General features: G+C 71.6%; 45 protein-coding genes and 1 riboswitch (1 of these 46 cut by a window edge). Of the genes, 16 read left to right on the forward strand and 29 right to left on the reverse strand.

Features of this window, described 5'->3' with window-relative positions; genetic code table 11:
• The first annotated feature begins 27 nt into the window (after positions 1 to 27).
• A complete protein-coding gene (locus tag QUY26_RS09155; protein WP_289944892.1) occupies positions 28 to 1,302 on the forward strand; it encodes an MFS transporter in 1,275 nt (424 codons plus the stop codon).
• Entirely contained in the window at positions 1,226 to 2,581 is a 1,356-nt protein-coding gene (locus tag QUY26_RS09160; RefSeq protein WP_289944894.1) for a D-arabinono-1,4-lactone oxidase, read from the forward strand. Before QUY26_RS09155 ends, QUY26_RS09160 begins: the two co-directional genes overlap by 77 nt.
• 35 nt (positions 2,582 to 2,616) lie before the next feature.
• Here QUY26_RS09160 and QUY26_RS09165 read toward each other — a convergent pair whose 3' ends face one another.
• Complete coding sequence (locus QUY26_RS09165; RefSeq protein WP_289944895.1) at positions 2,617 to 3,867, reverse strand: hypothetical protein; 1,251 nt, start codon at positions 3,865 to 3,867, stop codon at positions 2,617 to 2,619.
• A gap of 499 nt (positions 3,868 to 4,366) precedes the next feature.
• Here QUY26_RS09165 and sepH point away from each other — a divergent pair, with 499 nt between their 5' ends.
• Complete coding sequence (gene sepH, locus QUY26_RS09170) at positions 4,367 to 5,422, forward strand: septation protein SepH (protein WP_289944897.1); 1,056 nt, start codon at positions 4,367 to 4,369, stop codon at positions 5,420 to 5,422.
• Between the two features lie 263 nt (positions 5,423 to 5,685).
• On the opposite strand, the gene QUY26_RS09175 is transcribed toward sepH, so the two are convergent.
• Positions 5,686 to 6,540 (reverse strand): sulfurtransferase, encoded by an 855-nt coding sequence (locus QUY26_RS09175; RefSeq protein WP_289944899.1) that lies wholly within the window; start codon positions 6,538 to 6,540, stop codon positions 5,686 to 5,688.
• A gap of 431 nt (positions 6,541 to 6,971) precedes the next feature.
• Between QUY26_RS09175 and QUY26_RS09180 the strand changes: the two genes are divergently transcribed.
• Positions 6,972 to 7,787: a VOC family protein gene (locus QUY26_RS09180; RefSeq protein ID WP_289944901.1), complete on the forward strand. Its 816-nt coding sequence runs from the start codon at positions 6,972 to 6,974 to the stop codon at positions 7,785 to 7,787.
• Positions 7,788 to 7,791: 4 nt separating this feature from the next.
• Here the strand turns inward: QUY26_RS09180 and QUY26_RS09185 are convergent, their stop codons facing one another.
• The 4 genes from QUY26_RS09185 to QUY26_RS09200 all read right to left on the reverse strand — a co-directional run bounded on the left by QUY26_RS09185 (position 7,792) and on the right by QUY26_RS09200 (position 13,666).
• The gene (locus QUY26_RS09185; RefSeq protein ID WP_289944902.1) at positions 7,792 to 8,451 is read right to left on the reverse strand and encodes a thymidine kinase; all 660 of its coding nucleotides are present in this window, start codon (positions 8,449 to 8,451) and stop codon (positions 7,792 to 7,794) included.
• Between the two features lie 92 nt (positions 8,452 to 8,543).
• Positions 8,544 to 9,785 (reverse strand): alkaline phosphatase family protein, encoded by a 1,242-nt coding sequence (locus tag QUY26_RS09190; protein ID WP_289944904.1) that lies wholly within the window; start codon positions 9,783 to 9,785, stop codon positions 8,544 to 8,546.
• Positions 9,785 to 10,381, reverse strand: coding sequence for a DUF5998 family protein (locus QUY26_RS09195; RefSeq protein WP_030357339.1), 597 nt, complete (start codon positions 10,379 to 10,381; stop codon positions 9,785 to 9,787). The genes QUY26_RS09190 and QUY26_RS09195 overlap by 1 nt, the downstream gene beginning before the upstream one ends.
• 117 nt (positions 10,382 to 10,498) lie before the next feature.
• Positions 10,499 to 13,666, reverse strand: a complete 3,168-nt coding sequence (locus tag QUY26_RS09200; protein ID WP_289944908.1) for a bifunctional acetate--CoA ligase family protein/GNAT family N-acetyltransferase — start codon at positions 13,664 to 13,666, stop codon at positions 10,499 to 10,501.
• Positions 13,667 to 13,846: 180 nt separating this feature from the next.
• Between QUY26_RS09200 and QUY26_RS09205 the strand changes: the two genes are divergently transcribed.
• Positions 13,847 to 14,128, forward strand: a complete 282-nt coding sequence (locus tag QUY26_RS09205) for an HPr family phosphocarrier protein (RefSeq protein WP_289944909.1) — start codon at positions 13,847 to 13,849, stop codon at positions 14,126 to 14,128.
• 348 nt (positions 14,129 to 14,476) lie between these two features.
• Here QUY26_RS09205 and QUY26_RS09210 read toward each other — a convergent pair whose 3' ends face one another.
• The 4 genes from QUY26_RS09210 to QUY26_RS09225 all read right to left on the reverse strand — a co-directional run bounded on the left by QUY26_RS09210 (position 14,477) and on the right by QUY26_RS09225 (position 19,454).
• Positions 14,477 to 15,163: a GntR family transcriptional regulator gene (locus QUY26_RS09210; protein WP_289944910.1), complete on the reverse strand. Its 687-nt coding sequence runs from the start codon at positions 15,161 to 15,163 to the stop codon at positions 14,477 to 14,479.
• 234 nt (positions 15,164 to 15,397) lie between these two features.
• The gene (locus QUY26_RS09215; protein ID WP_289944911.1) at positions 15,398 to 16,225 is read right to left on the reverse strand and encodes a M23 family metallopeptidase; all 828 of its coding nucleotides are present in this window, start codon (positions 16,223 to 16,225) and stop codon (positions 15,398 to 15,400) included.
• 13 nt (positions 16,226 to 16,238) lie between these two features.
• A riboswitch (cyclic di-AMP (ydaO/yuaA leader) is annotated at positions 16,239 to 16,399 on the reverse strand.
• A 296-nt stretch (positions 16,400 to 16,695) separates the two neighbouring features.
• Positions 16,696 to 18,081 (reverse strand): M16 family metallopeptidase, encoded by a 1,386-nt coding sequence (locus QUY26_RS09220; RefSeq protein ID WP_289944912.1) that lies wholly within the window; start codon positions 18,079 to 18,081, stop codon positions 16,696 to 16,698.
• On the reverse strand, positions 18,078 to 19,454 hold the full coding sequence (locus QUY26_RS09225; protein WP_289955612.1) for a M16 family metallopeptidase: 1,377 nt from the start codon (positions 19,452 to 19,454) through the stop codon (positions 18,078 to 18,080). Before QUY26_RS09225 ends, QUY26_RS09220 begins: the two co-directional genes overlap by 4 nt.
• Before the next feature lie 418 nt (positions 19,455 to 19,872).
• Between QUY26_RS09225 and QUY26_RS09230 the strand changes: the two genes are divergently transcribed.
• On the forward strand, positions 19,873 to 22,326 hold the full coding sequence (locus QUY26_RS09230) for a DNA gyrase/topoisomerase IV subunit A (protein ID WP_289944914.1): 2,454 nt from the start codon (positions 19,873 to 19,875) through the stop codon (positions 22,324 to 22,326).
• Here the strand turns inward: QUY26_RS09230 and QUY26_RS09235 are convergent, their stop codons facing one another.
• Positions 22,327 to 23,535, reverse strand: a complete 1,209-nt coding sequence (locus QUY26_RS09235) for a CobW family GTP-binding protein (RefSeq protein ID WP_289944916.1) — start codon at positions 23,533 to 23,535, stop codon at positions 22,327 to 22,329.
• Between the two features lie 346 nt (positions 23,536 to 23,881).
• Between QUY26_RS09235 and QUY26_RS09240 the strand changes: the two genes are divergently transcribed.
• Together QUY26_RS09240 and QUY26_RS09245 are read left to right on the forward strand one after the other, a co-directional pair.
• A complete protein-coding gene (locus QUY26_RS09240; RefSeq protein ID WP_289944918.1) occupies positions 23,882 to 24,457 on the forward strand; it encodes a DUF6082 family protein in 576 nt (191 codons plus the stop codon).
• A gap of 242 nt (positions 24,458 to 24,699) precedes the next feature.
• Positions 24,700 to 24,936, forward strand: coding sequence for a hypothetical protein (locus QUY26_RS09245; protein ID WP_289944920.1), 237 nt, complete (start codon positions 24,700 to 24,702; stop codon positions 24,934 to 24,936).
• A 224-nt stretch (positions 24,937 to 25,160) separates the two neighbouring features.
• Here the strand turns inward: QUY26_RS09245 and QUY26_RS09250 are convergent, their stop codons facing one another.
• The gene (locus tag QUY26_RS09250; RefSeq protein WP_289944921.1) at positions 25,161 to 26,363 is read right to left on the reverse strand and encodes a citrate synthase/methylcitrate synthase; all 1,203 of its coding nucleotides are present in this window, start codon (positions 26,361 to 26,363) and stop codon (positions 25,161 to 25,163) included.
• Between the two features lie 120 nt (positions 26,364 to 26,483).
• On the opposite strand from QUY26_RS09250, the gene QUY26_RS09255 reads away from it, so the two are divergent.
• The 4 genes from QUY26_RS09255 (at position 26,484) to QUY26_RS09270 (ending at position 31,297) form a co-directional block, all read left to right on the forward strand.
• Positions 26,484 to 27,830: a citrate synthase gene (locus QUY26_RS09255; RefSeq protein WP_289944925.1), complete on the forward strand. Its 1,347-nt coding sequence runs from the start codon at positions 26,484 to 26,486 to the stop codon at positions 27,828 to 27,830.
• Positions 27,831 to 27,866: 36 nt separating this feature from the next.
• The gene (locus tag QUY26_RS09260; protein ID WP_289944927.1) at positions 27,867 to 28,772 is read left to right on the forward strand and encodes a sucrase ferredoxin; all 906 of its coding nucleotides are present in this window, start codon (positions 27,867 to 27,869) and stop codon (positions 28,770 to 28,772) included.
• 183 nt (positions 28,773 to 28,955) lie between these two features.
• Positions 28,956 to 30,626, forward strand: a complete 1,671-nt coding sequence (locus QUY26_RS09265) for a sensor histidine kinase (protein WP_289944928.1) — start codon at positions 28,956 to 28,958, stop codon at positions 30,624 to 30,626.
• Complete coding sequence (locus QUY26_RS09270) at positions 30,623 to 31,297, forward strand: response regulator (protein WP_289944929.1); 675 nt, start codon at positions 30,623 to 30,625, stop codon at positions 31,295 to 31,297. The genes QUY26_RS09265 and QUY26_RS09270 overlap by 4 nt, the downstream gene beginning before the upstream one ends.
• 4 nt (positions 31,298 to 31,301) lie before the next feature.
• Here QUY26_RS09270 and QUY26_RS09275 read toward each other — a convergent pair whose 3' ends face one another.
• From QUY26_RS09275 to QUY26_RS09305, 7 genes are all read right to left on the reverse strand, one after another.
• Positions 31,302 to 32,894 (reverse strand): solute symporter family protein, encoded by a 1,593-nt coding sequence (locus QUY26_RS09275; RefSeq protein WP_289944931.1) that lies wholly within the window; start codon positions 32,892 to 32,894, stop codon positions 31,302 to 31,304.
• The gene (locus QUY26_RS09280) at positions 32,891 to 33,391 is read right to left on the reverse strand and encodes a DUF485 domain-containing protein (protein WP_289944933.1); all 501 of its coding nucleotides are present in this window, start codon (positions 33,389 to 33,391) and stop codon (positions 32,891 to 32,893) included. Before QUY26_RS09280 ends, QUY26_RS09275 begins: the two co-directional genes overlap by 4 nt.
• Positions 33,392 to 33,504: 113 nt before the next feature.
• Positions 33,505 to 34,116 carry a response regulator gene (locus QUY26_RS09285; protein WP_289955614.1) on the reverse strand — a complete coding sequence of 204 codons (612 nt, stop codon included), beginning with the start codon at positions 34,114 to 34,116 and terminating at the stop codon, positions 33,505 to 33,507.
• Positions 34,116 to 34,319 carry a hypothetical protein gene (locus QUY26_RS09290; RefSeq protein WP_289944935.1) on the reverse strand — a complete coding sequence of 68 codons (204 nt, stop codon included), beginning with the start codon at positions 34,317 to 34,319 and terminating at the stop codon, positions 34,116 to 34,118. Before QUY26_RS09290 ends, QUY26_RS09285 begins: the two co-directional genes overlap by 1 nt.
• A gap of 33 nt (positions 34,320 to 34,352) precedes the next feature.
• Complete coding sequence (locus QUY26_RS09295) at positions 34,353 to 35,444, reverse strand: sensor histidine kinase (protein WP_289944937.1); 1,092 nt, start codon at positions 35,442 to 35,444, stop codon at positions 34,353 to 34,355.
• A gap of 124 nt (positions 35,445 to 35,568) precedes the next feature.
• Positions 35,569 to 36,075, reverse strand: a complete 507-nt coding sequence (locus tag QUY26_RS09300; protein ID WP_289944939.1) for a DUF1453 domain-containing protein — start codon at positions 36,073 to 36,075, stop codon at positions 35,569 to 35,571.
• 276 nt (positions 36,076 to 36,351) lie between these two features.
• Complete coding sequence (locus QUY26_RS09305) at positions 36,352 to 38,475, reverse strand: DNA gyrase/topoisomerase IV subunit B (RefSeq protein ID WP_289944941.1); 2,124 nt, start codon at positions 38,473 to 38,475, stop codon at positions 36,352 to 36,354.
• A gap of 431 nt (positions 38,476 to 38,906) precedes the next feature.
• Here QUY26_RS09305 and QUY26_RS09310 point away from each other — a divergent pair, with 431 nt between their 5' ends.
• Positions 38,907 to 39,137 (forward strand): DUF7455 domain-containing protein, encoded by a 231-nt coding sequence (locus tag QUY26_RS09310; RefSeq protein WP_030357361.1) that lies wholly within the window; start codon positions 38,907 to 38,909, stop codon positions 39,135 to 39,137.
• A 201-nt stretch (positions 39,138 to 39,338) separates the two neighbouring features.
• Here the strand turns inward: QUY26_RS09310 and QUY26_RS09315 are convergent, their stop codons facing one another.
• The 7 genes from QUY26_RS09315 to QUY26_RS09345 form a co-directional block, all read right to left on the reverse strand.
• Complete coding sequence (locus tag QUY26_RS09315; protein WP_289944942.1) at positions 39,339 to 40,181, reverse strand: S1 family peptidase; 843 nt, start codon at positions 40,179 to 40,181, stop codon at positions 39,339 to 39,341.
• Between the two features lie 140 nt (positions 40,182 to 40,321).
• The gene (locus QUY26_RS09320; RefSeq protein ID WP_289944943.1) at positions 40,322 to 41,869 is read right to left on the reverse strand and encodes an RNA polymerase sigma factor; all 1,548 of its coding nucleotides are present in this window, start codon (positions 41,867 to 41,869) and stop codon (positions 40,322 to 40,324) included.
• Positions 41,870 to 42,519: 650 nt separating this feature from the next.
• Positions 42,520 to 43,410, reverse strand: coding sequence for a FadR/GntR family transcriptional regulator (locus QUY26_RS09325; RefSeq protein WP_289944944.1), 891 nt, complete (start codon positions 43,408 to 43,410; stop codon positions 42,520 to 42,522).
• A gap of 162 nt (positions 43,411 to 43,572) precedes the next feature.
• Positions 43,573 to 45,771 carry an ATP-binding cassette domain-containing protein gene (locus QUY26_RS09330; RefSeq protein WP_289944946.1) on the reverse strand — a complete coding sequence of 733 codons (2,199 nt, stop codon included), beginning with the start codon at positions 45,769 to 45,771 and terminating at the stop codon, positions 43,573 to 43,575.
• Positions 45,772 to 45,985: 214 nt separating this feature from the next.
• Complete coding sequence (locus QUY26_RS09335) at positions 45,986 to 46,747, reverse strand: NUDIX hydrolase (RefSeq protein ID WP_289944948.1); 762 nt, start codon at positions 46,745 to 46,747, stop codon at positions 45,986 to 45,988.
• A 131-nt stretch (positions 46,748 to 46,878) separates the two neighbouring features.
• Complete coding sequence (locus tag QUY26_RS09340) at positions 46,879 to 48,984, reverse strand: glycogen debranching N-terminal domain-containing protein (protein ID WP_289944949.1); 2,106 nt, start codon at positions 48,982 to 48,984, stop codon at positions 46,879 to 46,881.
• Between the two features lie 216 nt (positions 48,985 to 49,200).
• A complete protein-coding gene (locus QUY26_RS09345; protein ID WP_289944950.1) occupies positions 49,201 to 50,991 on the reverse strand; it encodes a DUF4192 domain-containing protein in 1,791 nt (596 codons plus the stop codon).
• Between the two features lie 133 nt (positions 50,992 to 51,124).
• Between QUY26_RS09345 and QUY26_RS09350 the strand changes: the two genes are divergently transcribed.
• Together QUY26_RS09350 and QUY26_RS09355 are read left to right on the forward strand one after the other, a co-directional pair.
• Positions 51,125 to 53,311: a RecQ family ATP-dependent DNA helicase gene (locus tag QUY26_RS09350; protein ID WP_289944952.1), complete on the forward strand. Its 2,187-nt coding sequence runs from the start codon at positions 51,125 to 51,127 to the stop codon at positions 53,309 to 53,311.
• A gap of 212 nt (positions 53,312 to 53,523) precedes the next feature.
• Complete coding sequence (locus QUY26_RS09355) at positions 53,524 to 54,159, forward strand: hypothetical protein (protein ID WP_289944953.1); 636 nt, start codon at positions 53,524 to 53,526, stop codon at positions 54,157 to 54,159.
• A gap of 299 nt (positions 54,160 to 54,458) precedes the next feature.
• Here the strand turns inward: QUY26_RS09355 and QUY26_RS09360 are convergent, their stop codons facing one another.
• The 3 genes from QUY26_RS09360 to QUY26_RS09370 form a co-directional block, all read right to left on the reverse strand.
• The gene (locus QUY26_RS09360; protein WP_289944954.1) at positions 54,459 to 55,130 is read right to left on the reverse strand and encodes a hypothetical protein; all 672 of its coding nucleotides are present in this window, start codon (positions 55,128 to 55,130) and stop codon (positions 54,459 to 54,461) included.
• A 77-nt stretch (positions 55,131 to 55,207) separates the two neighbouring features.
• Positions 55,208 to 55,909, reverse strand: a complete 702-nt coding sequence (locus QUY26_RS09365; RefSeq protein WP_289944956.1) for a ribonuclease HII — start codon at positions 55,907 to 55,909, stop codon at positions 55,208 to 55,210.
• Between the two features lie 106 nt (positions 55,910 to 56,015).
• The gene (locus tag QUY26_RS09370; protein WP_289944958.1) at positions 56,016 to 56,630 is read right to left on the reverse strand and encodes a TetR/AcrR family transcriptional regulator; all 615 of its coding nucleotides are present in this window, start codon (positions 56,628 to 56,630) and stop codon (positions 56,016 to 56,018) included.
• A gap of 126 nt (positions 56,631 to 56,756) precedes the next feature.
• Between QUY26_RS09370 and QUY26_RS09375 the strand changes: the two genes are divergently transcribed.
• Positions 56,757 to 57,671: the 5' portion of an MFS transporter gene (locus tag QUY26_RS09375; protein WP_289944960.1), read on the forward strand. Its footprint extends 642 nt past the window's final position; only the first 915 of its 1,557 coding nucleotides appear in the window; the start codon lies at positions 56,757 to 56,759; its stop codon lies beyond the right edge, outside the window.

A 57,671-nucleotide genomic window follows, 5' to 3' on the forward strand; every position in this document is an offset into this window, starting at 1 on the left:
CGCTCCGCCGCCCCCGCGGAGTCCCACGTGCCGAGCCCCTACCGCGCCATATTCGCCGCCCCCGGCTCCAAGGAGTTCTCCGTCGCGGGCTTCCTCGGGCGGATGCCGCTGTCGATGATGGGCATCGGCATCGTCACGATGATCTCCCAGCTCACCGGGCGGTACGGTCTCGCGGGCGCGCTCTCGGCCACCGTCGCGCTGTCCGCGGCGGCGATCGGCCCGCAGATCTCCCGGCTCGTGGACCGGCACGGCCAGCGGCGGGTGCTCAGACCGGCGACGCTGGTGTCGCTGTTCGCCGTGTCGGGGCTGCTGCTCGCGGCGAAGTTCGAGGCGCCGGACTGGACGCTTTTCGTCTGTGCCGCGTTCGTCGGCTGCGTGCCGAGCGTGGGATCGATGGTCCGCTCCCGCTGGGCGGCGCTGTACCGCGACACCCCGCAGCTGCACACGGCGTACTCCTTCGAGTCCGTCGTGGACGAGGTCTGCTTCATCTTCGGGCCGATCATCTCGATCGGCCTGTCCACGGCCTGGTTCCCCGAGGCGGGTCCGCTGCTCGCGGGCGCCTTCCTCGCGGTCGGTGTCTTCTGGCTCACGGCACAGCGGGCGACCGAACCGGTGCCGCATCCGCGCGAACACCACACCGGCGGCTCGGCGCTGCGCTCCGGGGGCCTGCAGGTCCTGGTCGCCACGTTCGTCGCGACCGGCGCGATCTTCGGCGCGGTCGACGTGGTCACGGTCGCCTTCGCCGAGGACGAGGGCCACAAGGGGGCCGCGAGCCTGGTGCTCGCCGTCTACGCGCTCGGCTCCTGCCTGGCGGGCGTCGGCTTCGGGCTGCTGCACTTCAAGGGCGCTCCCGCACGCCGCTGGCTGCTGGGTGTCTGCGCGATGGCCGTGAGTATGATCCCGCTTCAACTGGCCGGGAATCTTCCGTTTCTGGCCGCGGCGCTCTTCGTCGCGGGTCTGTCCATCGCGCCGACGATGATCACGACAATGGCCCTCGTCGAACAGCACGTACCACGCGCGAAGCTGACCGAGGGCATGACCTGGGTCAGCACCGGACTCGCCGTCGGTGTGGCGCTCGGCTCCTCCATGGCCGGCTGGGTGATCGACGCGGCGGGCTCGCGTGCGGGGTACGCGGTCCCGGGGGTGTCCGGGGCGCTTGCGGTGGTGGTGGGATTCCTGGGGTATCGCCGGCTGCAACGGCCGGTTCCGCGACGGGGAGGGACCCATGAGCACGGGAACGGGCAGGGGCACGGGAGCGGGCACGGCGGCGGTCGGCTCGAGACGGCCGGCGACGTGGCGTAACTGGGCGGGCACGGTCACCGCGCGGCCCGCGCGCGAGGCGACGCCAGCCTCGGTCGACGAACTCGTCGCCGCGATCCGCGGGGCCCGCGAGGACGGCCTGACGGTCAAGCCCGTCGGCGCCGGCCACTCCTTCACGGCCACCGCCGCGACCGACGGCCTCCTGGTGCGGCCCGACCTCCTCACCGGCATCCGGAACATCGACCGCGCGGCCGGCACCGTCACCGTCGAGGCGGGCACGCCCCTCAAGCGCCTGAACGCCGCGCTCGCCCGTGAGGGCCTGTCGCTGACGAACATGGGCGACATCATGGAGCAGACGGTCTCCGGCGCCGTCAGCACCGGGACGCACGGCACGGGCCGCGACTCGGCCTCGATCGCCGCCCAGATCAGGGCACTTGAGCTGGTCACCGCCGACGGCCGCGTCCTGACCTGTTCCAAGGACGAGCACCCGGACGTCTTCGCCGCCGCCCGTATCGGGCTCGGCGCGCTCGGCGTCATCAGCGCGATCACGTTCTCCGTAGAGCCCCTCTTCTTCCTCAGGGCTCGCGAGGAACCGATGGGCTTCGACCAGGTCACCTCGGAGTTCGACCAACTCGTCACGGAGAACGAGCACTTCGAGTTCTACTGGTTCCCCCACACGGGCAACTGCAACACCAAACGCAACAACCGCAGCGTCGGTCCGGCCGCTCCCCCGAACCCGATCAGCGCCTTCGTAGAGGACGAACTCCTCTCCAACGGCCTCTTCCAGGTGGCCAACTCGCTCGGCCGGGCCGTGCCCGCCACCATCCCCACCATCGCGAAGCTCTCCAGCAAGGCCCTGTCGGCCCGCACCTACACCGACATCCCGTACAAGGTCTTCACCAGCCCCCGCCGGGTGCGCTTCGTCGAGATGGAGTACGCCGTCCCGCGTGCGGCCCTGGTCGAGACGTTGCGCGAACTGAAGTCGATGATCGAGCGCTCACCGCTGCGCGTCAGCTTCCCCGTCGAGGTCCGCACCGCCCCCGCCGACGACATCACGCTCTCGACCGCCTCGGGCCGCGACAGCGCGTACATCGCCGTCCACCTCTACAAGGGCACGCCCATGCGCCGGTACTTCAGCGCCGCGGAGGAGATCTTCACCGCCCACGAGGGACGGCCCCACTGGGGCAAGCTCCACACCCGCGACGCCGCGTACCTGGCCAAGGCCTATCCGCGCTTCGGCGAGTTCACCGCCCTGCGCGACCGGCTCGACCCCGACCGCCTCTTCTCCAACCCCTACCTGCGGCGAGTCCTCGGCGACTGACGCAGGGGCCCCGCGGCTCACGGCGCCCCCGCGGGTCACTGCTGCTCCGGCACCTGCTGCTGCTCCTGTACGTCACCGCTCCCGTTGCCGGTGCCGCCGCCGTTCGACGGGGTCGGCGTGGGCTTCGGGGTCGGCGTGGGGGTGGGCTTCGGGTCGGGCTTCGAGCCGTCGCCGGAGCCGCTGTCGCCCTTGTCGGTGCCGTTGCCGTTGCCGGTCTCGTCGCCCTTGTCCGTGCCGGAGCCGTTCCCGGAGCCGCTGCCCGAGCCGGTGCCGTCACCGGGCGAGGGCTTGTCCGACGGGTCCTTGGACGTGCCGTCGTCCTGCTTCGAGCCGTCGTCCGGTCCTGAGGTGTCGTCGTCCGACTGCTGCCCGGGGTCGCCGGTGGACGGCGGGTCGTCCTTCTTCGACGAGGAACCGCTGTTGGAGAGGGCGTCGCGGATGGTGGTGCTCTTGTCGTCGCCGCTGAAGCTCTTTCCGCTCACCAGCTCGTAGGTGGTGATCCCGGCGAGCGAGACCCCGAAGACCAGGGCCGCGGCGACCAACGGCCGCTTCCAGCTGCGCACGCGCGTGCGGTGAGTGGTCCCTTCGGAGAACTCGTCCGAAGGGACCGCGGGGTCGGCCGGGGCGGGGCCGTGGGGCGGCACGGGGCCGGCGGGGCCGGCGGGGCCGACGGGGCCGACGGGGATCGCGTGGCCGTCAGGTCCGGCCTGGCGCAGGACGCGGGTCTCCTGGTCGTGCGGAAGGAACTGCATGGCGTCCACGGAGCCGAGCAGCTGCGTGCGCTCGGGGTCGGTTCCGGCCACGGGGAGCGCGGTGGTGGGGTCGGCCGGGTCGACTGCAGGGAGGGCCGCGGTGGAGTCGGCCGGGTCGACCGCCGGGAGCGCCGTCGTCGGGTCGGCGTCGGGGACGGACCTCCCCCACGTCGTGGTGACCGGACCGCCGCCCGTGTGGGCCCGCGCCTGGAACGTCTCCGGCACCGGCGTGGCCCGCGTCACCGGGACCTGCTGGGCCTTCGGCTTGGCCTGGACCGCCACGTCGCGTATCTGCTCGCCCGTACGCGAGAAGAAGTGCTGGAAGACCGTGCCTCCGCAGGTGGCGATGCCGCTCACCACACCGGCGCCGAGGATCGTTCCGTAGACGCCGAAGGAGGAGGCGAGCTTGGCGGCCACCACGGCCGCCACGGCGCTCCCCGCCACCTGCGGCACACTCAGATCGAACCGCTTCTTCTCCTGCTCACCCTCCGTCGCTTGCTTCGGCTCCCCGCCGGTTCCCGGCTTTTCACGCATCAGCGGACCTTGCCTGCCTTTCTCGACATCACGTACGACTTACGCATTCACGTATGAGCTACGCGAGGTACACGAGAAAGGGACGTACGCCCGAAGCGAATAGTTCCGTTTCTGGCTCTTTCGTGAAGAGCGCCACGTGCGCGCGGGGGACTCACGACATCGGCTGACGCCAACTCCCTTCCCCCGTGAGAAGTTCGGCGGCGTGCCGGTCCACCCGGGTGGCCCGAATGGAGTAGTGTTGCGAGCCCTGGGTCCGGTCTCCAGCCAGGGTGCCCGGGGCCAGCCAGGACCGCCGGGAGGGGGATCGCTGCACAGGGTGATCGAGTTGGTCACTTAGCGTTGCGAATCGGTAACCGTGCCATAACGGCGGTCCAGGGCCCATGCCCGACACGCCGGGCAACTCGGCAAGGTTGTGGCAGGCTGCACCCGGGCAGGCCACACTCGACTAGCGGAAGCAGCGACGCACGTGACGTCGGCAGGCACCACCCGGGAGGTCCCCATGCCCGAACTGCGTGTCGTGGCCGTCAGCAACGACGGCACACGGCTGGTGCTGAAGGCTGCGGACAGCACGGAGTACACGCTTCCGATCGACGAACGGCTGCGCGCCGCCGTGCGCGGCGACCGGCCGCGGCTCGGACAGATCGAGATCGAGGTGGAGAGCCACCTCCGCCCCCGCGACATCCAGGCCCGTATACGTGCCGGTGCCAGCGCGGAAGAGGTCGCCTCGCTCGCCGGGATCCCCGTCGACCGCGTCCGCCGCTTCGAGGGCCCCGTGCTCGCCGAGCGCGCCTTCATGGCCGAGCGGGCCCGGAAGACCCCCGTGCGCCGTCCCGGCGAGAACACCGGACCCCAGCTCGGCGAGGCCGTCCAGGAGCGACTGCTGCTGCGCGGCGCCGACAAGGAGACCGTCCAGTGGGACTCCTGGCGCCGCGACGACGGCACCTGGGAGGTCCTGCTCGTCTACCGCGTCGCGACCGAGCCGCACTCCGCGAGCTGGACGTACGACCCGCCACGGCGGCTCGTCCAGGCCGTCGACGACGAGGCCCGTGCCCTGATCGGCGAGACCGACGACATCGCGGCGCCCGAGCCCAGCTTCCCGTTCGTGCCGCGCATCGCCCGGCTCCCCCGGGACCGGCCGCTCGACCGCGCCCTGGAGCGTCCCGGCGCGCCCGAGTCCGAGCAGGAGCCGGCCGCGCCCGCGGCCGTCGCCGAGCCGGAGCGAGACTCGCTCACCAGCCTCCTGGAGGCCGTGCCGAGCTTCCGCGGCGACATGGTCGTCCCCGAGCGTCCCACCACGGCACCCGCCGAACTGCCGTCCGCACCGGAGGAGCCCGAGCAGGAGCCGGAGGCCGAGGAGCCGCCCGCGAGCGCCGCGTCGGCAGGCTCCGCGTACGCGGACGTCCTGATGCCGCGGGCCGTGGCCAGCCACCGCGACCGCCTCGTCGGCTCCACGGACCGCCAGGCCGAGGCCGACGGCGTCCGCCCCGGCCGCCGCGCCGCGGTGCCGAGCTGGGACGAGATCGTGTTCGGCACCCGGCGCAAGAAACAGGAGTAGCGGCGCCCGGCAGGGCCGACGGGCGTGGGGCGCACACGAAAACGCCCGGCGCACGCCGGTTCGGGCCGTCGAGAGCACAGTGAAGGGCCTGTACGCGAGATGCGTACAGGCCCTTCACTCGTCAACCACAACTGGCTCCGCGCGGTACCCGCGCGCCGGGGCCGAACCGGGCCTCCCGGTCCGGCCCCGGCGCCGGTGCCGGGCGCCCGCGCCAAGCTAGCGACGGCGACAGCGACAGCGACAGCGACAGCGACAGCGACGTCCTACTGCGGCTCCGGCCCTGTCGCCACCGGCCGCGCCGGGTCCGAAGACCACTCCGACCACGAGCCGACGTACAGCGTCGCCGGGATGCCCGCCACCGCGAGGGCGAGGACCTCGTGGGCCCCGGAGACGCCCGAGCCGCAGTACACGCCGACCTCCGAAGCGTCGGACGCCCCCAGGGACTTGAAGCGGGCCGCGAGTTCGTCGGCGGGGCGGAAGCGGCCGTCCGCCGCGACGTTCTCGGTGGTGGGCGCCGAGACCGCGCCGGGGATGTGGCCGCCGACGCGGTCGATGGGCTCGACGTCGCCGCGGTAGCGCTCCGCGGCACGGGCGTCCAGGAGCAGACCCGAGCGGGCCAGCGCCGCCGCGCCGTCCGCGTCGACGCGGCCCACGGACTCCGGGACCGGCGTGAACGTGCCCGCCACCGACGCGGTCACCTCCCCGGACTCCAGCTCCCCCGTCCACGCGGCCAGCCCGCCGTCCAGGACCCGCACCGACGGATGCCCCGCCCAGCGCAGCAGCCACCAGGCGCGCGCGGCGGCCCAGCCCTGCCCGCCGTCGTACACGACGACCGGCCGGTCCGCCGAGACCCCGGCCGCCCGCATGACCGGGCCGAAGTGCTCGACATCCGGAAGGGGATGCCTGCCCCCGGCGCCCGCCGGGCCCGCGAGGTCCGCGTCGAGGTCGACGAAGACCGCCCCGGGGATGTGCCCGGCCGCATGCTCGGCCCGCCCGTCGAAGGGCGGCTCGCCCGCCGCCTTGGCCACGCTCAGCTGCCAACGGATGTCGAGCAGCACTGGCGGATTCTCGCTCGCCAAGTCGCTCGCGAGTTCGGATGCGGAGATGATGGCATTCATGGGCCCCATCCTTGCGCACAGGGTGGCCGCCGCGCTCAGCTCCGGATACCATCCTCGGCCGGACCACGCCCGGACACGCGGCGTACGGAAACGAGCACGCCGCGTACCGCAGATGGACACAACCCTGCAATCGCGCGTTAACGGATGAGAAATGGCAAATCGGGCATCCTCCGCGGGGGAGCCCGCGAGCGCGGCGCGGCCGGGGGGGCGCCGGGCTACAGGTGATGCGAGCATCTGCACGGGCGGGCATACGCGCGGCGAGAGCACGCGCGTTCGAACAGCGGACCGAAGCGGAATCGAAGCGGAGTGGCAACGGCTGGGCGACGAGGATGACAGCTGACAGACAACAGATGCCAGAACTTGAACTCTGTTAGTTGTGGTCCGTCGTCACCCGGCTGTCGAAGTCACGAGGGCCCGAGGAGAGAGTGACGATGACCGAGGCACGGTGGCCGGCCGACAGACGCGCCCAGGGCGCGCGGCACACACCCGGCACGCCCTGCTGGGTGAGCCTGATGGCGCACGACCTGGCTGCGACCCAGGAGTTCTACGCGGCGCTTTTCGACTGGACCTACGAGCCCGGGCCGCAGCAGCTCGGCCCGTATGTGCGGGCGATGCTCGACGGCTGCGAGGTGGCGGGAATCGGACAACTGCCGGCCGACCGCCACCTGCCCATCGCGTGGACCCCGTACCTGGCGTCGGACGACGCGGACGAGGCCGCCGAGATGGTGCGGCACTGCGGCGGCACGGTCGGCGTGGGGCCACTCGACGCGGGCGAGGCCGGGCGCATGGCGATCGCGTCGGACCCGGCGGGGGCGGTGTTCGGCATCTGGCAGGCGTCGCTGCACCTGGGTGCGACGGTCGCGGGCGTACCGGGCACGCCGACCTGGAACGAACTCCTCACACGCGAGACCGAAGAGGTCGCGAAGTTCTACCGGACGCTGTTCGGCTACACCGAAAAGGCCGCCACCAGCCCCGGGTTGGACTATCTGACCCTGCGCCTCCACGACGTCCCGGTGGCGTCCGTGCGCGGTGTCGGGCAGGAACTGCCGGACGACCGGGGCGCGCACTGGATGACGTACTTCGAAGCGGCGGACGTGGACGCGTCGGCGGAACATGCGGCCGAGCTCGGCGGCCATGTGCTCACGCCCGCACAGGACGGCCGGTACGGGCGGATCGCGACGGTCGCCGACCCCGAGGGCGCGATCTTCACGCTCATCCGCTCCGCGCATCCGCGCGCGACCGGCTGAGGCCCTAGGGGCGCTCCAGGGTGTCGACGGGCAGCACGTCGGGCGACAGCGCGCCCGCGCGCGCGGAGGCCGCCGTCATGCGGCGCCGGTAGTGACGGCGGCACAGCACCTCGTAGCCCACTTCGTCGGCCGCCTGGTTGACGTCGCCGACGACGATCTGGGCTCCCTCGACGACCATCCGGCCGCCGCTGGTGCGGGCGTTGTGGGTGGCGCGGGCGCCGCACCAGCACAGGGCCTCGACCTGGAGGACCTCGACGCGGTCCGCGAGTTCGACCAGGCGCTGGGAGCCCGGGAACAGCTTGGAGCGGAAGTCGGTCGTGATGCCGAACGCGAAGACGTCCACGCCCAGATCGTCGACCACGCGCGCGAGCTGGTCGATCTGCTCGGGCGCGAGGAACTGCGCCTCGTCGGCGATCACGTAGTCGGCACGGGCGCCGCGCGAGAGGTGGTCGACGAGGTAGGCGTAGATGTCGAGGTCGTCGGCCACCTCGATGGCCTCCGTGACCAGGCCGAGCCGCGAGGAGAGCTTGCCCTCCCCCGCGCGGTCGTTGCGCGCGAAGATCATGCCCTGCAGGCCGCGTGCCGAGCGGTTGTGCTCGATCTGCAGCGCGAGGGTGCTCTTCCCGCAGTCCATCGTTCCGGAGAAGAACACCAGCTCAGGCATGGAGGGTTGAGCGCCTTTCGGTGGGTGCGCGAGGAGGTGCGCGGGGGCGTACGAGGTGGGGTGCCGTCCATGACGTACACGTCGAGAAGCAGCTAGGAGCGTACTTCGAGGAGCGGTACGAGTTGTTCGGCGGGGGTCATCGAGCCGTGGTTGCCGACCATCGCGGACTCCCTCGGCTCCCGCTGGGAGGCGGTGATGAGGACGTCGGCGTGGGCGGCGGCGACGACGTCCCCGATGCGCCCGTGGACGCGTTCGTCGACGCGCGGACCGAACCAGCCGGCCGCGATCGCCTCGTCCCTGCTCGCCACCCAGAACTGCTCGCCGAGCACCTCGCGCCAGACGGCGAGGACGTCGGCCTCGGCTCCGGGCACTGCGTAGACGTGCCGGGCGCGGCCCTCGCCGCCGAGCAGGGCGACTCCGGCGCGCAGCTCCCAGTCCTCGTCGAAGTCGATGCGGGAGGCGTCGTCGAAGGGGATGTCGAGCATGCCGTGGTCGGCGGTGACGTACAGGGCGCTGCGCGGCGGGAGCTGCTCGGCGAGGCGCTGGACGAGTCGGTCCACGTACATGAGCTGGCCGCGCCAGGCGTCGGAGTCGACGCCGAAGCGGTGGCCCTTGCCGTCGACTTCGGCGTAGTACGTGTAGACCAGCGTCCGGTCCGCGGCGGCCAGCTGCTCGGCGGCGAGGTCCATGCGGTCCTCGCCGGAGAGGCGGCCGCGGAAGGTGCCGCCGCTGAGGGCGATCCTGGTGAGCGGGGTGTGCTCGAAGGTCGGCGAGGACACCTGGGCGGTGTGGATGCCCGCGTCGTGGGCGCGCTGGAAGACCGTCGGGTACGGCTGCCAGGCGTGCGGGTCGGACCAGGGCTTCCAGCGGAGCTGGTTCATCAGCTCGCCGCTGTCGGGGTTGCGCACCGTGTACCCGGGCAGGCCGTGGGCGCCGGGCGGCAGACCGGTGCCCACGGAGGCCAGGGAAGTCGCCGTGGTGGCGGGGAAGCCCGCGGTGATGGGGCGGCCGGTGCCGCCGCGCGAGGAGCCGAGCAGCGAGGTCAGGAAGGGTGCTTCGGCGGGGTGCGCGCGCAGCTGCTCCCAGCCGAGGCCGTCGATGAGGAAGACGCAGTTCCGGTCGGCGGGGGCCAGCTCGGGGATGAGCGGGGCGAAGCCGTCCACTTCCTGGTGGGCGACCAGGGTGGGCAGGACGTCGGCGAGCGATCCCGTGCCGTACGCGGGCACGGGTGCGGAGTCGAGGGCGAGCGGCTGGATGTCGTCCCAGGCGGTGGCGGCAGGGGCGGGCGCGGAACGCCCTCCGTCCGGGGCGGGGGCGGGAGACGGGTGGGCCATCAGCGGCTGGTGTCCGTGCCGGCCGCGGTGGCCTCGGAGAGGGCCTGGGCGAAGGCGAGGGTCTGGCGGACGGTGTCGGGGCCGTCGCCGGCTTCGCTGACCCGCAGGCTCAGGTCGTCGGCGGTGGAGCTGCCGGTGTAGCCGTGGTCGGCCTCGCAGTTGGGGTCGCCGCAGGCGGCGGGCTCCAGGTCGATGCGGGACACGGCGCCCCAGCCGATGGTCAGGACGACCTCGCGGGGCAGGGATCCGGGGACGTACTTCTCCGGGTTGGCGACGACGCGGCTGACGACCACGGACGAGATCCGGCCGATCTTCACGGACTCGGTGGAGGTGGTGGCGTACGGCGTCGGGGATGTGGAGTCGGCCGCCTGCTCGTCGGTGTGGCTGACGATGAAACGGGTGTCCGTGAGGACGAGCACCGTCACATGGCGGCGGACCTCGTTCGCGTCGAACGTGGTCTCCTGGTGGACCAGATACGACCCGATGGTCTCGCCGCCGATCGCGGCTTCCACCGCCTCGGCCACGAGGGCCGGGTAGTAGCCGCTGCGCTCGATCGCCGCGCGCAGCCCCTGGGTCGTCGTACCGGTCTTTGCCATGCCGCCCATCCTACGGCCCGGCGCCTGGCCCAAGGTGCCCAGTGGCCGCGCGGGCACCCCCTGTGCGCACTCGTCGGCCACGCGCGCGGGGCATCGGCGGGCCACGGGCGCACGCCGTCAGTACGCGGGCAGGGTGCGCGGGCCCAGGTCGTCGCGGGCGGGCGGCGGGGCGAGGCGCACGGTCGCGCTGAGGACGGAGAGGCCTTCCTGCGCGACGACCACCGGCTCCAGTGAGACGGTGACCACTTCGGGGTGATCGTCGACGAGCCGCGAGAGGCGCATCAGGAGCTCTTCGAGGGCGGGGGTGTCCACGGGGGCCGAACCCCGCCAGCCGAACAGGAGCGGGGCCGTCCGGATCGACCGGACGAGGTTGCCCGCCTCCCGGTCGGTGACCGGAATCAGCCGGTGCGCGGTGTCGCCGAGCAGTTCGGAGGCCGCTCCGGCGAGCCCGAAGGACAGCACGGCACCGGCGACGGGGTCGTGGCCCGCGCGCACGACGGTGTCCACGCCGCGGGCCACCATGGCCTGGACGACGGGGCGCAGCTCGGCGGGCCTGCCGAGGGTGTGGGTCAGCTCCCGGTAGGCGCGCCGCAGTTGTTCCTCGTCGGCGAGGTCGAGGCGGACGCCGCCGAGGTCGGGGCGGTGGCGCAGGTGGGGCGCGGTGGTCTTGAGGGCGACGGGGTAGCCGGCCTCGCGCGCGGCGCGGACCGCGGTGTCGGCGTCGGGGGCGGCCAGGGCCCGGCGCACGCCGATGCCGTACCGCGCGAGCAGGTCGTGGGCGTCGTCGGCGTCGAGGGTGACCCCGCGGACGTCGTCGGCCTTGGCCAGGAGGCGCTCGATCAGTTCGCCCGCGCCCTGTTCGTCGATGTCGTCGTACTCGGGCACCTTGCCGGGCTCGGCGATGTCACGCCGCCACTGGGCGTACTTGACGGCCTCGGCGAGCGCGCGGACGGCCCGCTCGGCCGCGGGGTAGGCGGGGATGCGGTGGTGGGGCGGCGGGTCCGCGCGGGGGGTGGGGCCCGGCCGGTCGGCCCGGGGCGGGGGTGCGCCGGGTCCGGCCTGGGGGCGCGGTGGAGCGGGCGGGGGTGTCGGTGCGGTGGGGGCGGCGGGGTGGGCGAGGTCGGTCGGGTGGGCCGGGCCCGCTGGGTGAGCCGTGTCCTCCGGGCGAGCCGGTCCCGACAGGTGGCCCGGGCCCGCCGCGCGGGCCGCGTCCCCTTGGGGGCTCGATCCCCGCGCACGGCCCGTGTCCCCCTGGTGACCCGACCCCACCGGATGGACCTGGTCTCCCTGCTCCGTGACCGCCGCCGCGCGCGGCCCCGTGCTCGCCGCCGCGGACAGGGCCTTCGCGAGGCCGCCCAGCTCCACGTGCACGACCGTGACCGGCTTCGTGGGGCAGCTCGCGGCGGCGGCGCGCAGGGCCGTCGCCAGGGACTCGTCCTCGCCCTTGCGGCCGGCTTCGCCGAGGGACGGGATGACGGTGACGACGACCGCGTCACAGCCCTCGTCGGCCAGCGCGGCGGCGAGCGCGGTGCGGAAGTCGTCCGGGGACGCGGAGGTCGTCAGGTCCAGGGGCGGCAGCGGCCGCAGGCCTTCGGCGACGCAGGCGTCGTACGTGAGCAGGCCGAGCGACTCGGAGTTGCCGAGGATGGCGACGCGGGGCCCCGCGGGCAGCGGCTGCCCGGCGAGGAGCAGTCCGGCGTCGACGAGTTCGGTGACGGTGTCCACGCGGATCACCCCGGCCTGCCGCAGCAGCGCCGACACGGTGGCGTGCGGGAGGCGGGTGGCGGCGCCCGCGTGGCCGGTGGGCGCGATGCCGCTGTGCCGGGCGCCCTGGACGACGACGAGGGGCTTCACGGCTGCGGTGCGGCGGGCGAGGCGGGTGAACTTGCGGGGGTTGCCGATGGATTCGAGGTACATCAGGGCGACGTCGGTGTCCGGGTCGTCGTACCAGTACTGGAGCACGTCGTTCCCGGAGACGTCCGCGCGGTTGCCGGTGCTGACGCACGTCGACAGGCCCCACAGGCCCGAGCCACGGCGGTGCAGCCGGGACAGGAGGGCGATGCCGATGGCGCCCGACTGGGTGAACAGGCCGAGGCGTCCGGCGGGCGGCAGGTCCGGCGCCAGGGAGGCGTTGAGGCGGGTCTCCGGAGAGGTGTTGATGACTCCGAAGGCGTTCGGTCCGATGATGCGCATCCCGTAGGAGCGTGCTTGGCGGACCAGTTCACGCTGCCGTTCGCGTCCCTCGGGGCCGCTCTCGGCGTATCCGGCGGAGATGACGACGAGCCCCTGGACGCCGTGTTCGCCGCAGTCGGCGACGGCCTGGGGGACGCGTTCGGCGGGGACGGCGACGACGGCGAGGTCGACGGGGTCGGCGATGTCGCGCACGGAGCGGTGGGCGGGCACCCCGTCGATGTCGGTGGCCCCTTCGGGGAGGGCACTGTTCACGGCGTACAGCCGCCCCGTGAAACCGGCTCCCAGGACGTTGCGCAGAATGCCGCGGCCGACGCCGTCCGGGGAGCGGCCCACGCCGATCACGGCGACGGAGCCGGGCGCGAGGAGGCGCTGCACGGAGCGGGCCTCGGCGCGCTGTTCACGGGCGCGCTGGACGGCCAGGGAGCGGTCGGTGGGTTCCAGGTCGAGTTCGAGGCGTACGACGCCGTCCTCGAAGCTGCGCCGCTGCTGATAGCCGGCGTCCGTGAAGACCTTGACCATCTTGGTGTTGGCGGGCAGGACCTCGGCGGCGAAGCGGCGGATGCCGCGCTCCCGGGCGACCGCCGCGATGTGTTCGAGGAGCGCGGAGGCGACGCCGCGGCCCTGGTGGGCGTCCTGGACGAGGAAGGCGACCTCGGCCGTTTCAAAGGGGGCGGGCGCGGAGCGCCCTCCGGCATGGGTGGTGGGGGGAGACGGGTGGGCGGGCGCGGAGGCGGGGCGGCCCTGGGCGTCGATGCGGTCGAAGCGGACGGTCGCGATGAACTCGCCGCCCACGGTGGCCGCGAGGCCCACGCGGTCCACGTGGTCGTGATGGGTGAAGCGGCGCACGTCCTTGGCGGACAGGCGGGGGTACGGAGCGAAGAAGCGGTAGTACTTCGACTCGTCGGAGACCTGCTCGAAGAAGCTGACCAGGCGGTCCGCGTCGGCGGCGGTGATGGGCCTGATCCGGGCGGTGCCCCCGTCCCGCAGCACGACGTCGGCCTCCCAGTGGGAGGGGTAGGGGTGCTGATCCGCGGGGGCGGGCGCGGCGCTGTCCGACGAGGTGTGCGCTGGGCCGTCCGCCGGGGTCTGCATGGGGCCAGAGTACGGGTCGCGCGGCCGCCCGGGCCGGGGCAGTGTAGGAGTGGTCGAAGAGACGGCCGGGTAGGGGTCGTACGTCCGTGGTGCGAGGTGACGGACGTCCGGCGGGAGCATCCGGGTCGGCATGAGATAGTGGTCTAGACAAGTGTGAGACACCTGGAAGGGCAGCAACACATGGCTGAGCGCCGCGTCAACGTCGGCTGGGCCGAGGGCCTCCACGCCCGGCCCGCCTCCATCTTCGTCCGCGCGGCCACGGCCGCCGGCGTCCCCGTGACGATCGCCAAGGCCGGCGGCAGCCCGGTCAACGCCGCCTCCATGCTCGGGGTGCTCGGTCTGGGCGCGCAGGGCGGCGAGGAGATCGTGCTCGCTTCGGACGCCGAGGGCGCGGATGCCGCTCTCGACCGCCTGGCGAAGCTGGTCGCCGAGGGGCTCGAGGAGCTTCCCGAGACCGTCTAGTGCGCCTGGCGCTCTGTACGCAGAGAACGCCGCCCGGCACATACGCGAGGGGCCCGTCCTGAATGCAGGACGGGCCCCTCGCGTATCCGGCACACGTCTCATGACGCATGGACAGCCGCCCGACCGGCGCATATGCGGTCACCCCACCGGCACCTGTGCGGCCGACTGACAGCACATATGCGGTCGACCGACCGACACATATGCAGTCGCACATCCAGCACCCATGCAGTCGCACATCCGGCGCGCATTCAGCACATATTCAGCGTCCATTCGGCGCATATCCGAAGTCGAAATTCAGGTAGCGAAAGGCGACCGCGGACACGTCCCTATTTGTATACGGCGCCGCCGTTAATTCCGAGCGCTCACCGTGTTGACGGCATGTTGCGAATCCCTCACACGCCCGGCGCGGGGGCCGGTCCGCGGCCGGTGCGCCACGGGGGCGCGCTCGGCGTGCAGCGCGGTGAGCGTGCGGGCCCGCTCCGCGTCGCCGCGGGCCACGGCGTCGACGACGGCGGCGCGCTCCGACCAGGTCTGCGCGGGGGCGGCCTGGGGCTCCGCGACGTACATCCAGGCGATCTTGTGGCGGAGCTGGGTGAGCAGGGCGATCAGACTGGGGCTCGACGAGGCCTGTGTGAGCGTCTCGTGGAACCAGCCGTCGAGCGAGCGGAGGTCCTCGGAGCCGCCGCGCCGGGCGCGTTCCTTGCCGAGCCGGACGAGCCCGCGCAGGACCTTCAGATGGGCGTCGGTGCGGCGCTGGGCGGCGCGGGCGGCCGCCAGGGGCTCCAGGAGCGCGCGGATCTCCAGGAGGTCGGCGGCGTCCTGCTCGGTGGGCTCGGCGACGCAGGCGCCCGCGTGCCTGCGGGTGACGACGAAGCCCTCGGCCTCCAGCGTGCGCAGCGCCTCGCGCACGGGGACGCGGGAGACGCCGTAGCGGCGGGCGAGCAGTTCCTCGGTGAGGCGCGTGCCGCGTTCGTAGACACCGGAGACGATGTCGTCCCGGATGGCCGTGCATACCGAGTGCGCGGGAATGCGCATGACGGACCTCCGTTTAAATGCCCGCGAAACGCGTCGGCCGACGCGTCGAATGGCGCTCGTTCAACGACTCCATCGAGCCTGCCGCCATGAACTCTATTGCAGAAGGCCGGGTTTTCCGACGGGAGGGCGGAATCCATGGATATCTTTTGGCCAAAGGGGCGCACATGCACAGGAAAGCCCCGGCTCGGTGAGCCGGGGCTTTCCTACGTCCGGGAGGTTCCCCGGCATCAGGATTCAGACGTTGACGCCGTGCGAGCGGAGGTACGCCACGGGGTCGATGTCGGAGCCGTAGTCGGCGCCGGTGCGGGCCTCGAAGTGCAGGTGCGGGCCGCTGGAGTTGCCTGTCGAGCCGGAGAGGCCGATCTGCTGGCCCGGGGTGACCGCCTGGCCGACGGTGACGCTGAGGGACGACATGTGGCCGTACTGCGTGTACGTGCCGTCGTTGTGGCGGATCACGACGTTGTTGCCGTAGGCGCCGCCCCAGCCGGCCTCGACGACGGTGCCCGCGGCGACCGCCTGGACCTGGGTGCCGGACGCGGCGTGGAAGTCGACGCCGGTGTGGCTGCCGGAGGACCACATGGCGCCGCCGGTCTTGTAGCCGGTGGAGACGTAGCCGCCCTCGATCGGCGCGACGTAGGAGCCGAGGCGCTTGCGCTCGGCCTCGCGGGCGGCGCGCTCCTTGGCCTCGCGCTCCTTCTTGGCCTTCACCTTCGCGGCGGCCTCGGCCTTCCGCTTCGCCTCGGCGGCCTTGCGCTTGGCCTCGGCGGCCTGGGCGCGGGCCTCGGCCTCGGCCTTCTTCTGGGCGGCGGCCTCGGCGGCGGCGTGCTTCTGGGCCGCGGCCTGGGCGTCGACCTCGTCGGCCAGGGAGTCCCCGACGGAGACGGACTGGGTGAGGCCGGTGTGCGCGTACTCCGCGGAGCTGCCTTCGGCGGCGAGGGCCGGAGCGGCCAGGCCCGAGATGACCCCGGTGGTGGTGAGCGCGGCGACGCCCGCGGCGCTTGCGGTCGTGCGCGAGATGCGGCTCGGACGGCGGTGCTTGCCGGTCGGGCGGGTGAACGCCATGAAGCGGCTGATCCTTTCCTTCCTTCTCGCCTACCGGGTTAGCTGACGGGTTCGGAGCAGGAAGGTCTCCTACGGGCTCCTCGCCTCGCGGCAAGGGGTCCGATTCACCCCAGGGACGTGTGGGTCCCCGGCTCCCCTGGCTCGCGCCGTACGGGGACTCGGCGATGACTGTCCGGTGCCGCGGGCGCGGCTTACTGCCTGACGGACAGCCGGACCGACGCTAAACGTCTCATCTTTCAATCGACAAACGAATCAGGCCTTTTGTAGCGCACGCCACAGCGCAGACGAGCAACCTCCATGCCAATTCGGACATATGGCGGCATGCAGGGACCCCAGCGGCTTCCTGAGCCACTGGGGTCCCTGTTCTTACGAGGCATTGATGACGCTATGTCCGGCTTTACGACAGCGGCTCGCCGCCGCCGGTCCGGCACCGCCGGTTCACACCCCGTCCCCGCCGTCCGTCCCGGCAATCAGCCGGTGACCACCGTCACTTCACCGATGCCGAGCGCCTTGACGGGCTCCTCGATCTGCGCGGCGTCGCCCACGAGGACCGTCACCAGGCGGTCCTCCGGGAAGGCGCTCACGACGGCCGCGGTGGCCTCCACGGTGCCCGTCTGCGCCAACTGGCGGTACAGGTGGGCCTGGAAGTCGTCCGGCAGGTTCTGCTCGACCTGGTCGGCGAGGGTGGCGGCGACGGCCGCCGCCGTCTCGTACTTCAGCGGGGCGACGCCGACGAGGTTCTGCACGGCGACATCGCGCTCGGGGTCCGTCAGGCCCTCCGCGGCGAGTGTGCGCAGGACCTTCCACAGGTCGTCGAGGGCCGGGCCCGTGTTGGGGGTGTCCACGGAGCCGCTGATGGCGAGCATCGCGGCGCCCGTTCCGTCCGGGGCGGAGCGCAGGACCTGGGCGAAGGCGCGCACTCCGTAGGTGTAGCCCTTCTCCTCGCGCAGGACGCGGTCCAGGCGCGAGGTGAGGGTGCCGCCCAGGCAGTACGTGCCGAGGACCTGAGCGGCCCACACGCGGTCGTGCCGGTCCGGGCCCACCCGGCCGATGAGCAGCTGCGTCTGGACGGCGCCGGGGCGGTCCACGATGACGACGCGGCCCCGGTCGTCGGCGGTCACCGGGGGCACCGGGCGCGGCTCGGCCGCCCCGCCGGTCCAGGCGCCGAGGGTGTCGGCGAGGACGGCGTCCAGGTCGATGCCGGTGAGGTCGCCGACGATCACGGCGGTGGCCGTGGCGGGACGGACGTGCCTCTCGTAGAAGGCGCGTACGGCCGCCGAGTCGATGGCCGAGACCGTCTCCTCCGTGCCCTGGCGCGGCCGCGACATGCGCGCGGAGGCCGGGAAGAGCTCCTTGGAGAGTTCCTTGGCGGCGCGGCGTGCCGGGTTGGCGGCCTCGTGCGGGATCTCGTCCAGGCGGTTGCGGACCAGGCGCTCGACCTCGCTGTCGGCGAACGCGGGCGCCCGCAGGGCGTCGGCGAGCAGGCCGAGCGCCTTGGGCAGCCGGGAGACGGGCACTTCCAGGGAGACCCGGACACCGGGGTGGTCCGCGTGCGCGTCGAGGGTGGCACCACAGCGGTCGAGCTCGGCGGCGAACTCCTCGGCGGAGTGCTTGTCGGTGCCTTCGGAGAAGGCCCTCGCCATGATCGTGGCGACGCCGTCCAGGCCCTTCGGCTCGGCGTCCAAGGGGGCGTCGAGGTGGATCTCCACGGCGACGAGCTGCTGGCCGGGGCGGTCGCAGCGCAGCACGGTCAGGCCGTTGCCGAGCGCGCCGCGCTCGGGGGCGGGGAAGGCCCAGGGCCTGGCGCTGCCCGCCTGGGGCTGCGGGTGGAACTGCATCGTTGCGGCCTCGGTCACTTCGCCGTCTCCTCGTCTTCCTCGTCGGTGCCGGCGGCGCCTTCGGGGCCGGTGTCGTCCGCGTCCTGGGGAGCGATGGGTTCGTACACGAGCACCGCGCGGTTGTCGGGGCGCAGGCGGGCCTTGGCGACCTCCTGGACCTCCTCGGCGGTGATGTCGAGGACGCGCTGGACGGCGGTGAGGGCGAGCTGGGGGTCGCCGAACAGGACGGCGTACCGGCACAGTTCGTCGGCGCGGCCCGCGACCGTGCCCAGCCGGTCCAGCCACTCGCGCTCCAACTGGGCCTGGGCGCGCTCCATCTCCTCCGGCGTGGGGCCCTCCGCGGCGAACCGGGCCAGCTCCTCGTCGACGGCGGCCTCGATGACGGGGACCTCCACGTCGCCGGACGTCTTCACGTCGAGCCAGCCGAGGGAGGGCGCGCCGGCGAGGCGCAGCAGCCCGAAGCCGGCGGTGACCGCGGTGCGGTCACGGCGCACGAGGCGGTTGTACAGGCGCGAGGACTCGCCGCTGCCGAGGACCGTGAGCGCCAGGTCGGCCGCGTCGCACGCGCGCGTGCCGTCCTCCGGGAGGCGGTAGGCGGCCATCAGGGCGCGCGCGGGGACCTCCTCCTCGACGACCTCGCGCAGCTCCTTGCCGATGCGCTCGGGCAGCGAGCCGTCGCGCGGGGGCTGCTTGCCGTCGTGCGAGGGGATGGAGCCGAAGTACTTCTCGACCCAGGCGAGCGTCTGCTCGGGGTCGATGTCGCCGACGACCGAGAGGACCGCGTTGTTGGGCGCGTAGTACGTACGGAAGAACTCCCGCGCGTCCTCGAGGGTGGCCGCGTCCAGGTCGGCCATGGAGCCGATGGGCGTGTGGTGGTAGGGGTGACCCTCGGGGTACGAGAGGGCGGTCAGCTTCTCGAAGGCCGTGCCGTACGGAACGTTGTCGTAGCGCTGGCGGCGTTCGTTCTTGACGACGTCCCGCTGGTTCTCCATCGACTCTTCGTCGAGCGCCGACAGGAGGGAGCCCATGCGGTCGGCCTCCAGCCAGAGGGCGAGCTCCAGCTGGTGGGTCGGCATCGTCTCGAAGTAGTTGGTGCGCTCGAAGCTGGTGGTGCCGTTCAGCGAGCCGCCGGCGCCCTGCACCAGCTCGAAGTGGCCGTTGCCCTGGACCTGCTTCGACCCCTGGAACATCAGGTGCTCGAAGAGGTGGGCGAGGCCCGTACGGCCCTTGACCTCGTGGCGGGAACCGACGTCGTACCAGAGGCAGACCGCGGCGACCGGGGTCAGGTGGTCCTCGGAGAGCACCACGCGCAGGCCGTTGGCCAGCCGGTGCTCGGTCGCTGTCAGGCCGCCGGAGCCGGCCTCGGCTGTGGCCGTGTGACCCATGGGCATGTACGTCCCTTCGATCGCGAAATCCTCGATAAGTGCTGCCAAGTCCTGCCACTGTAAGCAAGGCCTCGGACCCCTGGCGAAGTTCCCGCTCCGCCCTCGGCGTAGTCGGGTTTCGCCCTCGGCGTGATCCGCCGCGGGTGCGGACGCCGTCCGGCCGGGCGGGTGAGCCGCGGAGGCGGTGGGACCGGTGGGGCGTGCGCTCGGCGCGGGCGCGCCGTGGGGGCGCCGCCGCGGGGTCGATGCGGGTGGGGCGCGCGGCCGGTGGGCGTGCGGCGCGTGGGCGGTACGGGTGCGGCGCGCGGTTGACGCGCGCTCGGGGCCCGCCCACTACCGGGTCGTGGTCGGCGTTGTCAGTGGGACAGTCCACAATGGTCGGCGTCAGATCCCGCACTTTGTTGGTGAAGGAGCCGCAGCAGCGATGGCCCGCCGCAGCACGAAGACCCCGCCGCCCGACGACTCGTTCGAGGAGAAGATCCTCGACATCGACGTCGTCGACGAGATGCAGGGCTCCTTCCTCGAGTACGCCTACTCCGTCATCTACTCCCGCGCCCTGCCCGACGCCAGGGACGGCCTGAAGCCGGTGCACCGCCGCATCGTCTACCAGATGAACGAGATGGGCCTGCGCCCCGAGCGCGGCTACGTGAAGTGCGCCCGCGTCGTCGGCGAGGTCATGGGCAAGCTGCACCCCCACGGCGACGCGTCGATCTACGACGCCCTGGTGCGCATGGCGCAGCCCTTCTCCATGCGCCTCCCCCTGGTCGACGGCCACGGCAACTTCGGCTCCCTCGGCAACGACGACCCGCCCGCCGCGATGCGGTACACCGAATGCCGCATGGCCGACGCGACCTCCTTGATGACGGAGTCCATCGACGAGAACACGGTCGACTTCGAGCCGAACTACGACGGCCAGGAGCAGGAGCCGGTCGCGCTCCCCGCGGCGTATCCGAACCTCCTGGTGAACGGCTCCTCCGGCATCGCCGTCGGCATGGCGACGAACATGCCGCCGCACAACCTGGGCGAGGTCATCGCCGCCGCCCGGCACCTGATCAAGCACCCGGGCGCCGACCTCGACACGCTCATGCGCTTCATCCCGGGCCCGGACCTGCCCACGGGCGGCCGCATCGTCGGCCTGTCCGGCATCAAGGACGCGTACGAATCGGGGCGCGGCACCTTCAAGATGCGCGCCACGGTCTCCGTGGAGTCGGTGACCGCGCGCCGCAAGGGCCTGGTCGTCACGGAACTGCCCTTCTCCGTGGGCCCCGAGAAGGTCATCTCCAAGATCAAGGACCTGGTCGGCTCGAAGAAGCTGCAGGGCATCGCCGACGTCAAGGACCTCACCGACCGCCAGCACGGCCTGCGCCTGGTCATCGAGATCAAGAACGGCTTCGTCCCTGAGGCCGTCCTGGAGCAGCTGTACAAGCTGACGCCGATGGAGGAGTCCTTCGGCATCAACAACGTCGCCCTGGTGGACGGCCAGCCGCTCACGCTCGGCCTCAAGGAGCTCCTCGAGGTCTATCTCGACCACCGCTTCGACGTCGTGCGGCGCCGCAGTGAGTTCCGTCGCGGCAAGAAGCAGGCCCGGCTGCACCTGGTGGAGGGCCTGCTCGTCGCCCTCCTCGACATCGACGAGGTCATCCGCCTCATCCGCTCCAGCGAGAACTCCGCGCAGGCCAAGGAGCGGCTGATGGAGCGCTTCTCGCTGAGCGAGGTCCAGACGCAGTACATCCTGGACACGCCGCTGCGCCGCCTCACCAAGTACGACCGCATCGAGCTGGAGTCCGAGCGCGACAAGCTGAAGGCGGAGATCGAGGAGCTGACGCGGATCCTGGAGTCCGACGCGGAGCTGCGCAAGCTGGTCTCCGCCGAACTGGCCGCCGTGGCCAAGAAGTTCGGCACGGACCGGCGCACGGTGCTCCTGGAGTCGGCGGGCGTGCCCGCGGCCGCGGTGCCGCTGCAGGTGGCCGACGACCCGTGCCGGGTGCTCCTGTCGTCGACAGGGCTGCTCGCGCGCACGGCCAACGGCGAGCCCTTCGGGGAGAGCGACGGCAAGCGCGTCAAGCACGACGTGATCGTCTCCGCGGTGCCCGCGACGGCGCGCGGCGAGGTGGGCGCGGTGACCTCCGAGGGGCGGCTCCTTCGGCTCTCCGTGGTGGACCTTCCCCAGCTTCCGGACACGGCTTCGGCGCCCAACCTCTCCGGCGGGGCGCCGGTCGCGGAGTTGCTCTCCCTGAATGCGGACGAGAAGCTGATCTGCCTGATGACGCTGGACGAGTCCTCACCGGGCCTGGCGCTCGGCACCGAACAGGGCGTCGTCAAGCGTGTGGTGCCCGACTATCCGGCCAACAAGGAAGAGCTGGAGGTCATCACCCTCAAGGACGGCGACCGCATCGTCGGCGCGGCCGAGCTGCGCACGGGCGAGGAGGACCTGGTCTTCATCACGGACGACGCGCAGCTGCTGCGCTATCCGGCGGGGCAGGTCCGCCCGCAGGGCCGTCCGGCGGGCGGCATGGCGGGCATCAAGCTCTCCGACGGCGCGAAGGTCCTGTCCTTCACGGCCGTCGACCCCGCGGCGGACGCCGTGGTGTTCACGGTCGCGGGCTCGCGCGGCACCCTCGACGACTCGGTGCACACGACGGCGAAGGTCACGCCGTTCGACCAGTACCCGCGCAAGGGCCGCGCCACGGGCGGCGTGCGCTGCCAGCGGCTCCTGAAGGGCGAGGACTGCCTGAGCTTCGCCTGGGCGGGCCCGACGCCACCCCGCGCGGCCCAGCGCAACGGCCTTCCTGCGGAGCTGCCGGAGGTCGACCCGCGCCGGGACGGCTCCGGGGTGTCGCTGGCGAAGCCGGTGGCGGCGGTGGCGGGGCCGGTGTAGTCAGTCGTCGGAGCCGGGCTCATCCGAAGCGGGCTCGTCCGCGCCCGGGGCGGAGGCAGCGTCCGAGCTCGGCCCCGAGCCCGGTCCCGCGCCCGGCTCCCCCTCCGGCTCCTGTACGTAGCGCAGGACGCCCCACATGCCGAACTCATCGGTGTGCGGGGCGTCCTCGTCGTTCTCCCGGCACAGCGTCAGCTCCGCGTCCAGCGCCGTGACGTCTATGCCGGAGCCGATGAGGACGAGCTGGGTGAGGTGCTTCTCACCGGGCTCCCACGGCTCGGGGTAGAAGCGCAGGAAGCGGCCCACGGAGTGCACCGCGTACCGGTTGCGGGCGTCGGCGGCGCCGAAGTCGACGTACCCCTTGATGCGGTACAGCCCCTCGGGCCTGCTGTCGAGGAAGGCCATCAGACGGCGCGGGTTGAGGGGCGCTTCGGAGGTGAAGGAGAGGCTTTCGTAGCCGGCGTGCAGGTGGTGGGCGGGGTCGTCGCACCCGCAGGGAGCGTGGTCGGCGTCGGTCCGGTCGGAGCCGGGCCCCTCCGCGTTGGGCCCGTCGGCCCGGTCGTCGTGGTCATGCAGGTCGTCGAAGGACAGCTGCCCGACGCGCTCCCCCACGGGCTTGCGGTCGAGCAGCAGCGCCACGTCGACGCGTCCGTACGAGGCGGGGACGACGGCCGCGCGGTCGGTGAGGCGGCGCACCTCCGCGAGGATGCGCTCCCGTTCGGCGTCACTCACCCGGTCGGCCTTGTTGACGACGACGAGGTCCGCGACGCCCAGGTGCCGGTCGACCTCCGGATGCCGCTGCCTGGTGGCGTCGAACTCGGCGGCGTCGACGACCTCCACGAGACCGCCGTACACAATGTTCGGGTTCTCGCTGGCCAGCACCATCCGCATCAGCTCCTGCGGCTCGGCGAGCCCACTGGCCTCGATGACGATGACGTCGATACGGGCGGCCGGGTCGGCCAGTCGCTCCAGGTACTCGTCCAGTTCGCTGGCGTCCACGGCGCAGCACAGGCATCCGTTGCCGAGCGAGACGGTGGAGTCGCCGAGCGCTCCGGCGACGGCCATCGCGTCGATCTCGATGGACCCGAAATCGTTGACGATCGCGCCGATCCGGCTGCCTCCGCTGCGGTGCAGCAGATGGTTCAGGAGCGTCGTCTTTCCGGAGCCCAAAAAGCCGGTGAGGACGACAACCGGAATCTGCTGCTCACGCACGTGCGGCCCCTCGCGTCAACTCTCATCAAGGTGGATCAAGTCACTCAAGACGTGTACACATCGCGGGCGACGATGCTGTACGACGATTGAAGACCGCTCCAGGATATGTGCGCGTAGACGCGCCGGTTGGTGAACGATTGTTAGCGGCGCTCGCGGGGCACACATTGGGCACGGCGCAGGGAAATGTGGACGCCCTTTCCTTCCGTGCGCCTCCTCTCCGCCTCCCAGCCGATCAGAGCCGCTCGGGCACCCTGGGAGACGGCAAGCGCCGCCCATCGCTCGCCGGTCCGCGCCCCGTCGCCCCGACCCGACGACCGGCGGACGGTCGCCTGATTCGGGGGTTGACATGACCACACAGAAAAACGGCACAGGAGGGCTCTGTTCCGCGGCCGGGGCAGGACTCGCCCTCGCGGCCGGATGCCTCGCACTCCTGGCCGCCCAGCAGCGCAAATACGCAGAGCTCCGCGCACGGGCGGACCGGACGGAGCGCGCCGAGTGGCGGCGCGCCATGATGGCCGAGCAGCAGGAACTCCAGCTCTATCTGCTCCGGAAGGCGATCGAGGACCCCGATCTCGCGGCGGTCTACAGCGTCGCGGAAGCCGATTCACCCACACAGCGGCGCCAGTTCCTGTACGCCAACGCGCTCTACACCAACGCGGTGCTCGCCTACCGCAGTGGCGTCGTCACCTGGGAGGAACTCCACGGCCACCTGCGGTGGATCTGCACCAACCCGCTCTTCCGCCAGTACTGGCACGCCACCCGCCACCAGCGCGCCAGCCTGAAGGACTCCTCCGACGAAGCCAGGGTGGGCCGGATGACGGACACCATCATCCGCGACCTGGACGAGGCCGACACCGACGAGTACTGGGTGGTGGGTGAACCCCCGCCTGAATCGGACCGGCGTGAACCCCCGCCCAGGTAGGGCCGGTTGGAGCAGCCCGTGTCCAGGGGTGGGATAAGGAGCGGCTAACCTGTCCCCGCCCCGTCGTCCGCATCCCGGAGGGCGGGCGCCACGGCATGTCCACATCTCGGGGCGACGACCCTTCCTGCGTCCGAGCCCCTCCCCCTTTGCCTCATTTGCCTCATTCGCATCACCCTCCAGACCCGACACCCCACTACCGCCCCCTACCCCTGACCGTTCACTCCTCAAGGACCGGGATCCTCTTGAAGATCGTGCGCCGCATCGGTGCGTCACCACGGGAACGTGGCAGTCTCGCCGGCGACACCTGCCCCGACATCTTCGAACTCAGCAGCGGCGACTTCGCCGTCATCGGGACGGAAGCGACAGCGGCGCTCGACGGCGAGCTCCCCCCTGACGCCGCCCGCGCCCCTCACGAACGCATCGTGATCGTCAGCCGCGAGACACTCGTCCGCGCGAAGGCCGACATCCCCAACAGCTGACCGCGGCGCGGAGTGATGACCGGCGCTCACCGCGCCCTCTCCGTCGAGGTCCTCCGGCCACCCCGTTGAGGCCACCTCCGGATGACGAACCCCTCCGCTCGCCCCACCGACCTCGCGCGACGTGAGGCCCGGCGCCAGACCGGCACCGGGCCTCACAGCCGTTCCGGCTCCTGCCCTCAGCTGCCTGAGCCCGCCTGGGCCCGGACGGCCCCCGGCAGGCAGCATCAGGCCTCCGGCGTGGGCGCCTCCGCTCCCTCGGGCACCGGCACCGGAACCGGCGGCACCGGTCCCGCATACCGCGCCGCAGGCCGAATGATCTTCGAGTCCTCCGCCTGCTCGAGGAGGTTGGCGCTCCACCCGACCACCCGCGCGGACGCGAACGTCGGCGTGAACATCTCGCGCGGCAGCCCGCACAGCTCCATGACCACGCCTGCGTAGAACTCCACGTTCGTGTGGAGTTCACGGCCCGGCTTGAGCTCCGCGAGGATCGCCTCGACCTGCCGCTCCACCTCGACCGCGAACGCGACAAGGTCACCGCCGAACCCTTGCGCGATACCGCGGAGCATCCGGGAACGCGGGTCCTCGGTGCGGTACACCGGGTGTCCGAAGCCCATGATGCGCTCCCCCGCGAGGACCCGTTCACGGATCCAGGGGTCGATGCGGTCGGGGGTGCCGATGGCGTCGAGTGTGTCCAGGGCCCGGCTCGGCGCACCACCGTGAAGGGGGCCCGACAGCGCGCCGATCGCGCCCACGAGGCAGGCGGCCACATCCGCGCCGGTCGAGGCGATGACCCGGCCCGTGAACGTGGACGCGTTGAATCCATGGTCGATGGTGGAGATCAAGTACTGCTCGACCGCACGGGCCCGGTCGGCGTCCGGCCGTGAACCTGTCAGCATGTAGAGGTAGTTGGCCGCGTACGGCAGGTCGTCGCGCGGCTCGATCGGGTCGAGGCCCTGGCCCAGCCGGTACAGCGCGGTGAGCAGGGTCGGCACGACGGCGGACGCGGCGAGCGCGTCGGCGCGCCGCCGGTCCCCGTCGATGTCGTACACCGGGCGGAAGCCCTTGGCGGCCCCGAAGAGCGAAAGGGCCGAGCGCAGCCCGGCGAGCGGCCCCGACAGCGCGCTGGCCCGGGCGATGCCGGGCAGGGCCGCCCGCACCTCCTCGGGGAGGTGCCGCAGCGCGGCGGTCTGCCGAACGAAGGCGGGTCGCTGCGTGGCGTCCGGCAGCGAGCCGTGGAACATCAGGTGCCAGACGTCCTCGAAGCTGCGGGTCTGCGCGAGCTCCACGGCGGAGTACTGGCGGTAGTGGTAGAAGCCCTCGCGCCCCCGGACGTCGCCGAGTTGGGTCTCGGTGACGACGACGCCCGCGAGTCCACGTGGGACCTCGACGGGAGCGGTGGGGGTGGCGGCGGAGCCATTGATCGGCATGTTGTTCCTCGACTTCCTCCCTGGACTTGATTCGACTGTCCATGCTTGATTGAGATCCTGTCAATATTGATTGAATCAATATGCCCATGCAGGTATCGGGACATGGATACGGTGACGCCCATGACGGATCAAGAAGCGGGGCCCCGCGCCTCCGCGCGCGAGGACCGCCGCCTCAGCACCAAGGAAGCCGCAGAACTCCTCGGCGTGAAGCCGGAGACCGTGTACGCCTACGTGAGCCGCGGTCAGCTCAGCAGCCGCCGCGGCCCCGGCTCCCGGGGCAGCACCTTCGACCCCAAGGAGGTCCAGGCGCTGGCCCTCAGGAACAGGCGCGAGCCCGCCGCGGCCTCCGGAGCCAACGAGCTCTCCGTACGCACCCGCATCACGCTGATCGAGAAGGACCGCTACTACTTCCGCGGTGTGGACGCGGCGGCGCTTGCTCTGCGCCACTCCTACGAAGAGGTCGCGGAGTGGCTGTGGACCGGCGTGCTGCGGCCGGGCATCCACTTCACCGCGCCCCCGGAGCCGTCCGGCTCTGCCCGTCTGGCCGTGCGCGCGCTGCCGGAGCACTGCGGACCCACGGACCGCCTGCGTGTCGCGGCCATCGCCGCGGGAGCCTCCGACCCGCTCCGCTTCGACCTCTCCGAAGAGGCCGTCATCGGCACGGCCCGCACCCTCATCCCGACCCTCGTGGCCGCGCTCCCGCCCCTCAGGACCGGCCACCGGGACGGCGGACCGCTCGCTGGACGCCTCTGGAGCCGCCTCAGCGGGCACAAGCCCGACGACGCCTCCCTGAACGCCCTGGACACCGCGCTCGCGCTGCTCGTGGACCACGACCTGGCGGCGTCGACGCTCGCGGTCCGCGTCGCGGCATCCGCACGCGCCCACCCGTACGCAGCCGTGTCGGCGGGACTCGGCGTCCTGGAGGGCCCCCTGCACGGCGCTGCCAGCGGCCTCGCCCACCGCATGCTCCTCGAGGTCCTCGACCGCGGCACGGCGGCGCCCGTCGTCGCGAACGAACTGCGCGCGGGCCGCCGCGTCCCCGGCCTCGGCCACCGCGTCTACCAGGGCGAGGACCCGCGCGCGCAGGCACTGTTCGGCCTCCTGGAGACGATGCCGAAGGCCGGCCCGGCGCTGGCGGCGGCCCGGGACGTGGTGGCCACCACAGCCCGCCACACCGACCTGCACGCCAACGTGGACCTCGCGCTCGCCGTCCTCACGGCGTCGTCAGGCATGGCCGCGGAAGCGGGCGAGACTGTCTTCGCCGTGGCGCGCACGGCCGGGTGGATCGCGCATGCCCTGGAGGAGTACGGGGAGCGGCCGATGCGGATGCGCCCCGTGGGGCAGTACGTCGGGACGCGACCGCCCCAGCCGCTGCCGGAGGCGCAAGGCCTTCCCGGAGCGTCCGAGGGACCCGGCGCGACCGGCTCGTCCAACTCATCCGGCTCATCCGGCTCATCCAACAGGTGAAACCGGCTGGTCCGGCCGCGGGTTAGGCTCACCTCTGTGAGTACATGCGCGACCGCCTCGCGGGATCTGGACGAACCTCTGGCGGGCACCGCGGCCACCGCCAGGACCTGGCTGCTCCTGGAACAGCCCGGCCCTTGGGGCGCCAAGGCGCTCACGTCGAGCCATCTCGATCCGGACGTGGGCCGCGCCCTGGAACAGGCGGCCGAGTCGACCGGCGTGCGGGTCGCCCTCATCCGGCGCCCGGGACGTCACGCCGACTGCCACACACCCGCGCGGCACCGCGTCTACGCGGCCCACACCACCCCGGGCAACGCCTGGCTGCGCTCCCATGTCGTGGACGAACCACGGCAGTTGCTGGACCTGGACTTCGCGGCGCTCGGCGCGGGTGACCACGGGGGCTTCGGCACACCGCACACGGGCGAGCCGCTGGCGCTCGTGTGCACGAACGGCAAGCGCGACCGCTGCTGCGCCCTGCTCGGCAGACCGCTGGCCGGTGAACTGACTGCCTCCGGAGAGGAAGGCGTCTGGGAGATCACTCATCTGGGTGGTCATCGCTTCTCCCCCACGCTCCTCGTCCTGCCGCACGGCTACGCGTACGGCCGCACCGGGGCGCACGCCGTCAAGGAGATCCTGCAGGCGGTGCGTGAGGGCTGCGTCGTCACCGAGGGGTGCCGGGGCAACTCCGCCTGGGAACGCCCCGGCCAGGCTGCGGAGCTGGCGGTGCGCACGGCCGCGCGCGAGGACGTGCTGGGGGCGCTCAGCGTCGTGGGCACGACGGGCGGAGCTCCGCGCTGGGAGGTGACGGTCGCCCACACCGACGGACGGCGCTGGCGAGTCACCGTCGCGCAGGGTGCCTCGTTGCCGCCGCGTCCGGAGAGCTGCGGGGCGGCGCTGGGGTCGCCCGCGCGGATGGACGTGATGGCGGTGCGGGAGATCGTGTAGGACCGCTCGGGCGGACCGGGCTCCCGGTGCTCGCGGGCGGGGGTCCAGGTGTAGTGATCGAGTAGGGCCGCCGAGGCGACCTCCTCCCTAAGGTCACGCAGGCCAGTCGGCCGGAGGGCTCCCGGGAGATCCACGCCACACTCCCTTCGGAGCAGGCCGCCCCTCGCCGTACCGTTCGTACACATGAGCCCGACTCCCCCTGCCCGACGTCTGCGCCTCGGCCTGCCGCGGCGCGTCTTCTCGCAGGTGCTGCTGATGCAGCTGGCGATCGCCACCGGGGTGGCCGTGCTCGCCACCGGGCTCTTCCTCGCGCCGCTCAGCGACCAGCTGGACGACCAGGCGATGCGCCGGGCCCTCGCCATCGCGCAGACGACGGCGGCACAGCCCGGGATCGCCGATGACCTGGTCTCCTCGCGCCCCGCGGCCGACGGGCCTGTGCAGTCGGCGGCGGAGCGGATCCGCAAGGCCAGCGGCGCCGAGTACGTCGTGATCATGAACAAGGAGGGTGTGCGCTGGTCGCACACCGACCGCGACGAGGTGGGCAGGGTCGTCTCGACGGACCCCAGCGACGCACTCGCGGGCCGCGACGTCATGGAGATCGACAACGGCACGCTCGGCCGCTCCGCGCGCGGGAAGGTGCCCTTGCGGAACGCGAACGGCACGATCGTGGGCGCTGTCTCCGTAGGCATCGAGTACGACAGTGTGCGCGCCCGGCTGATCCACACGATCCCGAGCCTGTTCGCGTACGCGGGCGGGGCTCTGGCCGTCGGGGCGCTCGCCGCCTATCTGATCTCGCGCAGGGTGCACCGTCAGACCCGTGACCTCGCGTTCTCCGACATCTCGGCGTTGCTCGCGGAGCGCGAGGCGATGCTGCACGGCATCCGTGAGGGGGTCGTCGCCCTGGACCACGGCGGCAGGATCCGGCTGCTCAACGACGAGGCCCAGCGGCTCCTGGGGCTCGGTGCGGAGGCGATCGGGGAGTCCCTGGAGGCGGCGCTCGGCGAGGGCCGCACCGCCGATGTCCTGTCGGGCCGCGTCACCGGCACCGACCTGCTGACGGTACGCGGCCAGCGGGTCCTGGTCGCCAACCGCATGCCCACGGACGACGGCGGCGCCGTCGCGACCCTGCGCGACCGCACCGAACTGGAACAGCTCGGCCGGGAACTCGACTCCACCCGCGGTCTCATCGACGCCCTGCGCGCCCAGGACCACGAGCACGCCAACCGCATGCACACGCTGCTCGGCCTGCTCGAACTGGAGATGTACCAGGAGGCCGCGGAGTTCGTGGGCGAGGTGGCGGGCGCTCACCGGGTGACCGCCGAGCAGATCACCGAGAAGATCCACGACCCGCTCCTGTCGGCCCTGCTGGTCGGCAAGGCAACCGTCGCCGCGGAGCGCGGCGTGACACTCGCCGTCTCGGAGGACACCGCCCTGCCCGACCGGCTCGTCGACCCCGGTGGGCTCGTCACGATCGTCGGCAACCTCGTCGACAACGCGCTGGACGCGGCGGCGCCCCTGCGGCCCGGGGCCGCGGGCGTCGGGCACGCGCGCGTGGAGGTCGCTCTGCGCACCGAGGGACCGGAGGGACGCACGGTAGTGCTTCGGGTACGGGACTCCGGTCCCGGTGTGCCGGCGGAGCAGCGTGAGTCGGTGTTCACGGAGGGCTGGAGCACCAAGGAGCCGCCTGCGCACGGCAAGCGCGGTATCGGGCTCGCCCTGGTGCGCAGGCTCGCCGAGCGGCAGGGCGGCAGGGCGGCGGTCGGTGCGGCGCCCGGGGGCGGCGCCGAGTTCACGGTCGTACTGCCGGAGGGGCTCGCGGAGCCACGGCCGGTGGCAACGGAGGAGGCACGATGATCGAGGTCCTGGTCGTGGACGACGACGTGCGCGTGGCGGACGTCAACGCGGCCTACGTGGAGAAGGTTCCGGGTTTCCGGGTGGCGGGGCGCGCGCACAGCGCCACCGACGCGCTCCGCCTCGTCGAGGAACTGCCGGTCGACCTGGTGCTCCTCGACCACTACCTGCCGGACGAGACAGGCTTGGCCGTGGTCCGCTCGCTGCGTGCGCGCGGCCACCAGACCGACGTGATCATGGTGACGGCGGCCCGCGACGTCGCCACGGTGCAGGCCGCGATGCGCCACGGCGCGTTGCAGTACCTGGTCAAACCCTTCTCGTACGCGGGACTTCGCGCCAAGCTCGACGCGTACGCCACGCTGCGTCGCACTCTCGACGGCGGCGGCGAGGCGGAGCAGGCCGAGGTCGACCGCATTTTCAGTGCACTCTCGGCCACACCGGCGCCGGACCTGCCCAAAGGGCACTCGCCCACGACCGCGGAGCTGGTCCGCAGGGCGCTGATGGCGGCTGAGGGGCCGGTCTCCGCCCAGGAGCTGGCGGAGAGCACCGGCCTGAGCCGGCAGACCGCACAGCGCTATCTGAAGCTCCTGGAGCGCACGGGCCGGGTGCGGCTGAGCCTGAAGTACGGCGACACGGGCCGCCCGGAACACCGCTACGCATGGTCGTCCTCCTGACCTGCTACGCGGCGCCCGCTCCGGTCAGTGAGCGCACTTCCGTCTCCGCGTGCTTGGCCTCGTCCGCCGGATCCGACGAGGTGACCGTGCCGAACCAGCCCGCGAGGAAGCCCAACGGGATCGACACGAGTCCGGGGTTCTCCAACGGGAAGTACTGGAAGTCCACCCCGGGGAAGAGGGAGTTCGCGCTCCCGGACACCACGGGCGACAACACCACGAGCACCAGCGCGGGCAGCAGCCCGCCGTAGACGGACCAGACGGCGCCCCGCGTGGTGAACTGCCGCCAGAACAGTGAGTAGAGCAGCACCGGCAGGTTCGCGGACGCAGCGACCGCGAAGGCGAGTCCGACCAGGAACGCGACGTTGAGGTCGCGGGCGACCAGACCGAGGCCGATCGCGACCGCGCCGATCCCCACCGACGCGACCCGCGCCACCGCGACCTCGCTGTGCGGCTTGGCGTTCTTGCGCCGCAGCGAGGCATAGAGGTCATGAGCCACGGAAGCCGAGGAGGCGAGCGTGATCCCGGCGACCACGGCGAGGATCGTGGCGAACGCGACGGCGGCCACGACCGCGAAAAGAACCGTCCCGCCCGTGGAATCCGCACCGCCGCCCAGATCGAGCGCGAGCAGCGGCACCGCGGTGTTCCCCGCCGCGTTCGAGCCGCGCACCGCGTCGGTCCCGACGACCGCCGCCGCACCGAAACCGAGCACGATCGTCATCAGGTAGAAGCTGCCGATGAGACCGATGGACCAGACGACCGACCGCCGGGCGGCCCTCGCGGTCGGCACGGTGTAGAAGCGCGACAGGATGTGCGGCAGTCCGGCGGTGCCGAGCACCAGCGCGAGACCGAGGCTGATGAAGTCGAACCGTGAGGTCCAGTCCCCGCCGTACTTCAGCCCGGGCGCCAGGAACTGTCCGCCGTGCCCACTGCGGTCGGCGGCCGTCCGCAGCAACTGGTCGAAATCGCCGTGGAAGCGCATCAGGACGAGCACGGTCAGCGCGATCGCCCCGGCCATCAGCAGGACCGCCTTGACGATCTGGATCCACGTGGTGGCCCGCATCCCTCCCATCGACACATAGATGACCATGAGCGCGCCGACGCCGATCACCGTCCAGGTCTGCGCCGCATCGCTCGTCCCGCCCAGCAGCAGCGCAACCAGTGAGCCCGCCCCCACCATCTGCGCCACCAGATAGAGAACGGACACGGTCACCGAGGAAGTTCCCGCGGCGATCCGCACCGGACGCTCCCGCATCCGCGCCGCCACCACGTCGGCGAGCGTGAACCGCCCGCAGTTGCGCACCAGTTCGGCCACCAGGAACAGCACGACGAGCCAGGCCACCAGAAAGCCCACCGAGTACAGCAGCCCGTCGTAGCCGTAGAGCGCGATGAGCCCGGAGATACCGAGGAACGAGGCCGCCGACATGTAGTCGCCCGCGATGGCAAAACCATTCTCCATGGGCGAGAACAACCGTCCGCCCGCGTAGAACTCCTCCGCGGAGCCGTGCCGGTTGCGGCTCACATACGTCGTGATCCCCAGCGTGACCGCGACGAACGCCCCGAACAGGACCAGCGCCAGCGTCTGGTGATCCCCCGTCACCGCTCGGCCCCCTGGCGCAGCTCCTGCTCCCGCTTCTGCTCGAACACGGCCCACCGCAGATCGAGCGCCGCTTTGTCCCGTCGCAGGCGGGCGTGCCGCGCGTACGCCCACGTCAGCAGGAACGTTGTGGCGAACTGCGCGAGGCCCGCGACCATCGCGACGTTCACCGCCCCGTGCACGGGGCGAGCCATCAGATCCGGTGCCGTCGTCGCGGTCACGACGTACGCCACGTACCAGGTGAAGAAGGCGATCACGGCAGGGACCACGAACCGTCGGTACCGACGGCGCACCTCCTGGAAGGCCGCGCTCGCCTGCACTTCCAGGTAGATGTCGGCGGCACTGCGCTCCGGCGCGGCGGTCGGGGCCGGTGCGGCGGGCACCGTGGGTGCGCCGGTGCCGTCCAGCTCGCCCCATCCGGAGGCCAGCTCGTCGTACCACGGATCCTTCAGATCACCGGGCCGGGACCGACCGGCGTCGCGGCCGTCGTGCTTCTCCACCGAACTCTCCTTGTCCGCGGCCTGATTCGGCCGCGTGCCCAAGGATGGACAGATCGGGAAGATCCGTGACTCTTGTCTCCCCGCTCTTCACCCCATCAGGTGACGCGGGCTCCTCACCGCCGTGTCCTGCCCGGAGGCTGAGCGAGGCCGTGCCGGTAGGCGTAACGCACCGCCTGCGCGCGGTCCTTGAGACCCGCCTTGGCGAAGAGGTTGTTGATGTGGGTCTTCACCGTGGCGGTGGAGACGTGCAGCGCCCGCGCGATCTCCTGGTTCGTCATTCCTTCCGCGATCAGCGCTACCACCTCTGTCTCGCGCGTGGTCAGCCCGTCGGGCGGCTCCGCGGGGCGGGTGGCTTCCGTCGGCTCCGCGAGCCGCTCGAGGAGGCGTCGCTGGATCTTCGGCGAGAGCCCCGCGTCCCCCGAGAGCACGTCCTCGACGGCCCGCACGATCTCCTCACCGCCCGCGTCCTTGGTGAGGTAGCCCCGTGCCCCGGCCTTGAGCGCCGGGAACAGCGACTCGTCGTCGGCGTACGTCGTGAGCACCACGACCTGCGTGCCGGGATACTGCGACCGGATCCGCCGCGTGGCCTCCGCGCCGTCGCAGCGCGGCATCCGCAGGTCCATCAGGACCACGTCCGGCGAGAGTTCCGCGACGAGCCGCACGGCCTCCTCCCCGTCACCCCCGGAACCAATGACCTCGATGCCCGGCAGCAGCCCCAGCAGCATCACGATCCCCTCACGCACCACGGTCTGATCGTCGACCACGACCACCCGCGCGGGCGGCCTGCCCCCACCACCCGTGCTCGCGCCCTGCGGAACCACGGCCTCCCCGCCGCTTCCCGCACCTCGCCGACCCGCGACACCAGCACCAGCACCAGCACCAGCACCAGCACCAGCACCAGCACCAGCACCAGCACCAGCACCAGCACCAGCACCAGCCTCGTCGGGCCCGTCGTTCCTCGTCATCCCGGCACCTTCAACCGCACCGCGAAGCCTTCCTGTTCCGGCCCCGCCTCCAGCGAGCCGCCCAACAGCTCGGCGCGCTCCCGCATCCCCAGCAGACCGTACCCGGCTCCCGAAGCGGCGAGTTCCCCCGACGAACCGCCCGAGTCCCGCACGTCCAGCGTCACCTCCCCCTCCCCGTACTCGAGGAGGACCGTCACCTCGGCCCCCCGCGCGTGCTTGCGCACGTTCGTCAACGCCTCCTGTGCCACTCGGCGCACCGCCTGTGACGCTTCCGCCGTCAGTACCCGCCGCTCCCCCGCGACCGTCACCGACGCCCCGTCCGACGCCACCAGTTCCCGCAGGAAGTCCTCCACCGGCGTCATCTCACCACGCAGCGCCGACAGTGCCTGGCGAGTCTCGGCCAGTCCTTCCGACGCCATGGACCTGGCTGCCACCACACGTCCGAGGATCTGCTCCCGGCTGCCCTCGCCCTCGATCAGCAGTCGGGCTGCCTCCAGGTGGACGAGCTGGGCGGAGAGGCTGTGCGCCAGCACGTCGTGGATCTCCCGGGCGATCCGCCCCCGCTCGGCCAACGCTGCCGACTCGGCCTCGGCCACACGTGCCGCCCGCTCCTGGGCGAGCAACCGCTGGGCGTTGCCCCGGGCTTCCGCGTCCAGCCGCAGCACGTACCCGGCGAGGGCGAGCCCCGTGGTGACGGCCGCCGTCGTCGGCCAAGGGTCCTCGTTCACCAGGGCGAACGACCCGAGTGCCGTCCCTGTGGCGATCACAGCCGCCCCCAGGGGCAACCGCTCCATCGACATGACGGCGGCAGCGCACCACAGCACGGCCGCCGGAAGGTCGAAGCCCGTCGCATGGGCCGCGAAGCCCACCGCCACAACGACACCGATCGACCCCAGCGACAGCCACAGCCGCCGCTCCAGCGTGGCGCGGAAGAACACCACGAGCGATGCCCCGCAGACGACGATGGCGACCAGCCCCAGCGCGATCCCCCAGCCCGGGACCCCGCCCCGGAACAGCGTGCTCCACAGCAGCAGGCTGATGAACACCGCACGCACGAACCAGCTGAGCAGCCGCCGGGGGCGGGTCATCCTCTCGCTGGACAGGGCCTCTCGCGACGGCCAGCGCGTCCAGGTGTCGAGCGTGACGGACGCCCCGTCTCCACGAGGAGCCCCGTGGCCGGCTGGGTCTGTCCCCGTCAGTGTGGGCATTTCGTCACCGTACGCCGCCTGCCAGGGCCGTCGCCGGGTGCAGGGCCCTGGCCCGCAGTTCCAGGACGCCGGCGCGCACCAGCAGTGACGCGGCCAGCGCAACCAGGAGCGCGCCGGAACCCTGGTGGATGCCGATGAGGAGACCTGCCCCCATGAGTCCGAGCCGGGCGGTTATGCCGACGACCCAGACGACCGCTGTGGATCTGGTGCCGCGTGTCCACACGGACCCGTCCTGCTCCGTCCAGACGCGGCTGGTCCAGGCCCAGGCGGCACCCATCAGCAGCCCCACGACGATCTCACCGCCGAGGAGCACGAGGGAGGCCGTCTCATGCTGGGTGTCGACGACACCGGATCCCCTGAGGCCGACGTAGCCGAGCAGGACTGGCAGCAGCCACCAGCGTTTGGAGCCCGACATGCGCTGTGGCTGCGTCTGGCGTCTGACGATGAGAACGACTGCGGCGAGGATCAGCAGCGCGTTGGCGAACCCGGGCATCACGGCCTCCGATGGCATGCGCGGACAGGAAGACGACTGCGGAAGCACGCCTTCGGTACGCCTTCGACGCTACGGAATCAGCCTGGTCGGAGAATCGGAGCGAGGGTGGATCACGGGTGGATCCGGGATCTCCACCCATGGGTGGAGACGCCCGTGAAGAAGGCCATCGGGCGCGCAGAATGGGCGCCCCGAGCGCTCCGGACGCCCCACAGAAGGACGCACCCGGCGCACCCGGGGCACTCACACTTCACACGCGCCGCACGGGCCTCACGCACCGCACGCGCCACACAGGCCTCACGCGTCGATGCGCGACCGATCCAGCGTCGCCGCCGAGCTCGTGATGAACTCCTTGCGCGGCGCGACTTCGTTGCCCATGAGGAGGTCGAAGACCTGCTCCGCCGACTCGAGGTCGGAGATGTTGATCCGGCGCAGGGTGCGATGCCGCGGGTCCATCGTCGTCTCGGCCAGCTGGTCGGCGTCCATCTCGCCCAGGCCCTTGTAGCGCTGGATGGAGTCCTTGTACCGCACGCCCTTGCGCTCGAACTCGAGGAGGGTGTCGCGTAGCTCGCGGTCCGAGTACGTGTAGACGTACTTGTCCTGGCCCTTCTTGGGCTGGATCAGCTCGATCCGGTGCAGCGGCGGCACGGCGGCGAACACGCGGCCCGCCTCGACCATGGGCCGCATGTAGCGCTGGAACAAGGTCAGCAGCAGGATGCGGATGTGCGCGCCGTCGACATCAGCGTCGACGAGCAGGATGATCTTGCCGTAGCGGGCCGCGTCGATGTCGAAGGTCCGGCCGGACCCGGCTCCTATGACCTGAATGATCGCGCCGCACTCGGCGTTCTTGAGCATGTCCGAGACCGAGGCCTTCTGGACGTTGAGGATCTTGCCGCGGATGGGCAGCAGGGCCTGGAACTCGGAGTTCCGGGCGAGCTTGGCGGTGCCGAGGGCGGAGTCTCCCTCGACGATGAACAGCTCGCTGCGGTCGACGTCGTCGCTGCGGCAGTCGGCGAGCTTCGCGGGCAGCGAGGAGGACTCCAGGGCAGTCTTCCGGCGCTGGGCGTCCTTGTGCTGGCGGGCCGCGATGCGTGTGCGGGCGGCGGCGACGGCCTTCTCCATCACGGCGCGCGCCTGCGCCTTGGCGTCACGCTTGGTGGACGTCAGGAACGCCTTGAGTTCCTTGGCGATGACGTTGGCGACGATGCGGTTGGCCGCCGAGGTGCCGAGGACCTCCTTCGTCTGCCCCTCGAACTGCGGCTCCGCGAGGCGCACGGTGACGACGGCGGTGAGGCCTTCCAGGGCGTCGTCCTTGACGATGTCGTCCTCGGCGACGCGGAGCAGCTTCTGCGCGCGCAGTGCCTCGTTCATCGTCTTCGTGAGTGACCGCTCGAAGCCGGTCACGTGCGTGCCGCCCTTGGGCGTGGCGATGATGTTGACGAAGGACCTGACCGTCGTGTCGTACCCGGTGCCCCAGCGCAGCGCGACGTCCACGCCGAGCTCCCGCGTGACTTCGGTCGGCGTCATCTGGCCGTGGTCGTCGAGGACGGGCACGGTCTCCTTGAAGGTGCCCTGGCCGGAGAAGCGGAGGACGTCGCAGACGGCCTTGTCCTGCGCCAGGTATTCGCAGAACTCGCTGATCCCGCCGTCGAAACGGAAGGATTCCTCGCCCTTGGTGCCACCTTCACCGAGGCCGAACTCGTCACGCACGACGATGGTCAGCCCGGGTACCAGGAAGGCGGTCTGACGGGCGCGCTGATGGAGGTTCTCCAGACTGAGCCTGGCGTCCTTGAGGAAGATCTGGCGGTCGGCCCAATAGCGCACGCGCGTGCCGGTGCGGGTCTTGGGGATCTTCTTGACCTTGCTCAGCCGTGCCGCCGGGTCGAACGCCGCGTCCGCCCCGGGCTTGGCGAAGGCTCCGGGGACACCGCGCCGGAAGCTGATGGCGTGCGTGTGCCCGGCGCGGTCCACCTCGACGTCGAGACGGGCCGACAGGGCGTTCACCACGGAGGCGCCCACGCCGTGCAGACCGCCGGAAGCCGCGTACGAGCCGCCGCCGAACTTGCCACCCGCGTGCAGCTTGGTCATGACGACCTCGACTCCGGAGAGCCCCGTCTTGGGCTCGACGTCGACCGGGATGCCGCGGCCGTTGTCCCGGACCTCCACGGAGGCGTCGTCGTGGAGGATGACCTCGATGTGGTCGCAGTACCCGCCCAGGGCCTCGTCGACCGAGTTGTCGATGATCTCCCAGAGGCAGTGCATCAGGCCGCGGCTGTCCGTCGACCCGATGTACATGCCCGGACGCTTACGGACGGCTTCGAGCCCCTCCAGGACGAGAAGGTGCCGCGCGGTGTAGTTGGAACCGTCCCGGTCTGCTCCGGTCAGCAACGCTGTGGACGGCACGGACGTCTCGGCGGTCACGCGGTTCGCTCCTCGCTGAATTTCAAGGGAGGCCCTTTGGGGTAAGGGCCCGGCTTCTACTGCCCGTCAGAGGGTACCGAGGCCTGGTAGAGCCGTTGTCACGCCACCCTCGACTCGGCCCAGACTAGTCCAGAAGCGTACGCGTGTTCGATCGCTCGATGGGGTGAAGCACACATCACGTTCCCTTCCAGGCATGAACCATTTAGGCTCCGGGCACGTCCTCATGAACAACCGGCAAGCCAGCCGGCACGGACCTGACCTGACAGACAGCGCGAAACCGTACGACAGCAATACGGCACATTCGCCGCCAACCGGCAGCAGACAGCCACCCCGAATGAAAATTTCGAGGAAAAGCCACGAGCGGGAACGTTTTCGGCCTGGTTGGATGTTGACCCTGGTACGACAGCTCGTCGAGCTAGAGAAGAGGCGACGTGACTACTGTTCTGACCCCCGCGAGCCCCCTGACGGCCGCTGACCGCTGCGACCGCTGCGGCGCACAGGCGTACCTGCGCGTCGTCCTGTTGAGCGGCGGTGAACTGCTCTTCTGCGCCCACCACGGTCGCAAGTTCGAGCCGGAACTCAAGAAGATCGCCGCCGAGATACAGGATGAGACGGAGCGCCTGACCGCTGTGCCGGCCAGCTCATCCGAAGAGGAACGCTGAAGCCTCGCACGACGACGAGCGAGCGCCGGACCACCAGACCGGCGACCGGGCGGCTGCCCCTGTAACCCCAGGGGCAGCCGCCCGCTCTCGTTCCTCAGGGGCCCCGGGAACCCGCGATCCCCGGCCGACCGTCCCGCCCGGGCGGTCCCGGCGCCCAACGAGCCCGTACGGGCCGCCCAGCGCCCCGCACGGGCCGTTCACTCACTGGCCCTGTCTCATGCCCTGTCTCATGGCCCGCAGGACGTCCGAGATCCGGGTGTACACCCCCGGGCTGCCCGCGCGGCCGCAGCCGTCCCCCCACGACACCAGCCCGATGAGACGCCCCCGCGCGACCAGCGGCCCACCGCTGTCGCCCTGACAGGCGTCCCGGCCACCCTGCGGTTCCCCCGCACAAACCATGGAAGCGGCCATGTACGTGCCGTCAGCACTACCGGGATAGGCCTCCTCGCACACCTCGTCCGCAAGGACCGTCACGTCAGCGGCACGCAGCGACCGGGCGTAGTCGCCCCGCCCCGTGGTGTCACCCCAGCCGTACACCGTGGCGCTCGTACCGGCGTTGTAGGCGGCGTCTCCGGCACCCGCTGTCCCGATCACGTGACTCTGCGGCAACGGCTGCGCGAGGGTCAGCACCGCGAAGTCACCGGCGTTGGTGTAGCTGTCGTAGTCCCGGTTGATCCGCACGCGGCTCACGGAGATCTCGCTCCCCGCGTTCGTGGCCAGATCCTCTCGGTCGGTGATGACCTTGAGGTCCCGTACGTCACCGACGGGCACCCCGAGGACTTCCTCGCGCATGCAGTGCGCCGCGGTGAGGACCGTCGAGCGCGCGATCGCGACACCGCCGCAGAACTGGCCCGACCGCGTACCTCCGAACCGGTCACGGCTCGCGAGGGCCACCGTCCACGGACTGTCGGCCACCCGCACCGGCTTGCCTCCGATGATGACGCTGTCGGCCGCCGCAGGGGCCGTGCCGGCCAGCGGCAGCGCGGCTGCCGCGACCCCCAGGACCAGCGCGGGCACCAGCGATCGGGCGATGGGTCGACGCATGCGATCTCCTCACTCCGGGTTGCAATCGCACACCCAGAGTCAGCTACGGTCCCATGCCCCGCACGTGCGCCACGCGGGCAGGCGAAAGGCCCGGGGTCCCGTGCGGGACTCCGGGCCTTTCCGGGGCACTGTGACGCGGCTCAGTCCAGGTAGTCGCGCAGGACCTGCGAACGCGACGGGTGGCGCAGCTTCGACATCGTCTTCGATTCGATCTGGCGGATGCGCTCGCGCGTCACTCCGTAGACCTTGCCGATCTCGTCGAGGGTCTTCGGCTGACCGTCGGTGAGACCGAACCGCATGGAGACGACGCCCGCCTCGCGCTCGGACAGGGTGTCGAGCACGGAGTGGAGCTGCTCCTGGAGCAGCGTGAAGCTGACCGCGTCGGCCGGAACGACGGCTTCGGAGTCCTCGATGAGGTCACCGAACTCGCTGTCGCCGTCCTCGCCCAGCGGCGTGTGCAGGGAGATGGGCTCCCGGCCGTACTTCTGGACCTCGATGACCTTCTCCGGGGTCATGTCGAGTTCCTTGGCCAGCTCCTCCGGGGTGGGCTCGCGGCCCAGGTCCTGGAGCATCTGGCGCTGCACGCGTGCGAGCTTGTTGATGACCTCGACCATGTGCACCGGGATGCGGATGGTGCGGGCCTGGTCGGCCATGGCGCGGGTGATGGCCTGACGGATCCACCAGGTGGCGTACGTGGAGAACTTGTAGCCCTTGGTGTAGTCGAACTTCTCGACCGCGCGGATCAGACCGAGGTTGCCCTCCTGGATGAGGTCCAGGAAGAGCATGCCGCGGCCGGTGTAGCGCTTGGCGAGGGAGACCACCAGGCGGAGGTTGGCCTCCAGGAGGTGGTTCTTGGCGCGGCGGCCGTCCTCGGCGATGATCTCCAGCTCGCGCTTGAGCTTCGGCGCCAGCTTGTCCGCGTTGGCCAGCTTGTCCTCGGCGAACAGGCCCGCCTCGATGCGCTTGGCGAGCTCGACCTCCTGCTCGGCGTTGAGCAGGGGGACCTTGCCGATCTGCTTCAGGTAGTCCTTGACCGGGTCGGCGGTGGCGCCCGCGGCGGCGACCTGCTGTGCGGGCGCGTCGTCCTCGTCCTCGTCGGAGAGCACGAAGCCCTGCGCGCCCTCCTCCGCGGGCTCGCCCTCGCCGGGCTTGCCGGCGGCAGGGGTCTCCTCGGTGGCCTCCTCGTCCAGGAGCTCACCGGCTTCCTTCTTGGAAGCGGTCTTCTTGGCCGCCGTCTTCTTGGCGGTCGTCTTCTTGGCGACGGCCTTCTTGGCGGTCGCCTTCTTGACAGCGGCCTTCTTGGCCGTACCGTCCTCGGCGGCTTCGGCGGCGACCGGCTTCTCGGGCGCGGCCGCGGAGGTGGCCGGCTTCGCCGTGGTGGTCTTGGCCGCGACCGTCCTGGTCGCGGTGCGCTTGGCCGGGCTCTTCGCTGCGACGCTCTTGCGGGGGCGCTTGGGCTCCGCGGCACTGACCATCAGCGTCACACCCTCTTCCTCGAGGATCTGGTTGAGGCTGCGCAGAACGTTCTTCCACTGAGTGGCCGGGATCTGGTCAGCTTCGAAGGCACGACGAACGTCGTCGCCGGCGATCTGCCCATCAGCCTTTCCCCGCTCGATGAGCGCCATGACAGAGACGGATTCGGCGATCTCCGGCGGGAGCGTACGGGATGTGCTGGCCGACACGAACAACCTCTCGGAACGTTGGAAAACGGCTTCCGGCCCCGTCCACTGTGGACCGGAGCCGACGACCGACGGCTGGGGATTTGGGCCGACGGCGCGGGCGGGGCCGTGGAGCTCGGACAGCGCCGTGAACGACGGCTGTATTCCCTCCTCGGCTATCACCTCTTAGGTCATCGCGCTGTTCGTAGGAGCGTTACGCCCAATCTACGTGGCCCGAGTCACACCTCGTAAGCACTCAAAAGCCTCTAGATGCGGTCAGAAGCGACGAGGGTTCAGTCATCCTCCCGTCGGATGCGCACGTCGGCGCCCTCATGGACGGGCTTGTGGCGACCCACTCACGGCCGCATCACCATTCCCCGGCATGCATCAACATCCTTCGATGTCCGCCGACGTCCGTGGGGTGTACGCCAGCATCCCTTTGTGTACGTCAGCGTCCTTCGGCTCGGACCGGTACGCCACCCGGGCGCCAGGGCTCGCGGCCGCTGACCCCGTACGCAGTCATCGGCTTCCCGCGATTCGCCGCGTCATTCCCCGCCACTGCCGCCGGACCCGCCCTGCCCCTGACGGAGCGCGGGAGTCCGGCGGCACGGGCGGCGGTGTCGAGGCAGCGAAACGATGCTGCGGGGGCGGGCACGGGACGCGCGCTGACGCGGGAGGGGTCAGTGCTCGCGAGGAGCGGGCACCACGCGCTCCACTTCCGGATGCACGGTGAGCAGCTGCCGCATGGCGGCCTCGGCACCGGCTCCGTCGCCCGCCGCGAGGGCGTCGACGATCCGGGAGTGGTGCACCAGGGAAGCCTCGGTCGGGCGGTCGCAGCCGGTGACGGGTCCTCCGGAGACGTGGAGTGCGGCGGAGACGATGCCGGAGAGGTGCTCCAGCATGCGGTTGCCCGCGACCTGGATGAGCAGCGAGTGGAACTCGGCGTCCGCGCGGGAGAAGGTGATCGAGTCGCCCTGGGCCAGCGCGTGCCCCATGATCTCCACCATGTCGGCGAGCCGCTGCTGCACCTCCTCGCGGCCGTGCCCGGCGGCGAGGCGGGCGGCCAGGGGCTCGATGGTCCAGCGCAGCTCGCTGAGTTCGCGGCGCTGGTCGTCACGCTGCGGGCCGAACGCCCGCCATTCGATGATGTCCGGGTCGAGCAGGTTCCAGTCGCTGACCGGGCGGACCCGCGTGCCGACGTTCGGGCGGGCGCTGACGAGGCCTTTGGCCTCCAGTACGCGCAGCGATTCGCGGACGACGGTGCGGGAGACCTCGAACCGCTGGCCGATCTCCTCCGGGACCAGGGGCCGGTCGGCTCCGAGGTCACCCGAGACGATCATCTGGCCCAGCTGCTGGACCAGTTGGCCGTGCAGTCCGCGGCCGCGGTTGCCTGCGGCTCGTCGTCCCACGCGGCCCAGGTCCTGGTCCGCGCCGTCCCACAGGGGGGCGACCACGCGGTCGGCGCCGGGAGCCTCCGCGTAGGGGTAGCGGTCGAGATCGCCCGCCGGACCGGCGAGGCCGGCGTCTGCGGAACGGGCGGTGGTCATCATGGTGTGCGCAAGGGTACTCACGGATGAGTTGTCGGCTTGGCCCTCAAGTCCCTTGAGGTCTTTGGTGAAAAGCACACGAAAGGGTGATCGCTTACCTCGCTCCAATTGACGCGTTATCGGAAAGAAGTGGCCGCCTCACGGAGAGTTGCGCGCAATGCGGGAACGAAAGCCAGCAGATTGCGGTCACCTCGCCCTGTTTCGCGTCGCCGTGAGCACATAAGCGCAGAGCAGAGCCGTGACGGACAACATCATTGCGCCGCCGACGGGTTGAGCCACCATCCGGAATCCCCCGGCCAGATACCGCTCGACCCCGAAGGGCCATTCCACGAGCGCGAGCTGACGCAATCGCCCTGGCAGACCGACCGCCGATCGCACAGATGGGCCCGCGAGCCCTTTCTGTACGAGGGGTACGACGACAACCGGAACGGCGACGACGGCGGCGAGCCCGGCGGTGGTGGAACGGAACACACCGGCCGCCAGAACCCCCGCCCAAGCGCAGCCGATCATGAAGGTGATCCAACTCGCGCTCAAGGAAAGCCAGTCAGCGGGAACTCCGGTGAGCTCCGGTCCGTATACGAGGTGGAGCACGGCGGCGTCGCAGCCCACGGTCAGGGCGGCGAGGAGCAGGGCGGTGGCTGCGGCGACCACGAGTTTCGCGGCGAGGAGTCCGAGGCGGCGCGGGACGGTGCCTCGGTCCGTGGCGAGGGCGGGGTGGCGGAACTCCTCACCGAAGGCGAGTGCGCCCAGAAGACCGGCTCCGAGCGCCGCGGGCGGCAACGGAAGTTCCGTGGGCCAGGCCGCAAGCAGCCGGGGCTGCGGTGTGTGCCCGGTGCGGCCGAGGAAGACGCACAGCAGCGCGGATACGACGATGACGGCGGCCACCGTGAGGTACCCCGTGCCGATTCCGGTGGCACGGCACAGCTCGTAGCGCAGGGGGCGCAGAGGGCCGCGCGCCGGGCGGACGGCGATGGGGGGCGGCAGAGGCGACGTGGGGGGTGGGGAGGGCCGGGACGAGGATCGGTGCGGATTCGAAGCCTGGGGCCGGGGCTCCCCGGGGGTCTGCGGGGCGGTCGCGGAGGCGGGTGCATCATCGCCGTCCAGTGGGCGGAGCGGGATGAGGCGGGGTGAGGGTGCGGCTGGACGTTCCGGCTGATCCTGTGGCTCGTCCCGTGACATCTCCCGGGCCCCGGTGGCGGACGTCTCGGCCCGCGCGGCGGGCTCCGCCTCTGCGCCAGGGTCCGCCGGAGGCTCCGCGTCAGGCTGGACGGCTCTGGCGTCCTCCCTTTCGCCGGAGGGGAGTTGAGCGGTCGACGCCGGGTCCGGCGAAGGCGCCAACGGGAGGGGGACGTCCGGCGAGTGGGTGACTTCCGGCAGGACGACGCCGCCACCTCGCGGGGTGCGCAGGGGGCTCCCGGTGGGTGTGCCGGGCTTGCACTCCGGCGCTGTCGGCTTCGACTCCACCTCCGGCTCACGCTCCGCACCCGAGATCCGCCCGATGCCCGCCGACGCCCCCGCGTCCCCGATCTCGTCCGCCAGATGATGAACGAGAACGCCGTGCCTGAACGCGACCTCGCCCACATCCGCGCACGTGCTGCCGTACACCGCAAGCCTGTTGCCGTCCTCCTCCACCACCTCCACGCGCCTTCGGCGTGCGCGCGCCTCCTTGGTCAGCAGGGCGGCCAGACGCGCGGCGTGCGGCGTCCGGACTGCCACGCGGGGTCGCAGCCTGGTGCGGGCGAACTCTCCTGCCTCCTGGTCGGCGACGACGCGTCCGGCGTCGAGCGTGACGACCCGGTCAGCGGTACGCGCGGCTTCCTTGGCGTCGTCGGTGGTGTACAGGACCGCGCCGCCACGGGCCGCGTGCGCCCGTAGGAAGCTGTGCAACCAACTGCTCTCCCGGGCCGAAAGCCCATCGGCTGGATCGTCCAGGACAAGGGAGTGCGGGTCGGCGAGCAGGGCGCAGGCAAGCGCGAGTCGGCGGTCCATGCCGCGTGAGAGCGTGCCGAGCGGCTGCTCGCGGAGGCTGACGAGCCCGACGGCCTCCAGGACGTCGTCAGCACGCAGTGCCGGCACGCCGACGGCGGCACAGAGCATCCGCAGTTGGCCTCGCACCGAGCGGGCCGGATGACCGGGGACTTCACCGAGCAGCACACCCACCTCCCGGGAGGGGTGCGCGATGCGGTGCAGAGGGCGACCCCTGAAGTAGGTGATCCCGCGGCCCTGTTGGAGTTCGAGCATCAACCTGAGCACCGTCGTCTTGCCCGCGCCGACGGCGCCGAGCAGCGCCGTGACACGGCCCGCGTGCGCCTCGAAGGACACGTCGTCGACAGCGGGCGGGAGCTCCTTGCGACTCTTGCTGGTCAGTCCGATGGCCTGGATCATCGCTTCTCTCGCGGGATGTGCGACCGCTCGGCGGCCGGGGCGAGTCCGCCGGATCGGGGACGGACGAACCCCGTGGGTACCGCAGCAAGATAACGCGACATTTCCGGCTTTTCGCTCAGGGCATGAGCCGCGGGTGTCAACCGCGGTGCCTGAGACGTCGAGCGGCCCACCCCGTCAGGCAGCCAGGAACGGGCGGTACGCGGCCCAGGGGCCCTCAGACGTCCGGTCGCAGCATCGGCGGGTTGAGGAGCGTGGCGCCCCCCGCCCGGAAGAGCTGAGCCGGTCGGCCGCCCTGGCGGGTCGTCGTGCCGCCGGTGGGGACGAGGAAGCCCGGCGTGCCCGTCACCTTCCGGTGGAAGTTGCGCGGGTCGAGCGCCACGCCCCACACGGCTTCGTAGACCCGGCGCAGTTCACCGACCGTGAACTCGGGCGGGCAGAACGCCGTGGCCAGGGAGGAGTATTCGATCTTCGAACGGGCGCGCTCCACTCCGTCGGAGAGGATCTGCGCGTGGTCGAACGCGAGGGGCGTCGCCTGTTCGCCCTCGCGGCCGTACCCGCCTTGGGCCAGCAGGGCGTCGACCGGCGCCCAGCGCGCGCTGTTCGCGTCACCGCCCGCTCTGGGCGCGGGCAGGTCGGGCGCGAGCGCGAGGTGCGCGACACTGACCACTCGCATGCGCGGATCCCGCTTCGGGTCGCCGTAGGTCGCCAGTTGCTCCAAGTGCGCCCCATTGGCCTGAACCGGGCTGTCCGGATCATGGGCGCAGAGCCCTGTCTCCTCGACCAGCTCCCGCGCCGCTGCCGCCGAAAGGTCCTCGTCGGGCCGTACGAACCCGCCGGGCAGCGCCCAACGCCCCTGGAACGGTGACTCACCGCGACGCACGGCCAGCGCGCACAGCGCGTGGCGACGCACGGTCAGCACGACCAGGTCGACGGTGACAGCAAAGGGCGGGAAGGCCGACGGGTCGTAGGGCGACATGCCGCGATCATAGTCGTCTGCCTGACGATAAACACCTCCTACGTCATCTCCCGCACCATCTACTTCCGGCCCCGCTTCCCGGGGTCCTCGGCCGTCGCCCGCCGCACCCTCCACACCGTCGTCCAGCGCTCTCACACCCCCAACTGCAGCCGGTCGGCCGCTTCCTCGACCATGGCGAGCCCGAGCCTGCTGACCCGTACCGAGAACGGGGCTCCCGCCACCCGCAGCGCCGTCAGCCCGAGCTCTCCCAGGGGGGCGCTGCGGACGGGGTTCAGCGTGACCGTGCCCGCCGGGGCGTCGGGGCGGATTCCGGCGAGCACCGTCAGGAGCTGGACCCCGGCGGCCGCGGTCATCGCCGCCGGGCGGCACGCCGCCGGGTGCGGCAGCGGTGCACCGCCTTCCGCGCGTTGCTCGCTCGCGTACATCTCGGGCAGGCGATGGCCGAAGGTCTCAGCCGCGGCGAGCACTCCGCGCAGCAGTGACCCCGCTTCCTTCTCGTAACCCGCCGCGGCCAGTCCCGCGACCGCGACGGCCGTCTCGTGCACCCGCACCGCCCCGCTCCGGTGCCCGAACGGGTTGTACGCGGCCTCTTTCACGCCCATGCTCCGCAGTCCCCAGCCAGAGTCCATGGCCGGGCCGCCGAACAACCTGGCGACCTGTTCCGTCTGCACCTTGTCGAGCAGGCCGGGTGCGAGGGCCCCGGACCCGAGCAGTCCCGTGTCCAGGAGGTGGGCCGCGCTCCCGGTGAGGTACGGAACCAGTCGGCCGTCCGACAACCGTGCCGCCGCGGGCCTGCCCCCTGCCCGGTCGGCCGCCCAGAACTCCTTCCGGAACCGGGCGCGCAGCCGCCCCGCCCACTCCCGCAGCTCGCCGGCGCCCGCACGTCCATGGGCGTCGAGCAGGTCGGCGCCGAGCAGCGCCGCACGGTGGGCGTGGGCCTGGGTCTCGCAGCGTGCAGGGCCGCCGGGGTGGGGGTCCTGGAGGAAGTCGCTGCTGTCGACAGCACCGAGGAGCCACCGCAGGCACCGCTCCGCGGGCGCCAGCAACTCCTCCACGTCGGCTTCCGGCGCCCCCCAGCGCCAGGCCTCGGCCAGGAGCGCAGGGAACAGGAGCGTGGCTTCGATGCCCGTGCAGCCGGGCGGCAGCAGTGGTCCCGCGTTGCGCATCGGTCCCGGGATCATGCCCGCCCGGGACCCCGGTGCGCTGATCTGGCTGCGGGCGAGGGTGCGCAGTGTGCCGACGGCGAGCCGGGTGCCGAGCGGCAGGGCCATCCGGGCCGCCATCAGCGCTTCGGCGGGAGCGAGACCGCAGCGCCAGGGTGCCCCGGCCGCCACGTACACGTCGGTGGGATGCGCGGGGTCCCGCAGCAGCAACGCCCTCAGGTCCGCGGTGGAGGTCTCCAGGAGCCGCCCCACCGTCGGCTCGTCGCCGACCGCACGGGCCGGGGACAGCGGGCTGCTCGCGCCGTGTCCCACCGGCCGCACCGGCCCACCGCCGTCCGGGCGCACCCGCAGCTCCACACTCTGGCTGCCTCCCGGGGGCAGCTGCACCTCCCAGCGGAGCAGCCCGGCGGAGGCCAACGCATCCTTGGGCGCCGGAACGGCGGTGACGACGCAGTGGCCCTTCCCCGAGGACCAACGCATGCCGGAGTCGTGGACGCTGGCCGGCAGTTCCGGGCCTGCTCGGCCCGAAGCGACCGCGCCCAGTTCCGCGAGGTCCGTGCCGAGCGACACCTCGACGGGCAGCCGCAGGGGACGGCTGGCCGCGCTGTGCAGCGTGATCCGCTCCGTGCCGTCCGCGTGCCGGGTCCGCTCCACGACGACGTCCGGATCCGGCCCGCCTTCGGTGGACGGCAGGACCGTGGCCACGAAGCGAGCGCTGTCGGCCGACAGCATCCGCGCCTGCACGGCGACTGGTTCCCGCCCGGCCACACGCACCTGGCAGCGTGACAGCATGCGTCGGCCCGAGCGGTAGAACCCTTCGAGCCCCCGGCCGTTCAGTTGCCCTTGGTCCGTGGAGACGGCCAACGCGGGCAGCGCGACACAGACCAGCGAGGCATGCACGGGCGGCAGCGCGCCCGGACGACGTGAGACGGCGGCGGGAGCCTGTCCGGCGGGTGGGCGCCGGGCAGCCGGGGCGGGCAGGCGGATGTTGTTGTCCTGCCCGCCGTCGGATCTCTTGGACCTGCCGGAGAGGCCGGACAAGCCGGTGGCAGGAGACGGGGCGGGAACGTGCATGGGGCGGCCTCTTCTGCGTTGTCTGCGCTGCGGAGACTCGGTCGCGGTGCAGCGGCGCGACCCGGACGTGGGTACCGCCACTCAGGTGAACGGGCCTGGGCCGCCCCAAGTCACGCACACACCGCAGGAAGCCGCCCATACGGCGGCGCACTGCCGCGACGGCCGCCACGGCCCGGGCCCGCACCGGTCGCCGACTCCGGCGCCCGTCTCCCGTGTTCACCTGCGGTTCCTCGTGTCCCGCCGGGCAGAAGGCCGCCGGTGCCGCGGCCCCGTTCCCGCGGCACCGCCCGGGCGGGCCCTCCCGGTGGAACGGGAAGCACGGCGGCAGGCGGGGGACGCGGAGCCGACGCCTGCGTCAGCCCTGGGTTCAGCGGCTGCCACGACGTCGGGGCCCGCGTCGGAACTGACACCTGCACCTGCATCGGCCCCCGCACCGGCGGCTGTCGCAGCGGAAGCGGCGGCAGCCGGAGTCGAGAGGGATGCGCCAGCGGGAGCCGGGGCGGCGGTACTCAACCGGTCCGTGGTTTCCGGAAGTTCGGAGCCTCCCAGGAGCTCGGGGACCTCTTCGAGAGCAGCGCCCCGATCGGCACCGAGTCCGTCGAAGGGAGCGGGGGCCGGGGGCTCCGAGTCGATCGAGGCTTCCGCGTCGATCGGGGCCTCCAGGTCGATGAAGCCCTCCGGGACGAGCGGGACCTCAGGCTCCTCCGACTCTCGCTCGGCCCGCTCACCACGCAAAATGCGGCGAATGGGCTCGGGATCCTCGTCCGCACCGCAGGCGGGGTGGAGCAGGAGCGCGAAGGTGTAGTGCGGGTCGGCCTTCAGGGCCATCGTCAGCGCCTCCTGCCCCTCGATGAGGTCGCCCAGGGACCAGGCGACCCAGCCGGCGAGGGTCAACGGCGCCGCCGCGTGCTCGTGGAAAGGGCCGACGCAGCGGCGTGCGAGCGCCCGCCAGAGCCTGAGGGCGGGCTTCGCTTCCGCACCCTCCATCCACTCCGCCGCCCGGTCCCGGGTCGTGCGGTCCTGGATGCCGAGGATCAGAGCGGCCGCCTCGTCATGGGCCAGCAACTCGTCGTCCTGAAGGTCCGCGTCCAGCGGATCGCCCTTCACGGGCGCCTCGGCGAGACGAGCCATCACCCGGCGGGCGAGGTCGATCGTCTCGTCGGCGACCTCATCGTGGCCGCCTTCGTCCAGGATCCTGGGCAGGAGCGCGATGGCCGCCCCGTGCAGCGCGCTCTCCTGAGCAGCTGCGGCCTCGGTTCGCCACGGTGTGAGTCGTGCCCGCAGTTTTCCCTGGTCGAGGCCCACCAGACGTCCCGAGTACGCGGTGGCCGCCGCGAGGACCGAGGTGCCCGTAGGGAGCATCCGCGTACCCTCTGCCGGGCAGCACCGCTGGTCAGGGCAGCAGTACGTCCAGAAGCGTCCGTCCGAGATGCAGACGACCTCCAGGACCGGGACGTCGAGACTGCCACAGGCGGTCCGCAGGGCCTGAGCCAGTGGCCGGAGGCGCTCCACGACCTGCCGCCCGGAGTTCGCGGGGGCGGTCCCCGCCTCTCCCCGCTCGGAATTTCGGAATGCGTCCTCTCCCCGCCCGGAATCCTCGAAGGCGCCCCCGGCCACTCCTCGCCCGGACTGCCCGGAGGTGTCCCCCGCGGACCCTCCCGGCTCCTGGCAGAGGAAGGCGACGACGCCGTCCGGTCGGGCCTCGCGCCGTTCGCAGCCGCTCACGAGACACTGCGCCAGTTGCTCCGCGACGGCCGGCCAGTCCTCCGCACGCGTCGGGATTCCGAGGCGTGCCCGTCCGCCGAACCGTCCGCTGCGGCCGTGCAGCGCGATGAGGACGACGCTGCTCTCGGGCCTGAAGCCGAGCAAGTACGGCAAGGCGTCGGCCAGTTCGGCGGGAGTGCGCAGGGTGACCACGGGCTGCGTGACGGGGTCAGTGCCTGGACCTTCGAGGGAGCCTTCGGCGGGGTCTTCGATCGGGTCGACTGATTCGCTGTGATTCGTCATGCGCCGACTCTGCACCGGATCCCACCATTCCGGTTGACCTTGTGGATAACCATGATCAGGGGCACTTCAAGAGTTATCCACAGACTGGCGGACTCGTTCGCCCGATGTCGTACCCATCAGGTTGCATGGAGCCATGAGCAACGAAGACCTGCGCACGGCGGCCGACGCCGTCCTCGCCCGCCTCGTCGGCGGCCCCTCCCCCGATTCCGGCGAGGCCCCGCCGGACGGCCCCCGGCTGCGCGAGGACCAGTGGCGCGCGATCGAGGCGCTGGTCGCCGAGAAGCGCCGGGCGCTCGTCGTGCAGCGGACGGGCTGGGGCAAGTCCGCCGTGTACTTCGTCGCGACGGCGCTGCTGCGGGAGCAGGGCAGCGGCCCCACCGTGATCGTGTCTCCGCTGCTCGCGCTCATGCGGAACCAGGTGGAGTCGGCCGAGCGCGCCGGCATCCGCGCCCGCACGATCAACTCGTCCAACACGGAGGAGTGGGACACCATCCAGGCCGAGGTGGCGGCGGGCGAGGTGGACGTCCTGCTGGTGAGCCCGGAGCGGCTCAACAACCCGGACTTCCGCGATCAGGTCCTGCCGAAGCTGGCCGCGGCGACGGGCCTGCTCGTGGTCGACGAGGCCCACTGCATCTCGGACTGGGGGCACGACTTCCGCCCCGATTACCGCAGGCTGCGCACCATGCTCGCCGACCTCCCGCCCGGCGTCCCGGTCCTGGCCACGACGGCGACGGCCAACGCCCGCGTGACAGCCGATGTCGCCGACCAGCTGGGCACCGGCGGCGGGTCGGACGCCCTCGTCCTGCGCGGCCCGCTCGACCGGGAGAGCCTGAGCCTCGCCGTGCTCCAACTGCCGAACGCGGCACACCGGCTGGCCTGGCTGGCCGACCACCTCGACGAGTTGCCGGGCTCCGGGATCATCTACACCCTCACAGTGGCCGCGGCCGAGGAAGTGACGGCGTACCTGCGCCATCGCGGGCACACCGTCGCCTCGTACACGGGCAAGACGGAGAACGCGGACCGGCAGCAGGCCGAGGAGGACCTGCTCGCCAACCGGGTCAAGGCCCTCGTCGCCACCTCCGCGCTGGGGATGGGCTTCGACAAGCCGGACCTGGGCTTCGTCGTCCACCTCGGCTCGCCTTCGTCTCCGATCGCCTACTACCAGCAAGTGGGCCGAGCGGGTCGCGGCGTCGCCCACGCGGAAGTCCTGCTGCTGCCAGGCAAGGAGGACACGGCGATCTGGAACTACTTCGCCTCGCTCGCCTTCCCGCCCGAGGAGCAGGTGCGGCGCACCCTGGACGTGCTGGCGCAAGCAGACCGGCCCATGTCACTTCCGGCCCTTGAGCCTCTCGTCGAACTGCGCAGGTCACGCCTCGAGACGATGCTCAAGGTCCTCGACGTCGACGGCGCGGTCCGGCGTGTCCAGGGAGGCTGGATCTCCACGGGCAGGCCGTGGACGTACGACACCGAGCGCTACGCCTGGGTGGCAAAGCAGCGGCAGGCGGAGCAGCAGGCCATGCGGGAGTACGCGATGACGACCGGCTGCCGCATGGAGTTCCTGCGGCGCCAGCTCGACGACGAAGAAGCCGCGCCGTGCGGGCGCTGCGACAACTGCGCGGGCGGGCGGTTCAACGACAACGTCTCGTCCGCGGCGCTGGAGACGGCACGCGGTGAGCTAGCCCGCCCGGGTGTCGAAGTGGAGCCGAGGAAGATGTGGCCCACGGGCCTGGCAGCCGTGGGCATGACGTTGAAGGGACGCATCCCGGCCGGTGAACTGGCTGCTCCGGGGCGGGCCCTGGGCCGGCTCTCGGACATCGGCTGGGGCAACCGGCTGCGGCCGATGCTCGCGCCCCAGGCTCCGGACGGGCCAGTTCCGGACGATGTGTCGAAGGCTGTCGTGGAAGTCCTGGCCGCCTGGGCGAAGGGGCCGGGCGGCTGGGCCTCGGGGAGCTCCGACGCGGGGCCGCGCCCGGTGGGCGTGGTGACCATGGCCTCGCGCTCCAAGCCGCAGCTGATCCAGTCCCTGGGCGCGCGGATCGCGGAGATCGGGCGACTTCCGCTGCTCGGCTCAATGGAGTACGCCGACGGGACCGGGACCGCACACGTGCCGAGGAGCAACAGCGCTCAGCGGCTGCGAGCCCTGGACGGCACGCTGACCGTGCCGCCCTCGCTGGCCGCGGCCCTCCAAGAGGCGGACGGCCCCGTGCTCCTGGTGGACGACTCGACGGAGACCGGCTGGACGCTCGCTGTCGGGGCGCGCATGCTGCGGCAGGCCGGAGCCAAGGGGGTGTTGCCGCTGGTCCTGGCTGTGCAGGGGTGAATCGGGCTTGGGCGAGGGACGCTCTGGGCAGGGATATGCGCGACGTATCACCGAATACAGGGCGACGGCTTCAATTGCTCGTTGCCGCAAGCCAGTACGACGGGAAGAATTGGAAGCGCTCCCGCGCGGCTCCCGTGGTCCAGGAGGCCTCTGCCGCGGTGCGCCCCAATCCGACGCCGCCCTCAGCAGGGCGTGTAGCCGAAGGGAGGATCGTGACCTTCGGATTCACTCCGTCCACAGCGGCATCGACGTCGGATTCATCGGCCGCCGCCGCGATACCCGATCCCGCTCTGTCGCCCACCCGCCTCCTCGAGCCCGCCGAGTGGTCGGCCGCCGAGATCCCGCTGCTGCGGAACCCTCGCGAGGTCGTCAGCGGACTGCACGCCCGGCACCTGCCCACTCCGGCCACGGCGGTCGTCGCCGTCCTCGACCAGGAGGAGCGGGTCAGGGCGTCCGCGTCCTTCGCGAGACGGTCGAGTGTGGCCGACGGCTGGGTGTTCCGCAACGCCCTGCTCGCGCAGTTGCGCCGGGTCATCCCGCACGATCTGCGCCGCCGTACCCCGGTGCGTACGGCCGTGTTGCTCTACTGCAGGGACGGGGACGGGCTATGGACGCAGGAGGACGGCGCGTGGATGTGGGGCCTGCGAGACGCGTGCACGCTGCACGGGCTGCGCTGCGGGGCGTACATCACGCTGACCCGGGAGGGCTGGCAGGTGCTCGGCGAGGGCCGCGCGGGCCGTCGGCCGACCGCTGGTTCGCGTCCTGAGGACCTTGCCGAGGCCGAGACGCCTCCGCCGCGCATGGGTGGGGCGCCATCGGAGTTGTTACGTCGCGTCGCCGCTCGCTGAGGCATCGCAGGGCTGCGCGGCACCAGGGTTGGTGCGGGTAGGCCGCTGTCGGACACACCTGGCGTCGCCGAGCACCACGACTGCACCCCTGTGCATCACCACGGGGAACCGACGCAGGCGTCAGCCGACACCAAGCACCAAGCACCAAGCACCAAGCACCAACGACATCACACGCGACGTTTCGGCCTCACGCGTCACATGGGCGTGCAGCGAGGGACCCCGCGGGTGGTCGCCGTCCAGCGCGAGGCGGCGCGTGGCGCCGCGGCACGAGGCCGCGGCGTGGCCGCCGGGCGGGAGCGTCAGACGCCCGCACCCAGCATCGCGTTGATCCGCTGCGGGTCGCCGCAGACGACCAGCAGGGTTCCGGCCCGGGTGAGCGCCGTCGGCAGGGCCGCGACGGCCGCTTCTTCGCTGCCGCCGTTCAGGGCCACGACGACCACGGGACGAGCCGCGGCACGGGCCAGGACGGCGGCGTCGGCGTAGAAGACGTCGTCGCCCGCATCGTGCTGAGCCCAGTAGGCGTCTTCGCCGAAGGACAGCTCGTGCGTCGCCCACGGGTGCGGTTCGCCGGTGGTGATCACCAGGACGTCACCCGGGGCGCGGCCCGAGTCGAGCAGCAGGTCGACGGCTTCCTCGGCAGCGTCCAGCGCACCCTCGACAGAGGCCGGGATCAGCTGAATCTGCGGGAGCGCCGCGGCGGTGTCGACGCCGGAGGCTTCGGGGGCAGCCGGAGCTGTGGGCTCCGGCGTGGGGGCCAGGGCCGTGGGCCCGGGCTTGGCGGCCGGTTCGCGCGTCGCGCGCTGCGCGGGCGGCGTCGGCCGTGCGGGACCCGGACGTCCGGGCCGCGGCGGCGCCGCGGGACGCGGGCCGGGTACGGGGCGGGGGGTCGGCGCGTTACGGCTGTTGGCCGGCGTGGCGCGGGGACCCTGGGCACTCTCGTGAATCTGAGGCTCCTCGGGAATGAGAGGCATGCATTGTTGTCTATCAAACGCCGACGCGACACGCGTCGGCGGGTGGCACATGAGTGCGACCGGAACTGCGGAAAACATCAGAAGTCAAAGCCGAGCTGGCCCTCGATTTCCGGAACGTTTCCCTCCGCCCAGCTGCGGGCTTTCTTGAGATGCCGCCACTGGGGCAGCGCATCAAGATACGCCCACGTAAGCCGGTGGTAGGGGGTGGGCCCCCGTTCCGCCAGCGCGGCCTTGTGCACCGGCGACGGATAACCGGCGTTGGCCGCAAAACCGAAGTCTGCATGTTCGATGCCCAGTTCGGCCATCATTTTGTCGCGCCGAACCTTGGCGATCACCGACGCGGCGGCGACGGCGACGCAGGACTGATCGCCCTTGATGACCGTACGGACCCGCCACGGCGCCCCGAGGTAGTCGTGCTTCCCGTCGAGAATGACCGCCTCCGGACGGACCGGCAGGGCCTCCAGGGCACGGACCGCGGCCAGCCGCAGCGCCGCCGTCATGCCCAGGTCGTCGATCTCCTCGTGCGAGGCATGACCGAGAGCGTGTGACGTGACCCAGCCCTCCAGCTCCTCGGCGAGCTCGGCACGCCGCTTGGGGCTGATCAACTTGGAGTCGGTGAGCCCTGCGGGTGGCCTGCGCAGTCCCGTCACCGCCGCACAGACGGTGACCGGTCCCGCCCACGCCCCGCGTCCGACTTCGTCGACACCGGCGATGATCTTCGCTCCGGTGGTGGCGCGCAGGGAGCGCTCGACGGTGTGGGTGGGTGCTTCGTACGGCATGGCGCCAGACAGCGTACGCCGCCGATGACCACTCGCGACACCCCGGTTCGCCGAGCTCTGTCCGGTTTCACGCCAACGCCCCGCGCATGCGCCTCGGCCTCCCGCGCTACACACGCAACAGCGGCACCATGACCTGATCGATCAGGCTGATGAATTCCTCGTCCGTCCATTCGCTCCCGCACACCTTGGAGCGATACATCATCATCGCTGGAATCACATCGCAGACGAACGGGTCCATCGCTCCGGAACGCACTTCCCCGCGCTCCATTCCACGCCGCATGACCTCTCTGATGAGTTCCACACTCGGTCCGATGACACCCTCGACGATCACCGTATGGAAACGCTCCGCAGTTGCCGTGTCGCACTCGTGAAGAACGGCCATGAGGGCATAGCCGGGGCGTGACGTCATGGCCGCACGCATCTGGCGACACAGTTGCAGCAGGTCCTCACGAACACTTCCACAGTCCGGAACTCCCGCCAGGTCCGGCAGCCCGGCCTGCAGCGCGTCGACAACGAGGTCCTCCTTGGACGGCCAGCGCCGGTACACCGCGGCCTTGCCCGTCTGGGCACCCGCAGCGACCCCCTCCATCGTCAGCCCGCTCCAACCGACCGTACTGAGCTGCTCCAGCGCGGACTCGAGAATCGCGCGCTCCAGCACGGGGCCCCGGCGGCGCGAGGAGACCGCCTGCGCGGAGGCAGGAGTCCAACGCGAAGTAACCATCTACACATCTCCGTTGAGCAATCAAGGCAGATCCAGTGAACGCTTGCGTTCACTGTCAGGGTTTCACTACCGTAGGCCGCGACAGTGAACGTCTACGTTCACTAACGCACTTGTGGGGGACTCATAGTGACAACCTCTCAGTTAAGTAAAGATCAGAAGCCAGGCGCGGCCCGACGAGAAGGCCGACCCGGTATAGCGCTCACCATCATCGCCGCCTGCCAACTCATGGTGGTCCTGGACGCGACGATTGTGAACATCGCGCTCCCGCACATTCAGGACGCGCTCAAGTTCTCCACGACAGACCTCACTTGGGTCGTGAGTGCGTACACCCTCACCTTCGGCGGCCTGCTGCTTCTCGGTGGCCGCGCCGGTGACATCCTCGGTCGCCGCCGCGTCTTCATGACCGGCATCCTGCTCTTCACGCTCGCCTCGCTGCTCGGCGGATTCGCCCAGGAACCCTGGCAGTTGCTGGCGGCCCGGGCCCTGCAGGGCGTCGGTGGCGCGATCGCGTCGCCCACCTCGCTCGCGTTGATCACTACGACGTTCCCCGAGGGGCCCGAACGGAATCGCGCGTTCGGCGTCTTCGCAGCCGTCTCCGCCGGTGGCGGCGCGATCGGTCTACTGGCGGGCGGGATGCTCACCGAGTGGCTGGACTGGCGCTGGGTGCTGTTCGTGAACGTGCCCATCGGCGTGCTGATCGCCTTCCTCACGCCGCTCTACATCAGTGAGTCCGAGCGTCATCCCGGCCGCTTCGACTTCGTGGGCGCGCTGACCTCGACCGCCGGTATGGCCGCGCTCGTCTACGGCTTCATCCGGGCGTCCGAGGACGGCTGGCGCGACGGTCTGACCCTGGGGTCGTTCGGCGCGGCGGTCGTGCTGCTCGCCGCCTTCGTCCTGATCGAGAGCCGGGCGAAGGAACCGATCACACCGCTGAAGATGTTCGCCGACCGCAACCGGTCGGGCACCTATGTGATCATGCTCAGCCTGGCTGCCGCCATGTTCGGCATGTTCTTCTTCATCGTCCTCTTCGTGCAGAACGTG

The organism is Streptomyces flavofungini (assembly GCF_030388665.1).
In the GTDB taxonomy this organism is placed as follows: Bacteria; Actinomycetota; Actinomycetes; order Streptomycetales; family Streptomycetaceae; genus Streptomyces; species Streptomyces flavofungini_A.

What these genes read in the sequence shown, in the direction of transcription:
- QUY26_RS09160 (WP_289944894.1), top strand. Translation starts at nt 1,226, where the DNA reads ATGAGCACGGGAACGGGCAGGGGCACGGGAGCGGGCACGGCGGCGGTC.
- QUY26_RS09165 (WP_289944895.1), bottom strand. Translation starts at nt 3,867, where the DNA reads ATGCGTGAAAAGCCGGGAACCGGCGGGGAGCCGAAGCAAGCGACGGAG.
- sepH (WP_289944897.1), top strand. Translation starts at nt 4,367, where the DNA reads ATGCCCGAACTGCGTGTCGTGGCCGTCAGCAACGACGGCACACGGCTG.
- QUY26_RS09175 (WP_289944899.1), bottom strand. Translation starts at nt 6,540, where the DNA reads ATGAATGCCATCATCTCCGCATCCGAACTCGCGAGCGACTTGGCGAGC.
- QUY26_RS09180 (WP_289944901.1), top strand. Translation starts at nt 6,972, where the DNA reads ATGACCGAGGCACGGTGGCCGGCCGACAGACGCGCCCAGGGCGCGCGG.
- QUY26_RS09185 (WP_289944902.1), bottom strand. Translation starts at nt 8,451, where the DNA reads ATGCCTGAGCTGGTGTTCTTCTCCGGAACGATGGACTGCGGGAAGAGC.
- QUY26_RS09190 (WP_289944904.1), bottom strand. Translation starts at nt 9,785, where the DNA reads ATGGCCCACCCGTCTCCCGCCCCCGCCCCGGACGGAGGGCGTTCCGCG.
- QUY26_RS09195 (WP_030357339.1), bottom strand. Translation starts at nt 10,381, where the DNA reads ATGGCAAAGACCGGTACGACGACCCAGGGGCTGCGCGCGGCGATCGAG.
- QUY26_RS09200 (WP_289944908.1), bottom strand. Translation starts at nt 13,666, where the DNA reads ATGCAGACCCCGGCGGACGGCCCAGCGCACACCTCGTCGGACAGCGCC.
- QUY26_RS09205 (WP_289944909.1), top strand. Translation starts at nt 13,847, where the DNA reads ATGGCTGAGCGCCGCGTCAACGTCGGCTGGGCCGAGGGCCTCCACGCC.
- QUY26_RS09210 (WP_289944910.1), bottom strand. Translation starts at nt 15,163, where the DNA reads ATGCGCATTCCCGCGCACTCGGTATGCACGGCCATCCGGGACGACATC.
- QUY26_RS09215 (WP_289944911.1), bottom strand. Translation starts at nt 16,225, where the DNA reads ATGGCGTTCACCCGCCCGACCGGCAAGCACCGCCGTCCGAGCCGCATC.
- QUY26_RS09225 (WP_289955612.1), bottom strand. Translation starts at nt 19,454, where the DNA reads ATGCCCATGGGTCACACGGCCACAGCCGAGGCCGGCTCCGGCGGCCTG.
- QUY26_RS09230 (WP_289944914.1), top strand. Translation starts at nt 19,873, where the DNA reads ATGGCCCGCCGCAGCACGAAGACCCCGCCGCCCGACGACTCGTTCGAG.
- QUY26_RS09240 (WP_289944918.1), top strand. Translation starts at nt 23,882, where the DNA reads ATGACCACACAGAAAAACGGCACAGGAGGGCTCTGTTCCGCGGCCGGG.
- QUY26_RS09250 (WP_289944921.1), bottom strand. Translation starts at nt 26,363, where the DNA reads ATGCCGATCAATGGCTCCGCCGCCACCCCCACCGCTCCCGTCGAGGTC.
- QUY26_RS09255 (WP_289944925.1), top strand. Translation starts at nt 26,484, where the DNA reads ATGACGGATCAAGAAGCGGGGCCCCGCGCCTCCGCGCGCGAGGACCGC.
- QUY26_RS09265 (WP_289944928.1), top strand. Translation starts at nt 28,956, where the DNA reads ATGAGCCCGACTCCCCCTGCCCGACGTCTGCGCCTCGGCCTGCCGCGG.
- QUY26_RS09270 (WP_289944929.1), top strand. Translation starts at nt 30,623, where the DNA reads ATGATCGAGGTCCTGGTCGTGGACGACGACGTGCGCGTGGCGGACGTC.
- QUY26_RS09285 (WP_289955614.1), bottom strand. Translation starts at nt 34,116, where the DNA reads ATGCTGCTGGGGCTGCTGCCGGGCATCGAGGTCATTGGTTCCGGGGGT.
- QUY26_RS09295 (WP_289944937.1), bottom strand. Translation starts at nt 35,444, where the DNA reads ATGACCCGCCCCCGGCGGCTGCTCAGCTGGTTCGTGCGTGCGGTGTTC.
- QUY26_RS09300 (WP_289944939.1), bottom strand. Translation starts at nt 36,075, where the DNA reads ATGCCATCGGAGGCCGTGATGCCCGGGTTCGCCAACGCGCTGCTGATC.
- QUY26_RS09315 (WP_289944942.1), bottom strand. Translation starts at nt 40,181, where the DNA reads ATGCGTCGACCCATCGCCCGATCGCTGGTGCCCGCGCTGGTCCTGGGG.
- QUY26_RS09330 (WP_289944946.1), bottom strand. Translation starts at nt 45,771, where the DNA reads ATGATCCAGGCCATCGGACTGACCAGCAAGAGTCGCAAGGAGCTCCCG.
- QUY26_RS09335 (WP_289944948.1), bottom strand. Translation starts at nt 46,747, where the DNA reads ATGTCGCCCTACGACCCGTCGGCCTTCCCGCCCTTTGCTGTCACCGTC.
- QUY26_RS09340 (WP_289944949.1), bottom strand. Translation starts at nt 48,984, where the DNA reads ATGCACGTTCCCGCCCCGTCTCCTGCCACCGGCTTGTCCGGCCTCTCC.
- QUY26_RS09345 (WP_289944950.1), bottom strand. Translation starts at nt 50,991, where the DNA reads ATGACGAATCACAGCGAATCAGTCGACCCGATCGAAGACCCCGCCGAA.
- QUY26_RS09350 (WP_289944952.1), top strand. Translation starts at nt 51,125, where the DNA reads ATGAGCAACGAAGACCTGCGCACGGCGGCCGACGCCGTCCTCGCCCGC.
- QUY26_RS09360 (WP_289944954.1), bottom strand. Translation starts at nt 55,130, where the DNA reads ATGCCTCTCATTCCCGAGGAGCCTCAGATTCACGAGAGTGCCCAGGGT.
- QUY26_RS09365 (WP_289944956.1), bottom strand. Translation starts at nt 55,909, where the DNA reads ATGCCGTACGAAGCACCCACCCACACCGTCGAGCGCTCCCTGCGCGCC.
- QUY26_RS09370 (WP_289944958.1), bottom strand. Translation starts at nt 56,630, where the DNA reads ATGGTTACTTCGCGTTGGACTCCTGCCTCCGCGCAGGCGGTCTCCTCG.